Annotated in this window: 57 protein-coding genes and 2 tRNA genes (1 of these 59 cut by a window edge); 27 read left to right on the forward strand and 32 right to left on the reverse strand. The window is 67.0% G+C overall.

Annotation, left to right across the window (positions count from 1 at the left end; all coding sequences use genetic code 11):
- Window positions 1-220: 220 nt before the first annotated feature.
- Together ACYQ5L_RS25535 and ACYQ5L_RS25540 are read right to left on the reverse strand one after the other, a co-directional pair.
- Window positions 221-637 carry a DoxX family protein gene (locus ACYQ5L_RS25535; protein WP_459960824.1) on the reverse strand — a complete coding sequence of 139 codons (417 nt, stop codon included), beginning with the start codon at window positions 635-637 and terminating at the stop codon, window positions 221-223.
- A gap of 86 nt (window positions 638-723) precedes the next feature.
- Window positions 724-1,587, reverse strand: a complete 864-nt coding sequence (locus ACYQ5L_RS25540; RefSeq protein WP_459960825.1) for an AraC family transcriptional regulator — start codon at window positions 1,585-1,587, stop codon at window positions 724-726.
- 56 nt (window positions 1,588-1,643) lie between these two features.
- On the opposite strand from ACYQ5L_RS25540, the gene ACYQ5L_RS25545 reads away from it, so the two are divergent.
- Window positions 1,644-2,114 (forward strand): VOC family protein, encoded by a 471-nt coding sequence (locus ACYQ5L_RS25545; RefSeq protein ID WP_459960826.1) that lies wholly within the window; start codon window positions 1,644-1,646, stop codon window positions 2,112-2,114.
- A 709-nt stretch (window positions 2,115-2,823) separates the two neighbouring features.
- On the opposite strand, the gene uvrB is transcribed toward ACYQ5L_RS25545, so the two are convergent.
- Window positions 2,824-4,989: an excinuclease ABC subunit UvrB gene (uvrB, locus tag ACYQ5L_RS25550; protein WP_459960827.1), complete on the reverse strand. Its 2,166-nt coding sequence runs from the start codon at window positions 4,987-4,989 to the stop codon at window positions 2,824-2,826.
- Window positions 4,990-5,286: 297 nt separating this feature from the next.
- Here uvrB and ACYQ5L_RS25555 point away from each other — a divergent pair, with 297 nt between their 5' ends.
- Window positions 5,287-5,871, forward strand: a complete 585-nt coding sequence (locus ACYQ5L_RS25555) for a ribonuclease FAU-1 family protein (protein WP_459960828.1) — start codon at window positions 5,287-5,289, stop codon at window positions 5,869-5,871.
- A 65-nt stretch (window positions 5,872-5,936) separates the two neighbouring features.
- On the opposite strand, the gene ACYQ5L_RS25560 is transcribed toward ACYQ5L_RS25555, so the two are convergent.
- Window positions 5,937-6,371, reverse strand: coding sequence for a hypothetical protein (locus tag ACYQ5L_RS25560; RefSeq protein WP_459960829.1), 435 nt, complete (start codon window positions 6,369-6,371; stop codon window positions 5,937-5,939).
- A gap of 187 nt (window positions 6,372-6,558) precedes the next feature.
- On the opposite strand from ACYQ5L_RS25560, the gene ACYQ5L_RS25565 reads away from it, so the two are divergent.
- A complete protein-coding gene (locus ACYQ5L_RS25565) occupies window positions 6,559-7,083 on the forward strand; it encodes a ribonuclease FAU-1 family protein (protein WP_459960830.1) in 525 nt (174 codons plus the stop codon).
- Between the two features lie 210 nt (window positions 7,084-7,293).
- Here the strand turns inward: ACYQ5L_RS25565 and coaE are convergent, their stop codons facing one another.
- Complete coding sequence (gene coaE / locus ACYQ5L_RS25570; RefSeq protein ID WP_459960831.1) at window positions 7,294-8,490, reverse strand: dephospho-CoA kinase; 1,197 nt, start codon at window positions 8,488-8,490, stop codon at window positions 7,294-7,296.
- 290 nt (window positions 8,491-8,780) lie between these two features.
- On the opposite strand from coaE, the gene ACYQ5L_RS25575 reads away from it, so the two are divergent.
- Entirely contained in the window at window positions 8,781-8,993 is a 213-nt protein-coding gene (locus tag ACYQ5L_RS25575) for a hypothetical protein (RefSeq protein WP_459963688.1), read from the forward strand.
- A gap of 190 nt (window positions 8,994-9,183) precedes the next feature.
- Complete coding sequence (locus tag ACYQ5L_RS25580) at window positions 9,184-11,595, forward strand: MMPL family transporter (RefSeq protein WP_459960832.1); 2,412 nt, start codon at window positions 9,184-9,186, stop codon at window positions 11,593-11,595.
- Here ACYQ5L_RS25580 and ACYQ5L_RS25585 read toward each other — a convergent pair.
- The gene (locus tag ACYQ5L_RS25585; protein WP_459960833.1) at window positions 11,538-12,173 is read right to left on the reverse strand and encodes a TetR/AcrR family transcriptional regulator; all 636 of its coding nucleotides are present in this window, start codon (window positions 12,171-12,173) and stop codon (window positions 11,538-11,540) included. The two genes, ACYQ5L_RS25580 and ACYQ5L_RS25585, sit on opposite strands and share 58 nt — an antisense overlap.
- Window positions 12,174-12,443: 270 nt before the next feature.
- Entirely contained in the window at window positions 12,444-13,910 is a 1,467-nt protein-coding gene (rpsA, locus tag ACYQ5L_RS25590) for a 30S ribosomal protein S1 (protein ID WP_459960834.1), read from the reverse strand.
- Window positions 13,911-14,189: 279 nt separating this feature from the next.
- On the opposite strand from rpsA, the gene ACYQ5L_RS25595 reads away from it, so the two are divergent.
- Both ACYQ5L_RS25595 and ACYQ5L_RS25600 read left to right on the forward strand, forming a co-directional pair.
- Window positions 14,190-15,062 (forward strand): class I SAM-dependent methyltransferase, encoded by an 873-nt coding sequence (locus ACYQ5L_RS25595; protein WP_459960835.1) that lies wholly within the window; start codon window positions 14,190-14,192, stop codon window positions 15,060-15,062.
- A gap of 35 nt (window positions 15,063-15,097) precedes the next feature.
- The gene (locus tag ACYQ5L_RS25600; RefSeq protein ID WP_459960836.1) at window positions 15,098-15,862 is read left to right on the forward strand and encodes a trans-aconitate 2-methyltransferase; all 765 of its coding nucleotides are present in this window, start codon (window positions 15,098-15,100) and stop codon (window positions 15,860-15,862) included.
- Between the two features lie 18 nt (window positions 15,863-15,880).
- On the opposite strand, the gene ACYQ5L_RS25605 is transcribed toward ACYQ5L_RS25600, so the two are convergent.
- The 5 genes from ACYQ5L_RS25605 to ACYQ5L_RS25625 all read right to left on the reverse strand — a co-directional run bounded on the left by ACYQ5L_RS25605 (window position 15,881) and on the right by ACYQ5L_RS25625 (window position 19,569).
- Window positions 15,881-16,474: a hypothetical protein gene (locus tag ACYQ5L_RS25605; protein WP_459960837.1), complete on the reverse strand. Its 594-nt coding sequence runs from the start codon at window positions 16,472-16,474 to the stop codon at window positions 15,881-15,883.
- Between the two features lie 9 nt (window positions 16,475-16,483).
- Window positions 16,484-16,942, reverse strand: coding sequence for a hypothetical protein (locus tag ACYQ5L_RS25610; RefSeq protein WP_459960838.1), 459 nt, complete (start codon window positions 16,940-16,942; stop codon window positions 16,484-16,486).
- 67 nt (window positions 16,943-17,009) lie between these two features.
- A complete protein-coding gene (locus ACYQ5L_RS25615; RefSeq protein WP_169814910.1) occupies window positions 17,010-17,174 on the reverse strand; it encodes a type II toxin-antitoxin system antitoxin in 165 nt (54 codons plus the stop codon).
- Entirely contained in the window at window positions 17,174-18,058 is an 885-nt protein-coding gene (locus tag ACYQ5L_RS25620; protein ID WP_459960839.1) for an SPFH domain-containing protein, read from the reverse strand. Before ACYQ5L_RS25620 ends, ACYQ5L_RS25615 begins: the two co-directional genes overlap by 1 nt.
- A 140-nt stretch (window positions 18,059-18,198) precedes the next feature.
- Window positions 18,199-19,569, reverse strand: a complete 1,371-nt coding sequence (locus ACYQ5L_RS25625; RefSeq protein WP_459960840.1) for an FAD-binding oxidoreductase — start codon at window positions 19,567-19,569, stop codon at window positions 18,199-18,201.
- 71 nt (window positions 19,570-19,640) lie between these two features.
- Between ACYQ5L_RS25625 and ACYQ5L_RS25630 the strand changes: the two genes are divergently transcribed.
- A complete protein-coding gene (locus ACYQ5L_RS25630) occupies window positions 19,641-20,561 on the forward strand; it encodes a LysR family transcriptional regulator (protein WP_459960841.1) in 921 nt (306 codons plus the stop codon).
- A gap of 6 nt (window positions 20,562-20,567) precedes the next feature.
- Here ACYQ5L_RS25630 and ACYQ5L_RS25635 read toward each other — a convergent pair whose 3' ends face one another.
- On the reverse strand, window positions 20,568-20,759 hold the full coding sequence (locus ACYQ5L_RS25635) for a hypothetical protein (protein ID WP_459960842.1): 192 nt from the start codon (window positions 20,757-20,759) through the stop codon (window positions 20,568-20,570).
- 61 nt (window positions 20,760-20,820) lie between these two features.
- Entirely contained in the window at window positions 20,821-21,297 is a 477-nt protein-coding gene (locus ACYQ5L_RS25640; RefSeq protein WP_459960843.1) for a DUF4383 domain-containing protein, read from the reverse strand.
- 136 nt (window positions 21,298-21,433) lie between these two features.
- Between ACYQ5L_RS25640 and ACYQ5L_RS25645 the strand changes: the two genes are divergently transcribed.
- Window positions 21,434-21,865, forward strand: coding sequence for a helix-turn-helix domain-containing protein (locus ACYQ5L_RS25645; protein WP_459960844.1), 432 nt, complete (start codon window positions 21,434-21,436; stop codon window positions 21,863-21,865).
- Window positions 21,862-22,731: an alpha/beta fold hydrolase gene (locus tag ACYQ5L_RS25650; protein ID WP_459960845.1), complete on the forward strand. Its 870-nt coding sequence runs from the start codon at window positions 21,862-21,864 to the stop codon at window positions 22,729-22,731. The genes ACYQ5L_RS25645 and ACYQ5L_RS25650 overlap by 4 nt, the downstream gene beginning before the upstream one ends.
- Window positions 22,732-22,809: 78 nt before the next feature.
- Here the strand turns inward: ACYQ5L_RS25650 and ACYQ5L_RS25655 are convergent, their stop codons facing one another.
- From ACYQ5L_RS25655 to ACYQ5L_RS25670, 4 genes are all read right to left on the reverse strand, one after another.
- On the reverse strand, window positions 22,810-23,562 hold the full coding sequence (locus ACYQ5L_RS25655; RefSeq protein WP_459963537.1) for an amino acid ABC transporter ATP-binding protein: 753 nt from the start codon (window positions 23,560-23,562) through the stop codon (window positions 22,810-22,812).
- Between the two features lie 38 nt (window positions 23,563-23,600).
- Entirely contained in the window at window positions 23,601-24,545 is a 945-nt protein-coding gene (locus ACYQ5L_RS25660; RefSeq protein ID WP_459960846.1) for an amino acid ABC transporter permease, read from the reverse strand.
- Between the two features lie 9 nt (window positions 24,546-24,554).
- Complete coding sequence (locus ACYQ5L_RS25665; RefSeq protein WP_459960847.1) at window positions 24,555-25,463, reverse strand: ABC transporter substrate-binding protein; 909 nt, start codon at window positions 25,461-25,463, stop codon at window positions 24,555-24,557.
- A gap of 154 nt (window positions 25,464-25,617) precedes the next feature.
- Window positions 25,618-26,703: an isocitrate/isopropylmalate dehydrogenase family protein gene (locus ACYQ5L_RS25670; protein WP_459960848.1), complete on the reverse strand. Its 1,086-nt coding sequence runs from the start codon at window positions 26,701-26,703 to the stop codon at window positions 25,618-25,620.
- A gap of 87 nt (window positions 26,704-26,790) precedes the next feature.
- Between ACYQ5L_RS25670 and ACYQ5L_RS25675 the strand changes: the two genes are divergently transcribed.
- Together ACYQ5L_RS25675 and trxA are read left to right on the forward strand one after the other, a co-directional pair.
- Entirely contained in the window at window positions 26,791-27,306 is a 516-nt protein-coding gene (locus tag ACYQ5L_RS25675) for a 2'-5' RNA ligase family protein (protein WP_459960849.1), read from the forward strand.
- 41 nt (window positions 27,307-27,347) lie between these two features.
- Complete coding sequence (gene trxA / locus ACYQ5L_RS25680) at window positions 27,348-27,716, forward strand: thioredoxin (RefSeq protein WP_459960850.1); 369 nt, start codon at window positions 27,348-27,350, stop codon at window positions 27,714-27,716.
- Between the two features lie 75 nt (window positions 27,717-27,791).
- On the opposite strand, the gene ACYQ5L_RS25685 is transcribed toward trxA, so the two are convergent.
- Together ACYQ5L_RS25685 and ACYQ5L_RS25690 are read right to left on the reverse strand one after the other, a co-directional pair.
- Window positions 27,792-28,214, reverse strand: a complete 423-nt coding sequence (locus tag ACYQ5L_RS25685) for an alpha-isopropylmalate synthase regulatory domain-containing protein (RefSeq protein WP_379203926.1) — start codon at window positions 28,212-28,214, stop codon at window positions 27,792-27,794.
- A gap of 87 nt (window positions 28,215-28,301) precedes the next feature.
- Window positions 28,302-28,433, reverse strand: a complete 132-nt coding sequence (locus ACYQ5L_RS25690; RefSeq protein ID WP_281186558.1) for a hypothetical protein — start codon at window positions 28,431-28,433, stop codon at window positions 28,302-28,304.
- A gap of 202 nt (window positions 28,434-28,635) precedes the next feature.
- Between ACYQ5L_RS25690 and ACYQ5L_RS25695 the strand changes: the two genes are divergently transcribed.
- Window positions 28,636-28,968, forward strand: coding sequence for a four-helix bundle copper-binding protein (locus ACYQ5L_RS25695; protein ID WP_459960851.1), 333 nt, complete (start codon window positions 28,636-28,638; stop codon window positions 28,966-28,968).
- 607 nt (window positions 28,969-29,575) lie between these two features.
- On the opposite strand, the gene polA is transcribed toward ACYQ5L_RS25695, so the two are convergent.
- Entirely contained in the window at window positions 29,576-32,290 is a 2,715-nt protein-coding gene (gene polA, locus ACYQ5L_RS25700) for a DNA polymerase I (protein ID WP_459963538.1), read from the reverse strand.
- Between the two features lie 169 nt (window positions 32,291-32,459).
- Here polA and ACYQ5L_RS25705 point away from each other — a divergent pair.
- Window positions 32,460-32,532, forward strand: a tRNA-Trp gene (locus ACYQ5L_RS25705).
- A gap of 63 nt (window positions 32,533-32,595) precedes the next feature.
- Here ACYQ5L_RS25705 and ACYQ5L_RS25710 read toward each other — a convergent pair.
- From ACYQ5L_RS25710 to ACYQ5L_RS25735, 6 genes are all read right to left on the reverse strand, one after another.
- Window positions 32,596-33,291, reverse strand: a complete 696-nt coding sequence (locus tag ACYQ5L_RS25710; RefSeq protein WP_379203997.1) for an ABC transporter ATP-binding protein — start codon at window positions 33,289-33,291, stop codon at window positions 32,596-32,598.
- Between the two features lie 59 nt (window positions 33,292-33,350).
- Window positions 33,351-34,325 carry an ABC transporter ATP-binding protein gene (locus ACYQ5L_RS25715; RefSeq protein WP_459960852.1) on the reverse strand — a complete coding sequence of 325 codons (975 nt, stop codon included), beginning with the start codon at window positions 34,323-34,325 and terminating at the stop codon, window positions 33,351-33,353.
- Window positions 34,322-35,569, reverse strand: a complete 1,248-nt coding sequence (locus ACYQ5L_RS25720; protein WP_459960853.1) for a branched-chain amino acid ABC transporter permease — start codon at window positions 35,567-35,569, stop codon at window positions 34,322-34,324. Before ACYQ5L_RS25720 ends, ACYQ5L_RS25715 begins: the two co-directional genes overlap by 4 nt.
- The gene (locus ACYQ5L_RS25725) at window positions 35,566-36,603 is read right to left on the reverse strand and encodes a branched-chain amino acid ABC transporter permease (protein ID WP_459960854.1); all 1,038 of its coding nucleotides are present in this window, start codon (window positions 36,601-36,603) and stop codon (window positions 35,566-35,568) included. Before ACYQ5L_RS25725 ends, ACYQ5L_RS25720 begins: the two co-directional genes overlap by 4 nt.
- A gap of 99 nt (window positions 36,604-36,702) precedes the next feature.
- Window positions 36,703-37,908, reverse strand: coding sequence for a branched-chain amino acid ABC transporter substrate-binding protein (locus ACYQ5L_RS25730; protein WP_459963539.1), 1,206 nt, complete (start codon window positions 37,906-37,908; stop codon window positions 36,703-36,705).
- A gap of 267 nt (window positions 37,909-38,175) precedes the next feature.
- Entirely contained in the window at window positions 38,176-38,799 is a 624-nt protein-coding gene (locus tag ACYQ5L_RS25735; protein WP_379203937.1) for an ANTAR domain-containing response regulator, read from the reverse strand.
- A 209-nt stretch (window positions 38,800-39,008) separates the two neighbouring features.
- Here ACYQ5L_RS25735 and ACYQ5L_RS25740 point away from each other — a divergent pair.
- Both ACYQ5L_RS25740 and ACYQ5L_RS25745 read left to right on the forward strand, forming a co-directional pair.
- A tRNA-Leu gene (locus ACYQ5L_RS25740) sits at window positions 39,009-39,092 on the forward strand.
- A 118-nt stretch (window positions 39,093-39,210) separates the two neighbouring features.
- Window positions 39,211-40,419 carry a DUF885 domain-containing protein gene (locus ACYQ5L_RS25745; protein ID WP_459960855.1) on the forward strand — a complete coding sequence of 403 codons (1,209 nt, stop codon included), beginning with the start codon at window positions 39,211-39,213 and terminating at the stop codon, window positions 40,417-40,419.
- A 24-nt stretch (window positions 40,420-40,443) separates the two neighbouring features.
- Here ACYQ5L_RS25745 and ACYQ5L_RS25750 read toward each other — a convergent pair whose 3' ends face one another.
- Window positions 40,444-41,346 carry a MurR/RpiR family transcriptional regulator gene (locus tag ACYQ5L_RS25750; RefSeq protein WP_459960856.1) on the reverse strand — a complete coding sequence of 301 codons (903 nt, stop codon included), beginning with the start codon at window positions 41,344-41,346 and terminating at the stop codon, window positions 40,444-40,446.
- 89 nt (window positions 41,347-41,435) lie between these two features.
- On the opposite strand from ACYQ5L_RS25750, the gene ACYQ5L_RS25755 reads away from it, so the two are divergent.
- From ACYQ5L_RS25755 to ACYQ5L_RS25780, 6 genes are read left to right on the forward strand one after another with little or no spacing between them, the layout of a single operon-like run.
- Window positions 41,436-42,623 (forward strand): C45 family autoproteolytic acyltransferase/hydrolase, encoded by a 1,188-nt coding sequence (locus tag ACYQ5L_RS25755; RefSeq protein ID WP_459960857.1) that lies wholly within the window; start codon window positions 41,436-41,438, stop codon window positions 42,621-42,623.
- A gap of 9 nt (window positions 42,624-42,632) precedes the next feature.
- On the forward strand, window positions 42,633-44,264 hold the full coding sequence (locus ACYQ5L_RS25760) for an ABC transporter substrate-binding protein (RefSeq protein WP_459960858.1): 1,632 nt from the start codon (window positions 42,633-42,635) through the stop codon (window positions 44,262-44,264).
- A 3-nt stretch (window positions 44,265-44,267) separates the two neighbouring features.
- Window positions 44,268-45,218 (forward strand): ABC transporter permease, encoded by a 951-nt coding sequence (locus tag ACYQ5L_RS25765; protein WP_459960859.1) that lies wholly within the window; start codon window positions 44,268-44,270, stop codon window positions 45,216-45,218.
- Window positions 45,215-46,072: an ABC transporter permease gene (locus ACYQ5L_RS25770; RefSeq protein ID WP_459960860.1), complete on the forward strand. Its 858-nt coding sequence runs from the start codon at window positions 45,215-45,217 to the stop codon at window positions 46,070-46,072. The genes ACYQ5L_RS25765 and ACYQ5L_RS25770 overlap by 4 nt, the downstream gene beginning before the upstream one ends.
- A gap of 4 nt (window positions 46,073-46,076) precedes the next feature.
- The gene (locus ACYQ5L_RS25775; protein WP_459960861.1) at window positions 46,077-46,883 is read left to right on the forward strand and encodes an ABC transporter ATP-binding protein; all 807 of its coding nucleotides are present in this window, start codon (window positions 46,077-46,079) and stop codon (window positions 46,881-46,883) included.
- Window positions 46,880-47,737: an ABC transporter ATP-binding protein gene (locus tag ACYQ5L_RS25780; RefSeq protein ID WP_459960862.1), complete on the forward strand. Its 858-nt coding sequence runs from the start codon at window positions 46,880-46,882 to the stop codon at window positions 47,735-47,737. The genes ACYQ5L_RS25775 and ACYQ5L_RS25780 overlap by 4 nt, the downstream gene beginning before the upstream one ends.
- Window positions 47,738-47,760: 23 nt before the next feature.
- On the opposite strand, the gene ACYQ5L_RS25785 is transcribed toward ACYQ5L_RS25780, so the two are convergent.
- A complete protein-coding gene (locus tag ACYQ5L_RS25785; protein WP_459960863.1) occupies window positions 47,761-48,084 on the reverse strand; it encodes an LppU/SCO3897 family protein in 324 nt (107 codons plus the stop codon).
- 40 nt (window positions 48,085-48,124) lie between these two features.
- Between ACYQ5L_RS25785 and ACYQ5L_RS25790 the strand changes: the two genes are divergently transcribed.
- On the forward strand, window positions 48,125-48,754 hold the full coding sequence (locus ACYQ5L_RS25790) for a LysE family translocator (protein ID WP_459960864.1): 630 nt from the start codon (window positions 48,125-48,127) through the stop codon (window positions 48,752-48,754).
- An 8-nt stretch (window positions 48,755-48,762) separates the two neighbouring features.
- Here the strand turns inward: ACYQ5L_RS25790 and ACYQ5L_RS25795 are convergent, their stop codons facing one another.
- A complete protein-coding gene (locus ACYQ5L_RS25795; protein ID WP_459960865.1) occupies window positions 48,763-49,524 on the reverse strand; it encodes a ferritin-like domain-containing protein in 762 nt (253 codons plus the stop codon).
- Window positions 49,525-49,650: 126 nt separating this feature from the next.
- Here ACYQ5L_RS25795 and ACYQ5L_RS25800 point away from each other — a divergent pair, with 126 nt between their 5' ends.
- From ACYQ5L_RS25800 to ACYQ5L_RS25815, 4 genes are all read left to right on the forward strand, one after another.
- Window positions 49,651-49,839 carry a hypothetical protein gene (locus tag ACYQ5L_RS25800; protein WP_459960866.1) on the forward strand — a complete coding sequence of 63 codons (189 nt, stop codon included), beginning with the start codon at window positions 49,651-49,653 and terminating at the stop codon, window positions 49,837-49,839.
- A 148-nt stretch (window positions 49,840-49,987) separates the two neighbouring features.
- The gene (locus ACYQ5L_RS25805) at window positions 49,988-50,650 is read left to right on the forward strand and encodes a monooxygenase family protein (protein ID WP_459960867.1); all 663 of its coding nucleotides are present in this window, start codon (window positions 49,988-49,990) and stop codon (window positions 50,648-50,650) included.
- Between the two features lie 51 nt (window positions 50,651-50,701).
- Entirely contained in the window at window positions 50,702-51,448 is a 747-nt protein-coding gene (locus ACYQ5L_RS25810) for an arsenate reductase/protein-tyrosine-phosphatase family protein (protein WP_459960868.1), read from the forward strand.
- Between the two features lie 105 nt (window positions 51,449-51,553).
- Window positions 51,554-51,955: a hypothetical protein gene (locus ACYQ5L_RS25815; protein WP_459960869.1), complete on the forward strand. Its 402-nt coding sequence runs from the start codon at window positions 51,554-51,556 to the stop codon at window positions 51,953-51,955.
- Between the two features lie 53 nt (window positions 51,956-52,008).
- Here the strand turns inward: ACYQ5L_RS25815 and ACYQ5L_RS25820 are convergent, their stop codons facing one another.
- Together ACYQ5L_RS25820 and pyk are read right to left on the reverse strand one after the other, a co-directional pair.
- A complete protein-coding gene (locus ACYQ5L_RS25820) occupies window positions 52,009-52,920 on the reverse strand; it encodes an acyl-CoA thioesterase (protein WP_459960870.1) in 912 nt (303 codons plus the stop codon).
- Window positions 52,921-54,153, reverse strand: the 3' portion of a protein-coding gene (gene pyk / locus ACYQ5L_RS25825; RefSeq protein WP_459960871.1) for a pyruvate kinase. 189 nt of this gene lie beyond the right edge of the window; 1,233 of the gene's 1,422 nt are visible here — the last part of the coding sequence; its start codon lies beyond the right edge, outside the window; its stop codon occupies window positions 52,921-52,923.

Below are 54,153 nucleotides of genomic sequence, written 5' to 3' on the forward strand. Positions count from 1 at the left end.
CCGCGGCAACTCCGCCTGACAATAGCGGCATAAGCGGCGGAAATTTTCGATATCGCAACACATCACACTTACGTGGCGCGCCCGTTGTGACGCACATTCCACCGAGGGTCGGGAAAACAGCCTTGGCTACCAGCCAATTCGCGGGCGAAACGCGAATCTGTCCGAAAACGTTAACCCTATTGCGCCCCTGGGATTTTCATCACAGGGGCGCACTATCGGGTCAGAGGCTGAAAAGCGGCCCGGTGATGGTCAATCCGAGATCGCCGCCGACGTAGGCGAAGAAGGCGAACAGCATGAGCGCGGCGCCGGCCAGCGACACGTCCTTGTTGAACGAGATCATCTCGGTCTGCTTGGCCTGCGGATCGGTTTCCTTCCAGAAGTTGTGCATCAGGAAGGCGGTCGGCAACAGGAAGACCACCAGCAGCAGCGCGCCGAGGTCGGCCCACACCCCGAGCAGCACGCTCAGCCCGCCGAGCAGCAACAGCACACCGGAGCCCAGCACCGACAGTTTGGCCGCCGGGATGCCCTTGAACTGGGCATACTGCGCCATCGCGTCGGTCTGTGTGAGGTGCCCCAGCGCCGAGGCGAGAAAGATCACGGAGAACAGCACCCGTCCGATCAATACCACTACATCCATGGCCCGCTCCTTGTCTCGTTCACTTGCCATTGGGTGACACGGCAACCAACTTCATCAGTGCGAGCGTTATTCCCGGTGACCGGATGTCAGGAGATTAGCGAGGTCCGGGCGTATTCCAGCGGCGCCATCCCGATCTCCCGGGCGAATTCCCGCGAGAAGTGAGCCTGATCGAAGTAGCCGAGCTCCACGGCCAAGGCCGCCAGATCCGAGGTGCGGCCCTCGGCCAGCAGATGCGCGCCGTCCTGCAGGCGGTAGCGGCGCAGCACCCATTTCGGGCCCGCGCCGACATAGCGGCGGAACAGGCGCTGCAGGGTGCGGATCGGAATGCCGAACAGGTCGGTGACCTGGTCGACGCGGGTCAGCTCCCGGTTGTCGGCCATGGTGTCGATGATGCGCAGCAGCAGCCGGTACGAGCTGTCGTCGGCCACCGCCCGCTGCGCGACCGCCCCGACCAGGAATTCCTCGACCAGCGCCCGCCGCTCCTCGAGATCGGTGGCGGCCAGTATCTTCTCCGCCAGGCCCTCCGCCTCCGGCAGCACCTCGGTTAGCGGGACGGATGCGTCCCGCAGTGACCCGATGTCGAGCCCGGTGAACGCCCCGAAGCCGCCGGCCCGGAACTTCACGCCGAAAGTCTCACCCTCCCCGGCCAATTCGCGGACGTACTTCTTGGTCCACACACCGGTCACGAAGCCGCCGGTGCGATCGTGCGCCCGCTCGAAGGTCATGTTCACCGCGGGATAGGGCAGCACCTCGGCCATATAGGGCGGCATGCCGCGGCGATCCCAGCGCACCGCCCAGTACCACTCCACGAAGCGGCTGACCTGCTCCCCTGCCGCCAGCCGGGAGTGATTGCTGGTCCGGACCTGCTCGCGTGGGCGCAGAATGCCCTTCGCCGTCTCCGGCGGCGGCACTCGTCGCGGACGGTACAGCTCGTCATCGGCGTCGGTCATGCGCGGTGTCGCGTTCTTACAAGACCGGCGACCGGGCGCTGACAAGACTCGTATCCATGAGCGACGCAGTGCATCCCATCCCCGAGAACTACCACTCCATCTCCTGCTTCCTGGCCGTGCCGGACGGCAATGAGGCCATCGACTTCTACTCCACCGTGCTCGGCGCGAAGGTGCTGACCCGCAATGATCTTCCCGACGGCCAGCCTGCGCACGCCGAGCTGCTGATCGGCGATTCGACCATTCAGCTCGGGCTTCCCATGCCGGATATCGGACTGCGTGCTCCCGATGGCGAGTGGGTTCACACCAGCATCGTGCACTACTCCCCCGACACCGACGCCATCATCGATCGCGCCCGCGATAAGGGCGCCAATGTGGTGGAGGAACCGGCCACTTTTGTCACCGGCGACCGCTTCGGCGTATTCATCGACCCGTTCGGGCATCGCTGGGTTTGTATGACGCGGGTCGAGGACGTGCCTCGGGAAGAAGCCGAGCGGCGCGTCAACGAGTGGATGGCCCAGCAGGGCTGAGGGCTTTACACACCGATCGGCCGACGGGAGGCGCGGGATCCGTCGGTCGTGACGGTGGGTCTGATCAGGCCCGCTCGTGGCTGTGTTTAATTGCCTCCGCTTCGCTCCGGCGGGGTTCGGGGCCTGACAGTCTCGATTTTTCCCTCCCTCCGCGCACGCCGGAGCTCCTCCGCTTCGCTCCCCCGCTCCGACGCACGCTCCACTCAGTCCAAAATCGAGACGGCCCCGAACCCACACAGCGAGTCCACCAACTGTCATCCCTACAGTTCATTGACAGTTCGCCTGCGGCGGACCAACACACAGGCAGACAGGCTGATCACCGCACCAGCTGGTGACCAGACCGGCTCGACACCGGACCGGCCAGTGACCAGACCAACTCGAAGCCGGACCGGCCAGTGACCAGACCAACTCGAGTCCACACCAGCCCGCGACCACACCGGCTGGAGACCGATCGGGCCGGTGGGGAACCCCTTTAGCCGCGCCCGGCCGCGGCTTCGCTCCCCGCCCCACACAGACCAAAATCTCGACGACCCCGCCCCTTGCCAGTGGATGCGCCAACTGACATCCCTGCCGTTCATTGACAGTTCGCCTCGGCGAACAAACTCGGATAGACCAGCCTGGTTCTGGCGCTTCAGGGGTCGCCTTCGGCGGGCGGGCTCGGATAGACCGAGCCGGTCTCGGCAATTGACGGTTCGCCTGCGGCGGGCGGTTACTGGATGCCGGCGGCGTCCATGCCTCGGAGTTCTTTCTTCAGGTCGGCGATTTCGTCGCGGAGGCGGCCGGCCAGTTCGAATTGGAGTTCGCGGGCGGCGTTCATCATTTGGTCGGTCATGTCCTGGACCAGGTTGGCCAGTTCGGCTCGGGGCATGGACTTGATGTCGCGGCCTTCGTAGACGCCGGCGCTGACGGCGCGGCCTGGTTCGCCTTGGGCGCGGCGGCCTCGGGAGGCATTGCGGCCGGAGCCGCCAACCTCGACCTCGGTTTCCTCGGCTTCGCGGTAGACCTGGTCGAGGATGTCGGCGATCTTCTTGCGCAGGGGCATCGGGTCGATGCCGTTGGCCTCGTTGTAGGCGACCTGTTTGGCGCGGCGGCGTTCGGTTTCGTCGATGGCCTGGCGCATGGAGTCGGTGATCTTGTCGGCGTACATGTGGACTTCGCCGGAGACATTGCGGGCGGCGCGGCCGATGGTCTGGATCAGCGAGGTGCTGCTGCGCAGGAAGCCCTCCTTGTCGGCGTCGAGAATGGCGACGAGGGAGACCTCGGGCAGGTCGAGACCCTCGCGCAGCAGGTTGATGCCGACCAGGACGTCGTATTCCCCCAGCCGGAGCTGGCGCAGCAGTTCCACGCGGCGCAGGGTGTCGATCTCGGAGTGCAGGTAGCGGACCCGCACGCCGAGGCCGAGCAGGTAATCGGTGAGATCCTCGGCCATCTTCTTGGTCAGGGTGGTGACCAGGACGCGCTCGTCGCGTTCGGTGCGCAGGCGGATCTCGTGGACCAGATCGTCGATCTGCCCCTTGGTCGGCTTGACCACCACGTGCGGATCGACCAGGCCGGTCGGGCGGATGACCTGTTCGACGAATTCGCCTCCGGTCTGACCCAATTCGTAGGGGCCGGGAGTGGCGGACAGATAGACCGTCTGGCCGATGCGGTCGGCGAACTCCTCCCAGGTGAGCGGGCGGTTGTCGATCGCCGAGGGCAGGCGGAAGCCGTATTCGACGAGGTTGCGCTTGCGCGACATATCGCCTTCGTACATGCCGCCGATCTGCGGGACCGTCACATGCGACTCGTCGATGACGAGCAGGAAATCCTCCGGGAAGTAATCCAGCAGAGTGGCGGGCGCGGAACCGGCGGGGCGGCCGTCGATATGGCGCGAATAGTTTTCGATACCGGAGCAGAAGCCGACCTGCCGGATCATTTCCAGGTCGTATTGGGTGCGCATCCGAAGCCGTTGCGCCTCCAGCAATTTGCCCTGCTTCTCCAATTCCGCCAGGCGGGTTTCGAGCTCGGCCTCGATATCGCGGACGGCGCGCTCCATGCGCTCGGGACCGGCGACATAATGCGTGGCCGGGAAAATGCGCAACATATCCACCTGCCGCACCACATCACCGGTCAGCGGGTGCAGGTAATAGAGCGCCTCGATCTCGTCACCGAAGAATTCGATGCGGACCGCCAGCTCCTCATAGGACGGGATGATCTCGACGGTGTCCCCGCGCACCCGGAAGGTGCCGCGCGTGAAGGACATGTCGTTGCGGGTGTACTGCACGTCGACCAGCAGCCGCAGCAGTTTGTCCCGCTCCACCTCCTGCCCGACCTCCAGATTGATCGAGCGATCGAGATAGGACTGCGGCGTGCCGAGACCGTAGATGCACGACACCGACGCCACCACCACGACATCGCGCCGCGACAGCAGGCTGGAGGTGGCCGAATGCCGCAGCCGCTCCACATCGTCGTTGATGGAGCTGTCCTTCTCGATATAGGTATCGGTCTGCGCGATGTACGCCTCGGGCTGGTAGTAGTCGTAGTACGAGACGAAGTACTCGACCGCATTGTTGGGCAGCATCTCCCGCAGCTCATTGGCCAGCTGGGCGGCGAGGGTCTTGTTCGGGGCCATGACCAGCGTCGGACGTTGCAACCGCTCGATCAACCAGGCCGTGGTGGCCGACTTGCCGGTGCCGGTGGCGCCGAGCAGCACCACATCCCGCTCGCCGCCGTTGATCCGCCGCTCCAGCTCCGCGATGGCGGCCGGCTGGTCACCCGCGGGCTTGTGCTCACTGACCACCTGGAACCGGCCATCGGTCCGCTCGATCTCACCGATGGGCCGGAACTCCGAATGGGCCAGCGGGAGGTCGTCCGGAATCTCGGTTGCGAAAGCCATGCTCAACAGCCTAGGGCGCGGCACCGACAATTTCGCGGACGGGCCGCTCAGGGCCATTTTCCGACCGATCGGTCCGGTATACGCCCGGTGGCCGCCGCCGCGCCACGCCGAATGACGTTGCTCGGCGGCCGCCGGGGGCCCCGTCGCGGGGCCCGCCTGAAATATCCGATCGCTCAATGATCTTCGCAAGGATGCGGATCCGTGACAATGAAATTGCAGACCGCGCACGCAGGTTTTCCGCCCCGTAGCAGGTGTAACCTAATCAAGCAGTCGGACGAGTCCGGAAGAGGCGAGGCGATGACCGGTCTGTTTACGGCACAGCGGAATTCCATCAATGGTGCGGATATGCAACGTTTCAGATCTGCCACCCCCGCGGTGGCCCCACATCGCCCGAGACTCGAGTACTTCAACGTGCCCGAGCTGTCCTGGACCGACCATCGCGGCTTCCTGCACTCGGTCGAGCACATGCACGCCGAGCGCTGGGGCCTCTACGTCGAGCGCATCGTCGACAATCCACGCTTCCACTACATCGAGTCCTGGCTGCTGCCGGAGCTGTCGCTGCGGGTGACGGTCTATCACCTACGCCCCGGCCACGATCGCAAGCAGACCTACTACCTCGATATCGGTGAGTACGGCCCGGTCGAGGGGAAGAAGTGGCGCGCCGAGGGGCACTACCTGCACGTGGTGGCCCGCCCCGGCCAGGTGCCCGAACTGCTCGGCATCGACGAGTTGCTGGCCGCCCACGCGGCCGGATACTTCGATACCGCGCGCACCCACCGCGCCATCGAGCGCGCGGCGGCGGTGGTGGACGGCATTGCCGGCTGCGGTCACGATGTGGACCGCTGGCTCGTCGCGCAGGGCTACACGCTGAGCTGGCTCTGAAACGCAGACCACCCGGTCCGGCTTGCGCACGGACCGGGTGGACGAGTCGACTGTCCGTCCTCCGACTATCCGGACAGGCTCGGAATCAGGCCGCCCAGACCGCCGCCGCAGCCTCCGCCGCTGCCGGAACTGCCTGAGCCGCCCTTGGATTCGGCCACCTGCACGGTGATCGAGTCACTGATCAGGATCTGCCACGCCTCCAGCTTGTGCGTGCCCGCCGTGGTCGGCTTCCACTTGATGGTGACCTTGTTGTCGAGCAGCGACGGGGCGACCGGGCTGCCCGGGATGTCGTGACCGTTGTCGGTGAACTTCACCGTGCTCAGCCGGTCGACCTCGACCGAGGCGGTCAGCGTGTAAGTGCAGCCGACCTTGTGATCCTTGCCGGATACCTCGAGATTGCCGACCCAGGCGGCGGCCTGCGGGGCGGTGAGGGTCACGACCGCGCCCAGGGCGGCGAAGGTCAGCAGCCCGGTGCCGGCGCGCAGCTTGTATGCGTTCATACAGGTACTTCCCTTGTGTTGCGAGACCCACGCGAGTGTGGGTAGCCCGAAACATAGCGGAATGCATGTGTTTCACATTGAGTTTTCGTGAAGATTGCCCGGAGCTCTCCCCCAGGTCCAGCAACCGATCCGCGACGCGAGCACCCCTCCACTGGACGACCATCGCCCGACACGCGATGCTGAGTGCATGACTCAGGCGCCTGCGGTTCACCTGCACCGACCCAAGGTCGAGTACTTCAATGTCGACGAGCTCACCAATGTCGACCCGAAGGGCTACGTCCGGCAGGTCGAGCACTACCGGGACGAGCCGTGGGGTCTGTACATGGCGCGGCCCTCCGATCATCCGGAGTTCCACTACATCGAATCCTGGTTGCTGCCAAGCCTTTCCCTGCGGGCGACGGTGTTCCACTTCACCCCGGCCGACCTGCGCGATCAGGACTACTACATCGATATCGGCGAGTTCACGCAGGTCGAGCCGAAGCGCTGGAAGTCGGTGGACCACTATCTGGATCTGGTCGTGCGCACCGGGCGCGAGGTCGAGTTACTCGATGTCGACGAGCTGCTCGCCGCCCACGCCGCCGGCTACCTCGACCTCGCGACCGCGCAGCAGGCCATCGAGACCGCGACCGCGACCATCGACGGGATCGCGGCCCACGGGCACAGCTTCGAGAATTGGCTAGCGGCGCAGGGCATTACGCTCACCTGGAGATGAACAACTCTCGTAACTCTCAGGGGCTTCGCCCCCGAACCCCCAGGAGCGCGGACAAGGGATATCAACCGCACCCCAGGAGCGAGAGCCGGGACATCAACCCCACCCCAGGAGCGAGAGCCGGGACATCAACCCCACCCCAGGAGCGAGAGCCAGGGCATCAACCCCACCCCAGGAGCGAGAGCCAGGGGCCGCGGCGGCTCCGGCGGCCCCTCAGCCCCTTGCGAGGCGCGCGAAGATCGCGTCGAACCACGGCTCTTTGATCGAGTAGTAGGCGTCGGCCGCGGCGGTGCCGGTGAGGCCCGCCGCCTTCTCCTCGGCGGCGCGCTTGATGTCCAGGTATTCGGCGCGGGCCGCGGGGTCGGTGCGGAGCAGGTCGCGGAATTCCAGGGCGAAGCGCTGGCCGGGGGCGCCCTCGGCGCGGAGGTGCACATTGGCCAGGCGGCCCGGGTCGGCATTGCCGTGCAGGCGTTTCGTCCACAGGGTCGCGTCGGTGGCGGCGGGATCGGTGGCGGTGGGTTTCGGGTTGTCGCCGGTGATGTCCGGCTTGTGCGGAAATCCCGCCTCCGCCAGGCGGTCTCGCAGGGCGTCGGCGACGGCGAGATCGCGGACGGTGATCTGCAGGTCGATCACGTCCTTGGCGGGCAGGCCGGGGACCGCGGTAGAGCCGATGTGATCGATGCGCACGGCGTCGGCGCCGCAGACGACCCACAGGCGGGCGATGAGCCGCTGCGCCTGGGCGGCCCAGTCCGGGTTCGGTTCGACCAAGCGCATTCCGCCCTCGCGATGCGCGGGGACGCGGGTGCGCAGATTGCGTTCGAAGGGGATCAGGCGCTCGTCCCAGAGCGCGTGCACGGCGGCGTCGAGATCGCCATTGGCGCCATTGTTGTCGAGCAGCACGTCGGCGACCGCGCGCCGCTGGTCGTCGGTGGCCTGCGCGGCAATGCGGGCACGGGCGTCGGCCTCGTCGATGCCACGGAATTCCACCAGGCGGCGCACCCGGGCCTCCTCGTCGGCGAGGACGATCACGACCAGGTTCATCAGCGGCGCGAGGCCGTTCTCGACGAGCAGCGGAATGTCCTGGACGACAATGGCATCCGCGGGCGCGGCGGCGATCAGTTCGGCGGTGCGCTTGCCGACCAGCGGGTGGGTGATGCCATTGAGCGTCGCGCGAGCCTCGTCGCTGGCGAATGCCTTGGCCGCCAAGGCCGGTCGATCCAGGCTGCCGTCAGCGGCCAGAATTTCGTCACCGAAAGCGGCGACCAGGGCCGCCAGGCCCTCGGTTCCGGGCGCGACCACCTCGCGAGCAATCACATCGCTGTCCACCAGCACCGCGCCGCGCTCGGCGAAAATGCGCGCCACGGTGGATTTGCCCGCTCCCATGCCTCCGGTGAGACCGATTCGCAACATTCGACCAGTCTCGCACCTCCCCGAGGGCCTCGCATCAGCGCCCCTCACCTGCCGAAAAGTGGGATTACCCAGTCGGACCGGCAATTTCACAACCAGCCGCCGACTTTTCTCATTCCGTAATATTCACGAGACCATTCCGCAACTTTTTCGGTAATTCCGGACCGCTTGTCGGCAACATTCCGACACGCCAGGGCGAATGTCACGCAAAATACGGTGTCTCACACTTTTGTTCGGCTAAGGTTCGCCGCAGGCGATCCTAGGCCGGTAGCAACGCAAGAGAAGGAACACCATTGGGCACCAGAAACATCCAGACGGGTCGCCACCGTCTGGGACTGCCGGGCACGATGCACTGCATCGAGATCCCCGCGGTCGCGGCAGCGCTCGCCGAGCACCGTCGTACGTGGCTCTCCCGACTGATCATCCCCGCCCGCCACAGCTTCGCGGCCATGCGAAAACGCTCCGCGGTGGCAGCGGCCCAATGGCTTCCGGCGACCGTCGGCTGACTTCGTTCCGCCACCTCGGCCCAGTTCCATTCGGACTGGGTCTTTGTTGTGCCCGGATCCCCCGGTGTCGACAGCGCATGCCGTCTGCGCCGTCACATTCCTGACAGTCACTTGCAGGTACGCACCTTAGCACCCTACGCTGGCCGCAATACCTGATAGTCACTTTCAGGTGCTGACTCGCGGAGGGACCATGGCACAGCCAGTCGCACTCGACCGGCCCGATCCGGCCCGGCAATCCGACCGGTTCGGCATCGTCGGCGCCTGGGGCGTGCGCATGGCCCGGCATCGCCGCCTCGTGATGGGCGTGTGGCTGCTGCTCGTCGCGATCTGCGCGGCCGCCTATCCGGCGCTGCACGAACGGCTCGGCGCACCCGATTACAGCGTGCCCGGCTCCGAATCTAGCGCGGTGGAACACCTTGCGGCGGAATACTTCTCGCAGCTCGGCGCGGAGCAGGATCTGATCGTCTTCCATTCCGGCCGGTATACCGTCGACGCGCCCGAGTTCCGGATCGTCATCGACAACGCGCTCACCGCCGCCCGCGCCACCACCGGTGTAGCGGGTGCGATCGGACCGTTCGACGGGAACGCACGGCTGCAGATCTCGGCGGACCGGCACACCGCCTTCGGCATCGTCGGGCTCGACGGCACCATGTCCGAGCGAGTGGATGTCGCCGCCCGCGTGCAATCGGCGCTGACCTCCGCCGAGAGCGGCGAGGTCCGGGCCATGCTCACCGGTTACGCCCCGATCGAGGGCGAGCTCATGCGCACGGAGACCGCCGATATGACGCGCGCCGAGAGCCTCGGCCTGCCGGTGGCGGCGCTGGTGCTGGTGCTCGCGCTCGGCGCGGTGGTCGCCGCGACCATCCCCATTACCGTCACCGCGGCGGGTATCGCGCTGGCGGTGGGCGTGGTGTTCGGGCTGACCAGCCTGCTGACCTTCGACTCCCTGGTGCTGTCGGTGGCCACCATGATCGGCACCGGCACCGCGATCGACTACGCCATGTTCATCGTCAGCCGGTTCAACGAGGAGCTTTCCCGGCGCGGCGTGCGAGATCGCCGGGCGCACAAGGACATCCACGCCGCGGTCGGCGCGGCCATGGATACCACCGGCCGCACCATCCTGGCCTCGGGGCTGATCGTGATGATCTCGCTGTGCTCGCTGGCGGTGGTCGGCCTGCCCATGCTCAATGGCGTCGCCATCGGCGTGGTCACGGCGGTGGTCTCGACCCTCGCAGCGGCGTTCACGCTGTTGCCCGCCGTGCTGGCCGAGCTGGGTCCGACGATCAATCGCGGTGCGCTGCCCGCGAAGCTGCGTCCGGCCGAGATCAGGCGTCCGGACGAGAGTACGCCCCGTCATTCCGGCGCGCTTGTGGCCGGAATCCACCCGGCGGAGCGAGATCCCGGCCAAGAACATGCCGGGACGACCCGCAAGACTCATGCCGGGACGACCCGTAAGACTTCTGTTCGGACGCTCAGCGCGCCCACCGGGTCCAGCGCGTGGACCCGGTGGGCGCGCACGGTCATGGGCCGGCCGGCGCTGTTCGGGGCGATCGGCGTCGCGGTGCTGGCGCTGGCGGCCGCGCCGATCCTGGGTATCCGCTACGGCATCGATATGGGGCTGGGTTCGATGAACGACCGGCCCGCGGGGCAGGCAACCCGCTTGGTGCAGGACAATTTCGGGCCCGGTCTGCTGTCGCCGATTCAGGTGGTCGCCACCGGGGCGGACGATTCCGCGCTGTCCGGCAATGGCATCGTGGACATGAACCGCTTCGTCGCGGAGCTCAATCGCGATCCCCGCATCGCTTCGGTGCTGCCGCAGCAGGCCGACGGCCGGGTGCTGGCCCTGGTCGTGCCGAAGGATTCCTTCGACTCCACCGCCGTTGCCGAGCTGACCGCCGACATCCGTTCCGGTGCCCGTGGATTCGAATCGGCCGAAATCTCGGTCGGCGGTGTTCCGGCCGCCTTCGCCGATGTCTCCGCGCTCATTACCGGCCGCTTCCCCTGGGTGATCGCGCTGGTGCTGTCGGTGTCGCTGGCGTTCCTGGTCTTCGCCTTCCGCAGTATCGTGCTGGCGGTCAAGGCGATTGTGCTGAATCTGCTGGCCACCGGTGCGGCGCTGGGGATTACGGTCGCGGTCTTCCAGTACGGCCTCGGGGAGTCGGTGCTGGGCTTCCACAGCGCCGGGTTCCTGCAGGTGTATCTGCCCATGCTGGTGTTCGCCGTGCTGTTCGGATTGTCCATGGATTACGAGGTTTTCCTGGTCCGGCGCATGAAGGAGGCGTGGGATCGGCACCCGGACAATGCTGCGGCCGTGGCCGAGGGATTACAGCGCACCGCCCGTCCGATCACCGCGGCGGCGGCCATCATGGTGGCGGTCTTCGCCGCCTTCGTGACCGCGGATGTCTTGGAGCTCAAACAGATCGGCTTCGCGCTGGCGGTGGCCGTAGCCATCGACGCGGTGATCGTGCGACTGATCCTGGTGCCGGCGTTCATGCAGCTGTTCGGCCGCTGGAACTGGTGGCTGCCGAGCCTGCGCCGCACGCCTCAGGATGCGAAGATCGCCTCCAACGCCGAGACCAGCGAGTCCAGCGCCTCGATGTAGACATCCTGCAGGCGGCGCTCGAATCCTGTTCCCGCCCAGTGGTTCAGCGCCGCCACGCACCCCCAGATGGCGGTGGCCGCGGCCAGCCGGATCTTCATGTCATTGGCATCGCGCCCGCTGCGTTCGGCGAACAGCAGCCGGAACTGCTCCTCCAGATCCCGCATCTGCCGGGACTGCCGATCGCGCACCTCCGGAATCGTCAGCACATGCTGCATGCGCTGCCGGGTGCGCCGCTCCAGATCCTCGGTAATGATCGATTCGGTCAGCTCCGGAATCAGCGGCCGCCCGATGGCGAGCAACTCGGTGAACTCGAGCGTCTCTCCCCCACCGGCCACCCGCAGCACCTCGAGCACCTGCGGATCGGCCTCGTCGTAGAGGACCAGCATCTCCTTGGTCCCGAAATACCGGTAGATCGAACTGGCCGACACCCCCGCAGCCGCGGCCACCCGCTCCACCGTCACATCGCGATACCCGTGCTCGTCGAACAACTCCAGCGCAACCCGCTGGATCCGGCTCATCGCCTCGATCTTCCGCTGCTCCCACACCGACGCGGGAGTCTCCACCGTGGACTGGGACATATCAGCAACCAGATTACCTGCACCCGATCCTCCACCCCCGCCACTCGACGTGATGCGTCCAGCCCCAACGCAAATCCCCGGCGGACCGCCCCTCTCCCAACGCCAGTCCCCGGACGGAGCCCCCCTCCCCCAACGCCAGTCCCCGGACGGAGCCCCCCTCCCCCAACGCCAGTCCCCGGACGGAACTCCCCTCCCCAACGCAAATCCCCCCGGGTCCGTCAGGACCCGGGGGGATTTCGCTTATCGAGCTACTGCGTCAGCAGAAGCGAATCAGGCGTTGCCCGACAGCTTCTCGCGGAGCGCGGCCAGCTGCGCATCGCTCGCCAGCGAGCCACCGGCGGGCTCGGAGGTCGAGGAGGACGACGCCTGGGCGCCCGACTCGGAGGAGTAGTTCGAGGGACCGCCGTTGGCGGCCTCGGCGGCGGCGTCGGCCGCCATCTTCTCCATCTGAGCGGTGTGCATCTTGTGGCGACGCTCGGCCTCGGCGTAGCGGGACTCCCACTCCTCACGCTGCTTCTCGAAGCCCTCGAGCCATTCGTTGGTCTCGGGATCGAAGCCCTCGGGGAAGATGTAGTTGCCCTGATCGTCGTAGCTGTCGGCCATGCCGTACTTGGACGGATCGAACTCGGCGTTGTAGTCCTCGTTCGCCTGCTTCAGCGACAGCGAGATGCGGCGACGCTCCAGGTCGATGTCGATGACCTTGACCATCGCGTCGTCGCCGACGGCCACAACCTGGTCCGGGACCTCCACGTGGCGCTCGGCCAGCTCGGAGATGTGCACCAGGCCCTCGATGCCCTCCTCGACGCGGACGAACGCGCCGAACGGAACCAGCTTGGTGACCTTGCCCGGCACGATCTGGCCGATGGCGTGGGTGCGGGCGAACTGACGCCACGGATCTTCCTGGGTCGCCTTGAGCGACAGGGAGACACGCTCGCGGTCCAGATCGACGTCGAGGACCTCGACGGTGACCTCGTTGCCGACCTCGACAACCTCGGACGGGTGATCGATGTGCTTCCAGGACAGCTCGGAGACGTGCACCAGGCCGTCCACGCCACCCAGGTCCACGAAGGCGCCGAAGTTGACGATGGAGGACACGACGCCCTTGCGGACCTGGCCCTTCTGCAGCTGGTGCAGGAACTCGGAGCGCACCTCGGACTGGGTCTGCTCCAGCCAGGCGCGGCGGGACAGGACCACGTTGTTGCGGTTCTTGTCCAGCTCGATGATCTTGGCCTCGATCTCCTTGCCGACGTACGGCTGGAGGTCGCGGACGCGACGCATCTCCACCAGCGAAGCCGGGAGGAAGCCGCGCAGGCCGATGTCCAGGATCAGGCCGCCCTTGACAACCTCGATGACGGTGCCCTTGACGGCCTCGTCACGCTCCTTGAGCTCCTCGATCGTGCCCCAAGCCCGCTCGTACTGAGCACGCTTCTTCGACAGGATCAGGCGGCCTTCCTTGTCCTCCTTGGTGAGAACGAGGGCCTCGACCTCATCGCCCACGGAAACGACCTCGGCCGGGTCGACATCGTGCTTGATGGACAGTTCGCGGGAAGGGATGACGCCTTCGGTCTTGTAACCGATGTCGAGAAGGACCTCGTCACGATCGACCTTGACGATGGTTCCTTCAACGATATCGCCGTCGTTGAAGTACTTGATGGTCTTGTCGATAGCGGCGAGGAAGTCCTCGGCAGAGCCGATATCGTTGACGGCTACCTGCGGCGAGGTCACGGTGGTGGGCATGTGTTGGGAGGCTCCGGACGGATTGTGGTCGGTAGTGGACATGTGGGCTTTCGGTATTGCTGCGAACTCACAGCGATGGAACTAACGTTGGCCATGCAACAGCACATCGCTGCGACGGAGCACAACGCTGCACAAAGCATGCGGACTCACAGCACGATTGTCTGCTCTACCCGGGTCTTGCGATCCGAATACAGAAGACACTCGCGGAAAACAGCGTACGCGACGGGTGTTGTACCAAGCAAACACGGGTGGTACTCCGCAAGTCTATAGGGTGAGCCCATGGCCGAAGATCACCCCGCCCACACCGACGAAGCCCGCCACGCCGAGGCGAATGCCCTGCTGGGAACGGTGGGAGTGGGCCGCGCCAAGGTCGATTCGGAGACCAGTCAGCGCGCCAGCCGGCGGTGGTGGGATGCCGACGCCGCGGCCTACCACGACACCCACGCCGACTTCCTGGGCGTCGACTCCCCCGACGGCGAGTTCATCTGGTGCCCGGAGGGCCTGCACGAGGGCGACTGGCATCTGCTCGGCGACATCACCGGCAAGCGGATCCTGGAGATCGGCTGCGGCTCGGCCCCCTGTTCCCGCTGGCTCGCCGCGCACGGCGCGCACCCGGTCGGCCTCGACCTCTCCCGGCAGATGCTCGAGCGCGGCCTGGCCGCCATGGCCGCCGGCGGCCCGCGGGTCCCACTCGTTCAAGCCGGAGCCGAAGCCCTCCCCTTCGCCGACGCCTCCTTCGATCTGGCCTGCTCGGCCTTCGGCGCGGTCCCCTTCGTCGCCGACTCCGCGCAGGTCATGCGCGAGGTCGCGCGCGTCCTGCGCCCCGGCGGCCGCTGGGTTTTCTCCGTCAACCACCCCATGCGCTGGATCTTCCCCGACGATCCGGGCCCGGAGGGGCTGCGCGCCACCATCCCCTATTTCGACCGCACCCCGTATGTGGAGCTGGACGGCGAAGGCGAGCCGACCTACGTCGAACACCACCGCACCATCGGCGACCGCGTCCGCGAGATCGTCGCCGCGGGCCTGACCCTGGTCGACCTCATCGAACCGGACTGGCCGGAGTGGCTGGACCGCGAATGGGGCCAGTGGAGTCCGCTCCGCGGCGAGATCTTCCCCGGTACCGCCATTTTCGTCACCGAGAAGCCCGCCTGACCGTTATCCGCCCCGCCGCCGAATCCGGAGCCACCATGTGGGATCCCCAGCAGTACCTGGCCTTCGACGACCACCGCTCCCGCCCGTTCTTCGACCTGCTGAGCCGGATCGGCGCACAGCGGCCGCGTCGCGTGGCCGACCTCGGCTGCGGACCCGGGCACCTCACCGGCGCCCTGGCCGCCCGCTGGCCGGACGCGACCATCGAAGCCTCGGATTCCTCGCCGGACATGGTGGCCGCCGCACAGGCCCGCGGCGTCCCCGCCACCCTCGGCGACGTCCGGGACTGGCAGCCTGCCCCCGACACCGACGTGGTCGTGACCAATGCTGTGCTGCAATGGGTTCCGGGCCACCCGGAACTGCTGTCGAAATGGGTGGCGCACCTGTCCGCGGGCGCCTGGCTGGCTCTCCAGGTCCCCGGCAACTTCGACGGCCCCTCCCACCGCACCATCCGGGAACTCGCGGCCACGGACCGCTGGCGCGACCGCCTGGCCGCGACCGGCATCCTGCACGCCCGCGACGTCCTCGACCCGGTCGGCTACGCCGAGGTGCTGACCACCGCCGGAGCCGAGGTCGACGCCTGGGAGACCACCTACGTCCAGCGCCTCGAAGGCGACGACCCGGTGCTGTCCTGGATCAAGGGCACCGCCCTGACGCCGGTGCGCGAAGCCCTCGAGGACACCGAGTGGGAACGATTCCTCGCCGAACTCGCCCCGCTGCTGCGGGAGGTCTACCCTCGCCGCGCCGACGGCACCACCTGGCTGCCCTTCCGCCGGGTCTTCGCTGTCGCGCACAAGCTCTGACGGCCACCCCGGTCTCTCTCAGCAACTACCACGGAACGGCGGCAATCCGGCGAAGTCCGGGGCCAAGCGCATAGTAGGGACGGTGCGGGCCACCCATCGGCGAGCACGAGTCAGCGGATGGTCGGGGAATTGCGCATCGTAGTGGATGTCGTCGGCGCGGTTGTAGGGCAGTTGACCTTGGACGCCGTGCTGATACGGATGCGGCGGGAACATATCCTCGTGGCCGTGCATGGCCATCACCGTGGCCTCGCGTATCCCGGTGACGCCGCCCTCGGGGCAGAACAGCATGAGCGCCGCGCTGCAATTCTCCTTGGGCGCGACGATCGAGGCGGCGAACAGCAGTCCGGCGGGGCGGTCGGGCAGCGGCATCTTCTCCACCCGCAGCAGCGCGGGCTGGGAATCGACGCCGATGACGAAAGCTTCGACGAGACTACCGCTTCGGGCGTGGATCTCGGCGAGCCTGGCGCGCAGCACATCGAGTTGTTCCAGCGGCGCGGGCAGATCGGGCGGCAGATCGAAGTACTGCAACGCCACCATGTCCCCGGTGTCGGAGTTCACCCACTGTGCTGCCTGGGTTTGCTGGAATCCGGTGGTATCGAACGAGATCGGCACGCCGTCACGCTAGCGGAGCACGCCTTTGCGCCGCATGGCAGCGCAGTACCACCACAGCACGGCGGTCAGGGCGAGCACGCCGATATCGAAGAGGCCGAGGCGGGCGCCGAGGATCGACCAGCGGTCCATGAAACCGAAACTCACGGCCTGGAGGCACAACTGGGAGATGGTCGCGGTCGCCGCAGCGGGAACTGCACTGCGGGATCGGAGGAGGAGCAGTACAGCGGCTGCCAGCCCGGCGGCGATGTTGATCGTCCAGAACACCAGCGGGACCATCGGGTAGTCGGTGAAGTAGGCGATCTGGTCGGGGCCGTAGCCCTGGCGGGCGAAATAGTCGGCGTTGCGGGTGTGGGTTTCGACGTAGTCGTAAGCGCCGATCGCGTTGAGCAGCAGGAAGAACAGGCCGATCGGCCAGCGGTGCCAGGGTGTCGCCGCGCGGGTTGCGGGGTCGAGGCCGGTTGATTCCATCGACTTCCGTTCCGGGAGTGGCGGACAGGGAAGCGGAGGCCGGGAGTATGTCCCCGGCCCCCGCTGTTCAGTCGGATTTCGGTTCTCGCCCGGCCTGTTTGAGGGCCGTGCGGAGGGCGTATTCGATCTGGGCGTTGATGCTGCGCAGGTCGTCTGCCGCCCATTTCGCGATGGCTTCGTGAATGGCCGGGTCGAGCCGCAGCAGTACCTTTTTCGGCTCGCGCTTCGGCATTACGTGTAGAGGGAGCCGGTGTTGACGACGGGCTGGGCGGGGCGATCACCGCACAGGACGACCAGCAGGTTGGAGACCATCGCGGCTTTGCGCTCCTCATCGAGTTCGACCATGCCCTCGCTGGCGAGGCGGTCGAGGGCCATGCCGACCATACCGACCGCGCCTTCCACGATGCGGCTGCGGGCGGCGACCACCTGGGCGGCCTGCTGGCGGACCAGCATGGCCTGGGCGATCTCCGGCGCGTAGGCGAGGTGGGTGATGCGGGCTTCGATGATCTCGATGCCGGCGGTGACGGTGCGCTCGCGCAGTTCGACGGTCAGTTCGCCGGCCACCTCGGCGCCGTCGCGCAGGCTGGTGCGGTCGGCGTCGTGGGCGTCGTAGGGGTGGGTGGTGGCGAGGTGGCGGACCGCGGCCTCGGACTGCGTCTCGACGTATTCCTCGTAGTCGTCGACGGCGAAGGCGGCCTTGAAGCTGTCGACCACGCGGTAGACGACCACCGCCGCGATCTCGACGGGATTGCCGTCGGCGTCGTTGACCTTCAGCTTCTGGGTCTCGAAATTGCGCACCCGCAGCGAGATGGTGCGCTTGTCGGTCAGTGGGGTGACCGAGAAGAAGCCGGGTTCGCTCACCGAGCCGATGTAGCGGCCGAAGAACTGAATCACCTTGGCCTCATTGGGATTCACGATGGTGAGACCGGTGCTCATCAGCAGCAGCAGCGCGCCGAGCACGCTGAAGACGACGGCCGCGATGACGGCTCCCGCACCGGCGCCGTCCGCCGCCTTGATGAATCCCCATGCCGCTCCCGCCGCCACGGCGAGGAAGGCCACCAACAACACCGCGGCGACCACGAAACCATTCGCCCGGCGTGCTTGCCGAAGCTCCATTGCTATCCTCCCACTATCGAAGTGATATCACGACGATAGCTCGAGACGGGTACGCCGGCAAGGACGAGGACAGGCACACCGGCTCTCCGAACGCACAAGGCCGCCGCGCACCCGGCGCGGCGGCCTTGCTTCGAACACCCTCAGCGCGGGCGGATATTGCGGTTGAAGCGGAACAGGTTGTGCGGGTCGTAGCTCGACTTCAGGGCGGCGAGCCGGTCATAGGTGGCGGCGCTGTAGCCCTCGCGGGTCTGCGCCTCGTCGGCCCAGCTCCCGCCGCCGTAGAGGAAGTTGAGACTGTGACCAACGGTCCAGGGCTGCAAGGTTTTCCGCATCAGATCCAGGCGCTCGCGCACGGCGGCATCGGAATGCGGGCCGGGCAGTGAGATGGCGCGGCCGAGGTATTCGGCCTCGCGGTGATCGACCGCGATCTCGGCCGGGCCGCGGCGGCGCAGCGCACCGCCCAGATGCCGGAATCCGGCGACGACCGGCACCGTCGATCCGGGACCCGTCACCTCGAGGAAGGCATCGGTGGCCTCGGCGGGCAGCTCGCTCAACAGGGCGTTGGTGGCGGTGTAGGGGTGCGGGTGCGGCGGATCGCGATGGATCTCATGGGTGTCGGCATAGGGCATGACGCGCAGGTCGTCGGCCATCCGATCGGCGGCGGCGCGCAACGGGGCGACCAGGCGCTCGCCCTCGGCCTGCGGGCCGGTGAAGGCGATGCTGATGGTGGCGGTGTAGCGCCCGCGCAGGTGTTCGGGCACCTGCGGGATATCCGGGAGGGTGATCATGGAGATGGCCGAGGTCAGCTCGTCGGGGACGTCGGCGGTCCACAGCCGCCAGGCTTCCAGCGCCTGCGGCACGTACCGGGTGTCGAACTGCAGTTGACCGCCGTAAACCATTGTCACCGGCACCAATTCGATTTCCAGCGCGGTGACCACGCCGAAGTTGCCGCCGGTGCCGAGCACCGCGCCGAACAGTTCGTCGCCGGGCTCCAGGCGGCGCAGCCGGCCGTCGGCGGTGACCATCTCGATGGCGCGCACATGGTCTGCGGCATAACCGAATTCGCGGGCCAGCAGGCCGACGCCGCCGCCCAGGGTGTAGCCGACCACGCCCACCGACGGCGAGGAGCCGTTGAGCGGTGCGAGGCCGCGCGCGGCCGCGGCGTCGATGAGCCGCCCGGCCTGCACGCCCGCGGCGACCCGGGCCGTGCGGCTCGCGGCATCGATCCGGATATCGGTCATGCGGCTGGTGTCGATGAGCACGCCGCCGTCGGCCGCCACCGACAATCCGTGCCCGGTGGCCTGCACCGCAACCGGAAGGCCGTGGCGCGCGGCGTATTCCACGGCCGCGCGCACATCCTCGGCGTGTGCGGCGGTGACCACGACGGCGGGCCGATGCGTGTAAGCCGTTTGAAATCCCGCGATTCCGGCCTCGTAGCCGGTGTCGCCGGGCTGGTGGACCGGGCCGGTGGTCGCGGGCAGGTCGTTGATCGAGGACTCGCTGTTCGTCATGTCCATGACTCTGCCGGGGTCTAGATGATAACTCCAACAGATAGTTCTTCTCGAATCTAGAATCAGTAGTTATGGAACTTCGCCAGCTGCGCTACTTCGTCACCGTCGCGGAGGAAGCCAACTTCACCCGCGCGGCAGCCAAACTGCATCTGGCGCAACCCGGGCTCAGCGCCCAGATCAAGCAGTTGGAACGCGAACTCGGGCAGCAGTTGCTGGACCGTTCGACGCGCACGGTCACCCTCACTCCGGTGGGCCGGGCCGTGCTGCCGTGGGCGCGGGCGGCGCTCGAGGCGACCGAGCGGATCACGCACACGGTGGACGAGTTCACCGGGCTGCTGCGCGGGCACGTGCGGGTGGGACTCATCGGCGCGGTGGATCAGGAGATCGATATCGCCGCGGTGCTGGCCGGTTTTCACCGCGATCACCCGCAGATCGGCATCTCGCTCACCGAGGACGTCTCCGAATCCATGTACGCGGCCCTGCGCCGGGGCGAGCTCGATATCGGCCTGCTCAGCCTCTCCGGTGTGGATCTGGATCCGGCGGTCACGACCGAGACCATTTTCGAGACCGTCGTCGTGGCCGCGGTCGCGGTGGACGCGCCGGATTTCGGGGATCGGATCACCCTGGCGGAGTTGTGCACACATCCGCTCATCTGCCTGCCGCCCGGGACCGGCATTCGCGGGATGCTGGAAACAGCCTGTGCCGCAGCCGGTCTCACACCGAATGTGGCCTTCGAAGCGGTCGCTCCCCCGCTGCTGATGAAGCTGGCCGCGCACGGCCTGGGCACCGCGGTGGTGCCGCCGATTCCGCCGGAGGACGCCGCGGCGTTCGGCGTGCGCACGGTGGCGATCGATCCGCCCATGAACGGCCGCCTGGCCCTGGCCTGGAATGCGGAGCGGCCGATGAGCCCGGCCACGAAAGTCCTCCTGGGGCAGTTCCGTATCGCGCTGGCGTCGTGGAAGCACCCCGGACCCCGGATCGGGCCCGGGTAAGCGCGGTCAGCGGCGCGCCCGGCGCCAGGAGCGCATGTTCCATGAGCGGTTACCGCTGCCGACTCCCGCGAGATGGAGTGCGACGAGCAGCAATCCGAGAATGACGAACGTGCCTTCGGCGATCTCTCCGATCGAGGCATTCGTCAGATCGAGCAGCAATGCGAGACCGAATGCGACGGCGGCGGCGATGGCCATCATGTGAACCTCCCTGGTCTGGTCGCCGGATACCCGCAGGCCGGGGACACAAACCAGGATCGAATCAGGCCGCTTCCGGGCGTGTCGGTGTCAGTACCGCACGCAGCCCGCCGTCGAACGCGGCCTGAATACCGACCAGTCCCAACAGGACAATGCCGGTGACGATGTGCTGGATGGCATCGGTGATGTGATTGGGGAAGGCGAAGAAGAGCACCTGCTCGGAGAACAGCGCCCAGATGCCGACCACGAATCCGCCTCCGACAGCGGCGATTACGCAATACCAGGCCGCCCACCACTTGCGGGTGGCGGCGAGCAGCGCGGGGCCGAAGAGCGCCAGCCCGGCCACGGCATGCCAGCCGTTGTAGTCCATGCCGAGGACCGGGGTCGCCGGCGCGTGATGCCCCACCGCGAAGCTGGGCTCGGCGATCCAGCCCGCAATGGCCCAGGCAATGTGCACCAGACCAATGACGAGCACGGCCCATTGCAGAAAACTCCAGTGCGCCAAGGTGATTCGACGCTCCCCTACCGGCTGTGCGCTCATGGCGCCACCTCCCGCCGCGTGATGATTTCTACTACGCAGTGTAGTTGAGTTGCGACCGATGCGATAGATCGTTATCCCTATCACTCCGTAAACTTCCCTATTGTCGATATAGATAGATGCGTTTACAGTCATTTACATGACAGATCGACTGTTCTCGGTGGAAGAGGTGGCCGAGCGCCTCGGCCTGCACGTCCGCACGGTCCGCGGATACGTGCGCGACGGAAAGCTCGCCGCCGTCCGCATCGGCAAGCAGTACCGGATCGCGCAGGCGGACCTGGAAGCCTTCACCGGCCTGCCGGTACCCGATGCGGCCCGCGAGTCGACGCGCCGCGCCCGGCATTCCGAGGTGTCGAGCATTGTCGAGATCGACGCCGTGGACGCCGCGACCGTCGATCGCCTGACCACCCTGCTGACCGGCGCGACCGCCAATCGGTATCCCGAGGATCAGCCGATCCGAATCCAGACCATCCACGACGCGGAGCGCGCCCGCTTGAAGGTCATCATCGTCGGCGGCCTGGCCGATACCGGCCGCCTGCTGGAGTACATGGAAGGAGTGCTCTCCTCATGAGCACAAACGAGACCACCACCCGCACGGCCCCGATCTACAAGTCCGCAGCGGGCGCGGAGGCGATCCAGCGGAACTACCGGGAGATGTTGCGCGCCTGGCCCGTTCCTTCCGAGGAGCTGCGGATACCGACCCGCGAGGGCGAGACCTTCGTCATCGTCTCGGGCCCGCAGGACGCGCCCCCGCTGGTGCTGCTGCACGGCTCCGGCGCGAACTCGACCACCTGGCTCGGCGACATCGCCTCCTGGGCACGGCATTTCCGCACCTACTCCGTCGACATCGTCGGCGAGCCGGGCGGCAGCGCCCCCTCCCGCCCCGTCCTGGGCTCGGAGTCCATTGCCCTGTGGCTCGACGATGTCCTTGCCGGACTGGGCATTTCGCAGACCGCACTGGTGGGCATGTCCCTCGGCGGCTGGCACGCGCTGGACTACTCCATCCGCCGCCCGGACCGAGTGACCCGACTGGCCCTGCTGTGCCCCGGCGGCGTCGGCAAACAGCGCGTCGGCTGGCTGTTCAAAGCCGTGCTCGACCGTGTCCTCGGCCGCCACGACCTGGCCCGCTCCGCCAAGCTGGTGACCGGCCTGGACGACGCTCACCTGGCGCCGGTCCTGGACCAGGTCGTCCTGACCTTCACCCACTTCAACCCGCGCACCGAGAAGCTGCCCCTCTTCACCGACGCCCAACTCCACACCCTGACCATGCCCGTCCTGGTCATCGTCGGAGCCCGTGACGTCATGCTGAACTCCGCCGAAACCGCCCGCCGCATAACACGGAACGTCCCGGACGCCACCGTGCACGTGCTGCCGGACGTCGGCCACGCGGTCCTCGGCCAAACCGATACCGTGCTGAAGTTCCTGCAGGGCAACTGAATTCGTCGGCGACCGCGCCGAAAAACACTCGCCCCGCTCCGATACTTCGGAGCGGGGCGAATGAAATGTGTTTCCTCGCTAGAGGATTCGCGACAGGAACGCCTTGGTGCGCTCGTGCTGCGGGTTGGCGAGGACCTCGCGCGGGTTGCCGGCTTCGACGACCACGCCGCCGTCCATGAACACCAGCTGGTCGGCGACCTCACGGGCGAAGCCCATTTCGTGGGTCACGACCACCATGGTCATGCCGTCGGCGGCGAGTTCGCGCATGACGCCGAGGACTTCGCCGACCAGCTCCGGATCGAGCGCCGAGGTGGGCTCGTCGAAGAGCATGAGCTTCGGATCCATGGCCAGGGCGCGGGCGATGGCGACGCGCTGCTGCTGGCCGCCGGAGAGCTGCGCCGGATACGAATCAGCCTTGTCCGCCAAGCCGACTCGCGCCAGCAGTTCCTTCGCCCGCGCGACGGCGTCGGCCTTCTTGATCTTCTTGACCTGGGTCGGCGCCTCGATGATGTTCTCCAGCACCGTACGATGCGGGAACAGGTTGAAGTGCTGGAAGACCATGCCGATATCGCGGCGCTGCCGGGCCGCCTCGCGCGGGTGCAGCTCGTAGAGCTTGCCGTTCTTCTCCCGATAGCCGACGAGTTCGCCGTCCACGTAGAGTCGCCCGGCATTCACCTGCTCGAGGTGGTTGATGCAGCGCAGGAAGGTGGACTTGCCGGAACCGGACGGACCGATCAGGCACAGCACCTCGCCGCGCTTCACCTCCAGCGAGATGCCCTTGAGCACCTGCAGCGCACCGAAGTTCTTGCACACCCGGTCGGCGCGCACCATCAGCGCGCCGTCCGCGGGATCCTTCGTCAAGCTCGTGCTCACAGATCTCCTCCGCCCCGCAGCGCGGCCAGCGCCCGCAGCTGTTTCGCGGTCAGCTGCTTCGACATGCCACGAGAGTAGTAGCGCTCCAGGTAGAACTGGCCCACCATCAGCACGCTGGTGATGGCCAGGTACCAGGTGGCCGCGACCAGCAGCAGCGGGATGGGCTGGAAGTTGATGCCGTAGATGTCACGCGCGCGGCCGTACAGGTCGATGGTCAGCGGAATGGCCGTGACCAGCGAGGTGGTCTTCAGCATGCTGATCAGCTCGTTGCCGGTCGGCGGGATGATCACCCGCATGGCCTGCGGCAGCACCGTGCGGCTCATGGTCTGCGCCCACGACATGCCCAGCGCCGTCGACGCCTCGCGCTGCCCGTCGCCCACGGAATTGATTCCGGCGCGGACGATTTCGGCCATATAGGCGGCCTCGTTGAGACCCAGGCCGATCACGGCGAAGAAGAACGGCGCCGACCAGCCCTGCACATCGAAGGTGGTCAGCGTCGGACCGAACGGCACGCCGACGGTAATGGTCTTGTACAGCGACGGGAACAGGCCCCAGAACACCAGCTGCACATAGACCGGGGTCCCGCGGAAGATCCACAGGTACACCCACGCCACCGACCGCAGCACCGGATTCGGCGACAGCCGCATGACCGCCAGCAGCACGCCGAGCACCACGCCGATGGCCATGGCCAGCACGGTGAGTTCGAGGGTGACCAGCGCGCCCTTGGCGATATTGATGTCGCGCAGGTACTTCGCGTAGGTGTCCCAGTGGTACGCCTCATTGGTGGCGGCGCCGTAGACGAACAGGCCCAGCGCGATCAGAATGATCGCGGCGGCGATCCACCGGCCCGGCCGCCGCAGCGGGATCGCCTTGATCGGCTCGGGCTCGGTGTTCACATCGGTCGCAGCCGAGGCTGCGGAGTTGTTCTCAGACTGCGACATTGCCGGATATCAGCCCTGTGCGCCGTTGATGACCGACTTGGTGATCACGCCCTCCTGGACGCCCCAGTTCTCGGCGATCTTCTTGTACTGGCCGCTGTCGATCAGGCTCTGCAGGGCCTCCTGCAGCACCGGGCCCAGCGGCGAGCCCTTCTTGACCGGCCAGCCGTAGGGCGCCGAGTCGAAGATGGCGCCGGCGGCCTCGATCTTGTCCTTGTTCTGCTTGATGGCGTACGCGGTCACCGGGGAGTCGGCGGACATGGCGTCGACCTGGCCGTTCACCAGCGCGGTGGCGGCGGCGGACTGCTCGTCGTAGGCGACCTTGGTGATCTCCGGCTTGCCGGCGGCGACGCACGCGGCGCTCTTGGCCGGGATCTCGTCGGTGTCCTGCACGGTGGTGCGCTGCACGGCGACCTTCTTGCCGCAGGCGTCATTGGGGTCGACGGCCTTGCCGATCTGCTGCGCCCACTGGCTGCCCGCGTTGAAGTAGGTCACGAAGTCGGCGGTCTGCTCGCGTTCCTTGTTATCGGTGAACGAGGACATGCCGAGGTTGTAGGTGCCGGTCTCGACCGCGGGAATGATCTTCTCGAAGTCGGATTCCTTGTAGTCGGCGGTCACGCCGAGCACCTTGGCGACGGCATCCATCAGGTCCACGTCGAAGCCGACGATCTTGCCGGTGTTCGGATCCTTGAATTCATTGGGCGCGTAGGGGATGTTCACGCCCACAATGAGCTTGCCGGAGGACTTGATGTCGGCGGGTAGCTTGGCGGCGATGGCATCGACCTTGGTCACCTCGACCTTGGCCACCTCGGGGGTGTTGGTCTCGGTGTTGCTCGTACACGCGGTCAGCGCGAGAGCGCCGCCGGCGAGCACGCACACGGCCCGCAGGGTTCGCCCGCGGAAATCGAATCGACTAGACACAGCTGTCCTCCACAGTTCGGTTGCGCGACGTCCGGGTGTCGCCCGCCGTTTGAAATGTAGGCGAGTCGAACCACCCACGGTGGTCGGTAACCGAACATTAATCGGCGACACGCTGGTCGCGTGGCCGAACACGCCCGGTCCCGGAAGTGCGCGCTCACCAGCGGTGCAGCCGGGCCCGCACCTGCTCGGTGAATTCGGTGGTAGATGCTAACCCACCCAAATCGGATGTGGCGACCCCAGCCCGCAAAGTATCCGCAACCGCGTGTTCAATTCGCTCCGCCACCCGGTGCAGCGCGCTGTGCTGATCGCGGGTCGCCAGCCAGCGCACCAGCATGACGGCGGAGAGCATGAGCGCCACGGGATTTGCGCGATTGTGCCCGGCCAGCGTGGGTGCGGCGCCGTGCACGGCCTGAGCCATGGCCTGTGTTTCCGAGGTATTCAGCGAGGCCGCCATGCCCAGCGAGCCGCTCAGCTCGCCGGCCAGATCGGAAAGGATGTCGCCGAACAGGTTCTCGGTGACGATCAGGTCGTAGTCGCCGGGGGCGCGGACCAGATGCGCGGCCGCGGCGTCGACGTGCTCGTCATTGACCTCGATATCCGGATATTCGGCAGCGACCTCGTAGCACACATCGCGGAACAGGCCCATGGTCATGGGCAGCACATTCGCCTTGTGGACGATGGTGACCTTCTTGCGGCGGTGCGTGGCCACCCGGAAGGCCAGCTGGGCAATGCGCTCGCAGGCCTCGCGGGTGAAGACGCCGACGGCCATGGCCACATCGGGGGTCGGGCGGAACTCGCCCGACCCGGCCCACATATTGCGGTCGGCGTAGAGGCCCTCGCTGTTCTCGCGCAGAATCATCAGATCCATCTCGGGCACCACCGAGCGCACGCCCTCCAGGGTGCGCGACGGGCGGAAGTTCGCATACAGATCGAAGCGCTTGCGAATGGCCCCGGCCGGCGGCAGCCCGGTGCGGTAGCCGGCGGCATAGGAGGCGCTGTCGTGCGGGCCCATGATCCAGGCGTCCAGGCCTTCCAGGGCCGCGAGCGTCGGCTCCGGCACGGGATCGCCGTACTCCTCGATGCCGGCGTGCCCGATGAGCAGCGGGACCCAGTCCACGGGCGGCAAACCCACGGCCGCGAAGGCGTCGTCGACCACCGCTCGGGTGGCGCGCACGATTTCCGGGCCGATCCCATCACCTTCGATCAAGCCCAGCCGAAGGGGAGTCTCGCTGTCGTTCATGGCAGCCATCCTCGCGCAACCACGCCGGACGGCAACACGGCGGCACACGGTCACGCGGATTTCGAGACCTGGGCGTAAGTTCCGAGCGTGGTGCAATCGGTGGAACTGGTGCTGGACGAGACCACGGAGGCGGAGGTGCGCCGCCAGTGGGAGCTGCTGCGGGCGGCCGGACTGCACCCGCCGGGCGCCGGGCACCGGCCGCACATCACTGTCGCGGTCGCCACCGAGATCTGGCCACGCCTCGAAAAAGCTTTGGAGCAGGCGGAATTCGAGCCGATCGAGATCCGGCTGGGCGGACTGCTGGTATTCGGATCGCGCTCACCCATCCTGGTGCGCGCCGTGGTGCCGTCGACCCCGCTGCTCGCCTTGCAGCACAGGTTCTTCCGTTTGATCCAGGACTGCCCGGGCATCCCGGCCAACATCCGCCCGGACGCCTGGACCCCGCACATCACCCTGGCCAGACGGCTACGACCCGGCGACCTCCAGGCGGCGCTCCACGCGGTGGCTCGTGACAAGGATTTGCGGGCTACGGTTGTGGGTATACGGCGGTGGGATGGCGATCGGCGCCAGGAGTGGCCGGTTGCTCAGGGAAGAGAACCGTAAGCCCCGGTGTTGCACCCGCCGAACCCGACAGAGAGGAAGCCATGGCCACCCAGACGCTCACCGAGCAGAACTTCGACCAGGTAGTCACCGGAAACGACATTGTTCTCGTCGATTTCTGGGCGGAATGGTGCGGACCGTGCAAGTCCTTCGCACCCACCTTCGAGAAGGCGTCGGATCAGCATCAGGACGTGGTGTTCGGCAAGGTCGACACCGAGGCGGAACAGGGACTGGCGGCCGCCGCCAATATCCGCTCCATTCCGACCATCATGGCCTTCCGTGAAGGCGTCCTGGTCTTCGCCCAGCCCGGTGCGCTGCCCCCGGCCGCCCTCGAAGACCTCGTCACCCAGGTGAAGGCCCTCGATATGGACGATGTCCGCAAGCAGCTCGCCGAGCAGCAGTCCAAGGCCTGAACCGCGGCGGCAAGACCACCGTGTCGGCAGCACACAGCATGCGCCGCAACCCGAATGGGTTGCGGCGCATGTGTTTCAGCCCAGGGCGTTGATTCCGGCGATCATGGCGCGGACCGTGGACTCGGCCCCGTCGTCGGCGATGGCGGCGCCCCAGCCGCGGCGGCCGTTGAACTCGCACTGCACGAAGGTGGCGGTGCCGTGTTCGGTGCGGCGCTGGTGGAACTGGAGGATCTCCACCGGGTAGCCCTCGTCGTAGAGGGCCGAGGTGAGCGCGGCGACCGGACTGCCGGAGGCGGTCACCGTACGCAGGTGACCGGCGAATTCCAGCGTCGCGGTGAACTCCGCGGCCCGGCGGTGCGTCCATTCGCCGAGCTTGATCGGGCCCGCGTGATCGCAGTACCGATCATAGAACTCGGCGGGGCTCAGGCCGGTGCTCTCGGCCCGCAGGCTCGCGGGGGCAGCGGCGATGAACGTGTGGGTATCGATGGTGATGGTCATTGACAGGTCTTCCCGACTTCTTCCCAGAAATGGCAGAGGGGACCAGCAAAAGATGTTCAAACGGCCGCAGCGAGGGGCCGGTCCGAATCAGACCCCGCTACGGCGGAGAACTACGAGTACGCGCGCCACAGCCACCGTCGCGGTGAGCGGAATAAGCGCGGCGCGGTCGCGGTCGGCGACATCGAGCGCTGCGCTGCGGCTGTAGGCGGGATTCGGCACGGCACCGAGCATAAAGTGCCGATCACGCATTGGCAACCATATTCGCAATCGACCCACGAGTAACTTCGCCGCAGGTCACCCGGCATGCACCCGAACCTTTAGCAAGATCGGATGCCACAATGAGCAAACCCAGCCGGACGCTCGATCGAACCCTCCGTGAACACTGCCCCACCCCGGCACCGGATGTTGGAGGAGATTCACGATGACCGATCCGAATATCCAGACCACGATCAACGCCCTGCTCGCCTGCCACCGCACCTGCGTCCGCCAGATCATGACCTCCCTGGACGCAGGCGGCAAACACGCAGCACGCACCCACATCGCCCAGCTGATGGACTGCGCCGACATCTGCCGCCTGGCCGGAGATCTGCTCGACCGCCAATCCTCTTGGACCGCAACCCTTTGCGAACTGGCCGCCGAAGTCACCGCCCGCACCGCCGACACCTGCGAACGCCTGGGCGAGGACGCCTGCGCCAAGTCATGTAGCGCCGCCTCTAACGCCTCAGCCGCCCTCACCGCCCGATTCGCCCGTTAATCCCCCACCCCACCGAGCGCCCGAATCTGAAACATCACCGACCGGGAACTGGTGGCGGGGTTCACCGGCGTGTCGCCGCCACCAGTTCCCGGTCGGCGTCGTTTCAGATCTTGCCCGCCATCCGGATGCCCGCTTGGGGTGTTTTGGGGTTTTGTCTTTGAACGCAACCACAGCCAGACCCCCCGTACCCAACGTGAGTTACGGCTCCCAACCGGGGAGCCGAGGCCCGGTAGGGCAGACGAGGCGACCCCACCGATCGTTTCGCTCTGCGAACGCCGGCAGAGCCGCACCCACGGCCTCGGATCGAGGCGTATTTCAGACCCCACCGTCTCTCGACGCGGACACGCCGTCATCCACTGGGCGCGTACGCGGCCAGAACCGTGGTGCGGTCGAAATACACCTCTGGACAACGAAGCTCGTCATCACTGCCGGCGTGCGCAAAGACGAACCGATCAGTGGGGTCGCCTCGCCTGCCGTACCCGGCCTCGGCTCCCCGGTCGGGAGCCGTAACTCACGTTCCGGCCTGGCTGGATGGCCGTGGTTACGGTCAAAGACCAAACCCGAAAGAGCAAAAGCTCGAGTGATGGGTGGGGGCGGAGCCGGGTGGTTAGTGGGCGGCGGCGTCCCAGCTGCGGCCTACGCCTACGGAGACTTCGAGGGGGACCGAGAGTTCTATGGCGTTGGACATGTTTTCTCGGGCGAGGGATTCCAGTTGTTCCCGTTCGCCGGGGGCTACCTCGAAGACGAGTTCGTCGTGGATTTGGAGGAGCATGCGGGATTTCAGGCCGGCTGCGTGGATGGCGCGTTGGGTGTCGATCATGGCGACCTTGATGATGTCGGCGGCCGTGCCCTGGATGGGGGCGTTGAGGGCCATGCGTTCGGCGGCTTCGCGGCGCTGGCGGTTGCTGGAATCCAGGTCGGGGAGGTAGCGGCGGCGGCCGAAGAGGGTTTCGGTGTAGCCGACCTTGCGGGCCTGTTCGACGGCGTCGTGGAGGTAGTCGCGGATGGCGCCGAAGCGGGTGAAGTAGATGTCCATTTGGACTTTGGCTTCTTCGGCGCTGATCTTGAGCTGCTGGGAGAGGCCGTAGGCGGACAAGCCGTAGGCCAGGCCGTAGGACATGGCCTTGATGCGGCGGCGCAATTCGGGATCGACGTCCGAGATCGGGATGTCGAAGGCCTTGGAGGCTACGAAGTTGTGCAGGTCCTCGCCGGAGTTGAAGGCTTCGATCAGGCCCTCGTCCTTGGACAGGTGGGCCATGATGCGCATTTCGATCTGGCTGTAGTCCGCGGTCATGAGGGATTCGGCGCCGGGGCCGACGACGAAGGTGTCGCGGATGCGGCGGCCGGTGTCGGTGCGGATGGGGATGTTCTGCAGGTTCGGCTCGGTCGAGGAGAGGCGGCCGGTGGCGGCGACGGTCTGGTTGAAGGTGGTGTGGATGCGGCCGTCGTCGGCCACCGACTTCAGCAGGCCGTCGACGGTGACCTTCAGGCGGGTGGCGTCGCGGTGTTCCAGCAGGTGTTGCAGGAACGGGTGCTGGGTCTTCTCGTAGAGACCCTCGAGCGCGTCGGCGTCGGTGGTGTAGCCGGTCTTGGTGCGCTTGGTCTTCGGCATGTCGAGCTCGTCGAACAGGACGACCTGGAGCTGTTTGGGCGAACCCAGGTTGATCTGCTTGCCGATCACGCCGTAGGCGGCATTGGCGGCATCGGCTACGCGGTCGGCGAATTCGCGCTGGAGGTCCTCCAGTTGCGCGGAGTCGACGGCGATGCCGGCGTGTTCGAGGTCGGCCAGCACGCTCAGCAGCGGGAGTTCCATATCGCCGAGCAGGGCGGTGGACTCGATGCGCTCGAGTTCGGCGTCGAAGGCGTTGGCCAGATCGGAAACGGCGCTGGCGCGCAGGATTCCGGCCTTGGCGACCTCTGCGTCGACCTGGTCCTCGTCATCGAGGAGGGAGAGCTGGGTTTCGGCGCCGTTGTCGACGCGCAGCTCGCGGCTGAGGTAGCGCAGCGACAGGTCTTCGAGGTTGAAGGTGCGCTGGCCGGGCAGGATCAGATACGCGGCGAGGGCCGTGTCGCTGGTGAGGCCGCCGAGGGTCCAGCCGCGGCCGCGCAGGGCGTGCATGGCGGACTTGGCCTCGTGCAGGGCCTTCGGGGTATCGGGGTCGGCGAGCCAGGCGCCGAGGGCCTGCTCGTCCTCGGGGGTCAGGGCGACCACGTCGAAGTAGCCGCCTTCACCGTCGGCCGCCGCAATGGCGATGGCCTGCACGTCACCGTGGCTGGGCGAGCCATTGCCGATGACCGAAACACCGTGGCGGGCACCGGCCTTGGCGTGATCGGCCAGCCAGTCCGCGACCGCGCCGGGCGCGATGGCGCCGCCGCTGATCTCGAAGCCGGACTCGGCCTCGGGCTCGACGGGGGCGAGGGTGTCGAACAGGCGGTCCCGCAGCACGCGGAACTCCAACTCGTCGAACAGGCGGTGGATCTTCTCCCGATCCCACGGCTGCATGGCCAGCTGTTCGGGGGTGTAGGGCAGCGGGACGGTCTTCACCATCTCGGTCAGCTGCCGGTTCAGCACCACGCTGGACAGGTTGGCGCGCAAGGCATCCCCGACCTTGCCCTTCACCTTGTCGACCTGGTCGACCAGGGTGGCGAGATCGCCGTATTCGCGCACCCACTTGGCGGCGGTCTTCTCCCCCACACCCGGAATGCCGGGCAGATTGTCACTCGGGTCGCCGCGCAGCGCCGCGAAGTCGGGATACTGCTGCGGCGTCAGCCCGTACTTCTCCTCCACCGCGGCGGGCGTGAACCGGGTCAGCTCCGATACGCCCTTCTTCGGGTACAGCACCGTGACGTCATCGTTCACCAACTGCAGCGAATCCCGGTCCCCCGTCACGATCAGCACCCGGAAACCCTCCGGCACCGCCTGCGTGGTCAACGTGGCAATGACGTCGTCGGCCTCATAGCCCTCGATGGCCATGACCGGAATCCCCAGCGCCCCCAGCACCTCCTGGGTGGTCTCCACCTGCCCCCGGAACTCGTCCGGAGTCGAGATCCGATTCGCCTTGTACTCCGGATACGCCTCCGTCCGGAACGTCTTCCGATTCACATCGAACGCCGCCGCCACATGCGTGGGCTTCTCATCCCGCAGCAAGTTGATCAGCATGGCCGTGAACCCGTACACCGCATTGGTGGTCTGCCCACCCGCGGTCTTGAAGTTCTCCGCCGGCAACGCATAGAACGCGCGATAGGCCAGCGAATGCCCATCCAGCAACAGCAGCGTCGGCTGCTCCCCGGGGGTAGAAGCGGCTGGGTTCGATACGGACACGGCACTCGGACGCTGATCGGTAGAGGCAGAGGTCACCCGTCAGAGTCTAGGGAGCCCCACCGACATCCGTGTGCATCGGGCACACCCCGCCCGTCACCGCAGGTCCCGCCCCTGCCGGAAAACCGATTTCACCCCGGCGTCTCGTCCTGCTAACGTGATCACGCACCGAAGGGGCGTAGCTCAACTGGCAGAGCAGCGGTCTCCAAAACCGCAGGTTGCAGGTTCAAGTCCTGTCGCCCCTGCAAGACGCATCGGGCCCGTCACCCAGATTCCGGGTGACGGGCCCGATGTCTTTGCCCGAGGTGTCAGCCGACGCCGAGGTAGGCGGACTTGACCGCCGGGTCGTGCAGGAGCGCACGGCCTTCGCCGGTCTTGGTGACCTCGCCGGTTTCCAGGATGTAGGCGCGGTCGCTGCGAGTCAGGGCCTGCTGGGCGTTCTGCTCGACCAGCAGGACCGTGGTGCCCTGGGCGTTGATATCCGCGATGATGCGGAAGATCTGCTGGATGACCATGGGGGCCAAGCCCATTGAGGGTTCATCCAGGAGCAGCAGTTTGGGGCGGGCCATCAGGGAGCGGGCGATGGCCACCATCTGCTGTTCGCCGCCGGAGAGGGTGCCGCCCACCTGGGTGCGGCGTTCCTTGACACGGGGGAAGAGATCGAAGACCCAGTCGAGGGTTTTCTGGTACTCGGACTTTTCCTTGAAGGGACGGCCGTAGTGGCCCATGTCGAGGTTTTCCTGAACCGTCATGCCCGGGAAGACGCCGCGGCCTTCGGGGGCTTGGATCAGGCCCAGGCCCACGCGTTCGTGGGCCTTCATGCGGGTGATGTCGCGGCCCTCGAACAGGATGCGGCCGCCGGTCAGCGGGAGCAGACCGGACAGGGCGCGCATGGTGGTCGTCTTGCCGGCGCCGTTGGCGCCGAGCAGGGTGACGAGTTCACCGTCCGCGACCTTGAGTGAAATACCGTGCAGGGCTTGGATTCTGCCGTAGTTCACCACCATGTCCTCGACCTCGAGGAGGGGGGATTTCTCGAGTGCGGTCGGGGTCTTGTCGAGTGACGTCACTGCTGGTCACCTACTTCCTCGTCGGGCACGCCGAGATAGGCGGCGACCACCTTGGGATCCTCGCGAATGGCGGCCGGCAGGCCGTCGGCGATCTTGCGGCCGAATTCCAGCACCACGATGCGGTCGGTCACGCCCATGACCAATCGCATGTCGTGCTCGATCAGCAGGACGGTGAAACCGTCGTCGCGAATCTTGCGGATGAGATCCATGAGCGCCGATTTCTCCGACGGGTTGAAGCCGGCGGCCGGCTCGTCCAGGCAGAGCAGCTTCGGTTCCGTCGCCAGGGCGCGGGCGATCTCCAGGCGGCGCTGATCGCCGTAGGAGAGGTTGCGCGCCTTCTCGACCGCGCGCGGTGCGATGCCGACGAATTCCAGTAGCGCCATGCCTCTTTCGATGGCGTCGCGCTCCTCGCGCCGATGCCGTGCGGTGCGGAAGACCGCGCCGGGCACCGAGGTCTGGTGCCGGGCGTCGGTGCCGACCACCACGTTCTCCAGCGCCGTCATCTCGTTGAACAGGCGAATGTTCTGGAAGGTGCGGGCAATGCCGAGGCGGGTGATCTCGTTGCGCTTGGTCTTGGTCAACGGCTTGCCGTCGAAGTAGACCGTGCCCCCGGACGGCGGATACACGCCGCTGATGGCATTGAAGCACGTGGTCTTGCCCGCGCCATTGGGGCCGATGAGACCGAGGATCTCGCCGCGGCGAATCTCGAAACTCACATCGTCGAGCGCGGTGAGACCGCCGAACTTCACCGTCAGGCCTTCGGTGCGCAGCAGCGGCGCACCCACGGCGGTTTCGATTTCCCGGTGCGGGGCAACGACTTCCGCGACGGCGGCGGCATCGCCCATACCGAGTTCGGGCAGTACCTCGCCCACGTCCACGGTGCCCGCGCTGGCCTCGGTCTCCAGTTCCTGGTAGCCCGCGGCCATATCCTCGTTGTCGAACAGCGCGCCACCCGCGCCCGGCCCGGTCATCGCCGACCTCCACTCGTCTGCGCCGGCGGTTCCGGAGTCCGGTGCACGGCGCGATATATCTTGAGCCCGTAGGCGAGCAACTTCTGCCGGACCGGGAACAGGCCCTGCGGGCGGAAGATCATCACGACCATGAGCGCGATACCGAAGAACAGGTATTTGTAGTCGCCCAGGGATTGGTCGGCGACCTCCACCGACATGAACCGGTTGGGCAGGTACACGATCAGGAACGCGCCCACGATCACGCCCAGCTTGTTGCCCTGGCCGCCGATGACGACCGCGCAGAGGAACAGCATGGAGTTGATGATGTTGAAGCCGGTCGGGTTGATGAACTGCACCTGACCGGCGTACAGCGCGCCGGACAGACCGCCGACCGCGGCGCCGATCGTGAACGCCCACAGCTTGAACTTGAAGGTCGGCACGCCCATGATCTCGGCGGCGTCCTCGTCCTCGCGGATGGCGACCCAGGCGCGGCCCACGCGGCTGCGCTCCAGATTGCCGACGACGATCAGCACGACGATCACCAGGGCCATGCCCAGCCAGTACCACCAGGTGCCGGAGTTGGCCTTGTTCAACAGGTTCGAGGTATCCGGATTACCGAGGTTGCCCGAGGAGAAGTAGCCGTTGGGATGGGTCTCCGACTCGCCGATGCGCGGGTAGGCGATGCCCGCCAGGCCGAGGCTGCCATTGGTGATCTCGCCGAGATTGTCGGCGAGCAGTCGCACGATCTCGCCGAAGCCCAGCGTCACGATGGCCAGGTAGTCACCGCGCAGCCGCAGCGTCGGCGAGCCGAGGATCAGACCGGATATGGCCGTGATGGCGATTGCCAGCGGCACACAGGCCAGCCAGCCCCAGCCCTTGTCCAGCCAGCCGCCGTCGGTTTGATTCCACGGACTGTTGGGGCTGGTGAGCAAACCGACGGTGTAGGCGCCCACGGCGTAGAAGCCGACGTAGCCGAGGTCGAGCAGACCGGCTTGGCCGACAACAACATTCAGGCCGATGGCAATGAGCGCGACCATCGCGAACTGCGCCATCACACCGCCGAAACTGGTTCCGGGGGTGTCGAGCAATGGCGGGGGGAACAGCGGCAACAGCGCCAGCAACAGGATCGCCGGCACGCCGACGCCCCACTGCTGTGCCCGCGACAGCCCTTCCCACCAGGTGCGCAGCGCGTCGCCGAGGCCCCGCCGCTGCGGGGTATCGGTCGAATTTCCGGGTGCGCCAGGGGTTTTCGTCACGTTCGTCATACTCGCGCCTTCCCCAGACTCTCACCGAGGATGCCGGTCGGCCGGATCATCAGCACGGCCACCAGCACCACGAACGCGACCACGTCGCGCCACTGGGTGCCGAACAGGATCTGACCGTAATTCTCCGCCAGCCCGAGCAGCAGGCCGCCCAGCAGCGCACCGCGCAGGTTGCCGATGCCGCCGAGCACGGCGGCGCTGAAAGCCTTGATGCCCAAGATGAATCCGCCGGAATAGATGATGCCGTTGGGGATCTTGAGGGTGTAGAGCAGCGCGGCGGCGCCGGCCAGCAGACCGCCGATGAGGAAGGTCAGCATGATGACCCGCTCCCGCGAGACGCCCATCAGCGTCGCGGTATCGGGATCCTGCGCCACGGCGCGAATGCCGCGGCCGAATTTCGTTCTGTTGATGACGTATTCGGTCGCGATCGCGAGCACGATCGCCGCACCGATGATCACCAGGGTCACATTGGTCACCGAGGCGTCGAAGATCGAGAACTGCTCGGTGGGTTTCACCAGCATGATCGGCTGCTGGGCGTTGGTACCACCCAGGGACGGCCAGAACTTCGGCAGCACATAGTGCACGAATTCCTGAATCACGAAAGAGGCGCCGATGGCGGTGATCAGGAAGATGAGCGGTTTCGCACCGCGTTTGCGCAACGGCCGGTAGGCCACGCGTTCCAGGCCGACCGCGGCCGCGCCCGAGATGAGCATGCCGATCAGCATGGCCACACCCAGGAATACGACCGTCAGGACGATGCCTTGTGAATAAACGTTTCCGCTGGGACTGAACCCGAGCAGCATCAGGCCGACGTACTGGCCGAACATGCCCACCATGAATATTTCCGAATGGGCGAAATTGATCAAACGGAGGACACCGTAAACCAGGGTGTATCCCACCGCGACCAGTGCGTAGATCGAGCCGTAGGCCAATCCGTCAACGGTGAGTCGCCAGAATTGGTCGGCCACACCCGAGACGTTGAAATCGATGGACCCGTTCGCCAACAGGGCCACATCGACCAGTGCGGATGAAGTCATTCGTTACTCTCGCCATCGTGGAAACAGCGTGTGCCGGACGGACCGCCTCGTGAGCAGTCCATCGCAGATCCGGCACACGCTGTTTCGAATAGAAGGTGGTTACTTGACCTGGTACATCCAGATCAGAGCCTTGGCCAGCTCACCGGTGGAGCCCCACTGGTAATGGCGGGCCAGACCCTCGCCCGAGTAGGTCCGCACGTACTCGACGACGTCGGCACGCGAGGTCTTACCCGATGCGATGGCCTTCAGCACGATGGTGGTGAGGTCGTAGCCCTCGACCGAATAGGTGCCGGCCTCGAAACCGCTCGACTCCTTGTAGGCCTGGGCGAAGGAGTCCGGAGCCGGGCCACACGGGCAGGACAGCAGGGCGTCCTTGGACGCGTCGCCGGCCTGCTTGACGAATTCGACGTCCTTGGTGCCGTCGGCGGAGATGAAGGTGGCGGTGACGCCACCCGAACGCAGCTGCTGCACCAGCGGGGCCGCCTCGGCGTAGTAGCCGGCGTAGTAGATGGCGTCCGGCTTGGCGGAGTTCAGCTTGGAGACGACCGCGGAGAAGTCCTTGTCGCCTTCCTTGACCTCGGTGGCGCAGCTGGGATCCGCGATGGCGCCGAGGGTTTCGGCCAGGTTCCGGGCCAGGCCGGTGCCGTACTCGGTGTTGTCCTTGACCACGCAGATCTTCTTGTACTTGCCGCTGGCGGCCAGGTACTTGGCCACCGCCGGACCCTGCACCGCGTCATTGCCGAGGCCGCGGAAGAAGGTCTTCCAGCCGTTGGAGGTCAGATCCGGGTTGGTGGCCGACGGGGTCAGCGCGAGCAGGCCCGCATCGCTGAGCACCTGGCCGGTCGCCTTGGTCTCACCGGAGAAGGTCGGGCCGATCAGGCCGACGATCGACGGATCGTTGATGATCGTCGGGATGACCTGGGTGGCCTTCTGCGGATTGCCCTCGGTGTCGAATTCCTTGAGGGTGATCTTGCAGTCGGCATTGGCCTTGTTGAACTCGTCGATGGCGAGCTTCACGCCGCGGACGATATTGAGGCCGAGGTTGGCGTTCGGGCCCGTCAGCGGGCCGGCCATGGCGATGGAGGACGGGGCGCACTTCGCCTTGCCGTCGCCGGCCGCCTTGGCCGCCGCGGACGTGTCGGCCGCCGGGACTTCCTTGCCCTCCGTGTCCACCTGGACCACGGGCTGGATGGTCAGCGCGGCGCCGCCGCCATTACCGCCATTGCCGTTGTCGGCCGACTTGTCGCTGCAGCCCGCCAGTGAGAGAGCGGCTGCCGCTCCCAGAATCACCGCATTCCGCACCATACGGCCACGCCGCAGGGTCGACGCGGAACCACGCGTCATAGAACCAAGCACGAGATTCACCTCTATGTTCTGTGCTCCCCGGCGTGCGCCGGGGCGGCCGCCTCATCTATCGGCCCGGTCAGAACATAGCCCCGCCACGTTAGCTGCGCATCACATTCGGATCATCCATGTGACATCGCAACAAACTAATGCGCCTCTCGTGTTACATCCGTGTTAACTGGCTCAGCAAAATAGGGGCAACACGAGAGGCAATAGCGAGCGAATGCGTTACTTCGGTGCGAGGTTCTCCAGGACAACCTCGGCGACCGCCTTCATCGTGGTGCGACGGTCCATGGCGGTGCGCTGGATCCATTTGAAAGCCTGCGGCTCGGATAGCCCCTGAGTCTGCATCAGCACACCCTTGGCACGCTCCACCAGCTTGCGGGTTTCCAGGCGATCCGACAGATTCGCGACTTCGCCTTCCAGCGCGGTGATCTCGTGGAACCGGCTGGCGGCCAATTCGATGGCGGGCACCAGGTCCGATTTCGTGAACGGCTTCACCAGGTAGGCCATGGCGCCGGCGTCGCGCGCCCGCTCGACCAGGTCGCGCTGGCTGAAGGCGGTCAGGATGACCACCGGCGCAACGCGTTTCGACGCGATCTCCGCGGCGGCGTCGATTCCGTCGCGGCGCGGCATCTTCACGTCCATGATCACCAGATCCGGACGCAGCTCCTCGGCGAGGTCCACGGCCTGCTGCCCGTCGCCCGCCTCACCCACCACCAGGTACCCCTCTTCGGAGAGCATCTCGACGAGATCCATCCGGATGAGTGCCTCGTCTTCGGCGACCACCACCCGCTTGGGGGCGGACGCCGCAGCATCCCTCTTCGAACCGCCCCCTGCTGTCGTTCCCATAGATGAACCCCTGTCGCTTCCGATATCAACACCCGACGCACACCGGTCCGAAGCCACCCTCGACGGATCGGCACGTACCCGAGTACCCAAAGAGTACCGTTTGCCCCTCCACACAACCCATCTACCCAGCGCAAACCGACCAGTATCACAACACCACCCCACCGATTAGTTCCCCGAGCCCGCAACCCGCTATAGTCATCCCCTGGTGCGCCGGGTTGGCGGAACTGGCAGACGCGACGGTCTCAAAAACCGTTGTCCGAAAGGACGTGTGGGTTCGAGTCCCACACTCGGCACTCTTCGGAACCCCCCGAGACTTCTCGGGGGGTTTTCACATTTCCGGAGTTCATTTGCCGCATTGCCACTTTCGGGCGGATTCCTTGACCGCGGGGCGGGAGTGCGGAACGTGGAGGGATGGGAACGCGAACTCGGGACGAGTGGCTGCGGGACTTCGCGGTGCTCGCGCTACGGATCAATCGACACGCTACGGAGACCAGCGGAGGGACGCTGCTGATCTACAGCGGGCCCGGAGAGTGGGAGCGACGGGTGCGGGAGGAAGCGCTGCCCGCGGCGGAACAGCTGGCGGACGACTGCGCGGGGCTGCGGGAGGAGCTGCCGTTCGAGGGGAGGCGGGCGAAATACCTTTCGGCTCAGCTTCGTTCGATGCGGGCGGTGGCGGAGCGGCTGGCGGGTGAGCGGCTGCCGTTGACCGAATACGGGAGCCGGTGCCTCGGGGTGGAGGTCGGCTGGTCGCCGGAGGACGAGCTGACGGCCGCCCAGGAACGGCTGGAGGCGGCGCTGCCGCCGGGGTCGGGGTCACCGGCGGAGCGGTTGCACGAGTGGCAGCAGGCCCATGCGCTGCCGTCCACCCGGGGCGATCTGTTGCCCGCACTGGTGGACTCGGCGGTCGCCGAGACGATCGAGCGCACGGCGGCGCTCGTGCCGCTGCCGGATGGCATCGCCGTCGACTGTGCGATGTCGCCCGGACCGCACCGCGGGCATTACGCGGGCGGGCGGCGCGGCACCCTGTACATCAACGACAGCGTGCCGTTCAATCTGGCCGATCTCTTCCATGTCGTTGCCCACGAAGGGTTTCCGGGCCATATCGCCGAGTCGATGCTGAAGGACGTCCACTTGGCCGGGGAACAGCATCAGCTCGAACACCGGGTTCGGTTCATGATCTCCCCGTCCTTCGTGATCAGCGAAGGCATCGGGCTGCACGCGCAGGGGCTCATCTTTCCCGCCGATACGGCGCAGGCGTGGATCACCGACAATGTCCTTGTCCCGCAGGGCATGTCACCGGCGGACAGCGACTTCGCCGGGATTCACCGCGCCCGGGACGCGCTGTGGGGCGCGTGGGCCAATGCCGCGCTGCTGGCCGATGCGGGCCGCCCGGACGGGGAGATCGCCGACTATCTGCTCCGCTGGGCCCTGCTCACCGAGGCGGAAGCGAAGTGGGCGCTGGATTTCCTCCGGACCCCGGGCATGGACACCTATGTACTGGCCTACCACTACGGCCGACGACTGGTCGGGAACCGGCTCGACCACCCCGACCGGCAGGCCCGGGCCCGCCGGCTGCTGACCGAGCCCTTGCTGCCGTCCGATCTGGTCGCGGAGGCGTGACACCAGCGGGGCGTGGGGAGCCACTCAGTAGCCGAGGCGGGAGCGGAGGGTGGTGAGGGTGTGGGAGGCCTCGACGGCGCGGTCGGGGTCTACGGCGATGACGGCTTGGACGATTATGTCGCTCACCAGGAGTGAGGTCAGGGCTTCGGTGGTGAGGCCGGTGGGGGTGTGGGGGGCCGTGAGGTGGACGGTGACGCGGTTGGCGAGGGGGTCGGCTTCGTCGTCGCTGAGGAGGATGACTTTGGCGTCGACGTCGCGGGCGCGGGTGAGGATGAGGTCCAGTTCGGGGGTCATGCGGCCGGGGGCGAAGAGGACTATGAGGTCGGAGGGGGCCACCGAGAGGAGGTCGTCGGGGAGGCGGAAGCCGTCTGCGGTGATGCGGCGGGCGGGCTGGCCTATGCGGGTGAGGCGGAGGGCCAGGTGGTCGGCGGAGATGGCGGAGGCGCCGAGGCCGTAGGTGTGGGTGCGGCGGGTGCGGAGGATGAGGTCGACCGCGGCGGAGATGGCTTCGGGGCGGAGGTTGGTGCGGGCCAGTTCGATGCGGTCGAGGGCCTCGGTCCAGACGGTGGAGCTGATGGCGTCGTAGTTGCCGCCGAGGTGGTCTATGCGTTGGCGGAGGCGGACTTCGGGGGCGGTGGCGGCGGTGAAGGGGCCTGCCACTTGCTGTTTCAGGTCGGAGAGGCCGGTGTAGCCGAGTTTCTGGAGGGTGCGGACGACGGTGGCGTTGCTGGTGGAGCTCTCGGCGCCGAGTTCGGCGGCGCTGGCGTAGAGGATGCGCTCGGCGGTGGAGTGGGCGAGCAGGTCGGACACGGAGCGCTCCGCCTTCGACAAGGCGTCCCAGGCGTTGCGGACGCGAGCGCGCAGGTCGGTCAGACCGGAATTTTCCGTAACATCTGTTACCAAACCACCGTGATCTGTATCATCCATTCCACAGATTGTACTTCCACTCACTACGACTCGCCTGCGCGCCACTGCCGCGACCGGGCGGATGTCGGATACGAGGAATCGAAACCGGGATGAATCAGCTATCCATTCGCACCGTCGAGGTCTCCGGCTCACCGCATGAGCGCGGATATCAGTACGGGACGGCCACCGCGGACCTCATCGAGAAGGCAATCGCCTACTACGAGGAGGCATTTCGCGAGCAGACCGGCCTGAGCTGGGGTGAGGTCAGGGAGTTGGCGGCGGGGTGGGTGCCGCTGTGTGAGCGGGTGGCGCCGGAGGTCATGGCCGAACTGCGCGGGGTCGCGGCGGGGGCGGGCCGGGATGAACTGGATCTGATGGCGCTCAATGCGCGCGGGGAGATCATCTACGACCGCAGCCCGGGTGCTCGCACACCGGAGGTCGATGAGGAGGACGAGCGGGACAGCGCCGATGGCTGCACTTCGTTCTCGCTCACCGATGGCGCGGCCGGCGACGGCCACGTCTATGCCGGGCAGAACTGGGATTGGCGAACAGCGGTGCAGGACACCGTGATCGCGCTGCGCATCGTGCAGGATCCGCTGCCCACCCTGATCATGCAGGTCGAGGCGGGGCAGATCGGCCGGCACGGCGCCAACTCGGCGGGGATCGCGCTCAATGCCAATGGGCTGGGCGGGCGCTTCGATGCCGCGATCGGCGTGCCGCAGACCTTCATCCGACGCCTGGCGCTGAACCAGGCCGAGTTGCCGGACGCGCTGAACATGCTGGCTCGCACGCCGGCGCACATTGCCGGCAATGTCCTGCTCACCGACCGTTCCGGATTCTCCATCGACCTCGAGATCACCCCGCACGGCATCGGCTGGCTGTACCCGGAGGACGGACTTCTGGTGCACGGCAACCACTATCAGGGCACCGTCCCCCCGCAGCTGGCCGGCAGCTATCGCCCGATCTCGGTGGATTCGCTCATCCGGGTGCCGCAGGCGCGGCGCACGCTGGGCCGGGTCCGGTACGCCACCAATGGGACGGCCGTCCGCGACCGGATCCGGGCGGCCATGTCGGATCATCTCGGCTATCCCGAATCCCTGTGCACCCATCCGGACGAGCGCCGCCCCGCCGTCCGGCGCTGGTCCACGCTGCTGTCGAGCTGCGTGGATCTGACCGCGGGCGAGTACTACCTGACCAATGGCACGCCCTGCGCGCACGAATACGAGAAGCTGCCGTGGAACGTCTTCGACGGCCCCGGCTCCCGCTTCGCGGATATGACCGCCGCCGCGGCCGGATGAGGTATCCCCATGAAAGACCGCTTTTCCACCCGCCGGCGCGCGGTGCTGGGCGCCGCCGCCGTGGCGCTCGCGGTGTGCGGCTGCTCCGCCCCGCCGCTGGGCGCCGGTGAGATCGCCTTCGGCACGCTGACCGCTCCCCCATCCGGCCCGCTCGATTCGGTGACCTGGATGCTGCCCGGCGAGCCCACCACCTTCGACACCGATATCGACAGCGGCGCACAGGAGAACACCGTGCTGGCCAATGTCTGCGAGCGTCTCATGGAGGTGCAGCCGGATCTCACCACCGCGCCCCGCCTGGCCGCGCGGGCCGACTGGGTCGATGACACCCACCTCGTGTTCACCCTGCGCCGCGAGGCACGCTTCCACGACGGCTCGCCGATCACCGCCGACGATGTGCTGTGGAGCATGCGCCGGCACGCCCGCGACGAGGCCGACGAATCCGATGAGTACACCAATGTGGCGGCCATCGAGAAGACCGGCGACGCACAGATCACCGTGACCATGAAACAGCCGGATGCGACATTCCTGCAGGCCATGGCGGGCAATGGCGGCGTGGTCTGGAATCCCGGAGTGGTCCGGGCACAGGGCGATTCGTTCGGAACGCCGTCGAGCCCGGACGCCTGCTCCGGACCGTACCGCCTCGCGGAATGGAAGCCGGGCACCAGCGTGACCCTCGTCAAGGCCGAGAACTATTGGGACTCGAGCCGGATCGCGAATGTCGAACGCATCGTGTTCACCTGGGCCGATCAGTCCGCGGTGGTGAACTCGCTCATGAGCGGTGACGCGGACGGCGCCTTTCTGGGCGAACCGGCCGCCGCGGTGGCCCTGCGCCGCGCCGACAATGTCACTCTCGCACAGGGACCCGCGACCAATGCCTGGTCCCTGCTCACCACCGGTCGCGGCCCGGCGCGCGATGAGCGCGTCCGCCAAGCGCTTTCCCTGTCCCTCAATCGCGCGGGGATCACCAAGGCCGCCTTCGGCGGACTCGCGCAGCCTTGGAAGACCCCACTCGGCTCCGGGGCCTGGGGTTATCAGCGCGACGTCTTCCAGGCCGCCTACGACGCACTCACCGGCGCACCGGCGGAACCCACCGAGGCCGATCTCGCCGCGGCCCGCGCGCTGATCGCGGACATCCGGGATACCCTGCCGCCCTTGGTGATCGCCGGCGACGGCACCTCCACCCGCAACGTGATCGCCAGCGCTCTCGTCGACGCCGCCGGGAAGATCGGCCTGCGCGCCGAGATCCACATCGTGCCGCCGCAGCAGTACGGCGACTTCTACACCGACAAGACGCTGCGCGAACAGGCCGATTTCTGGATCGACGAGTACTACATCTCCAAGAACGACCCCATCGGCTTCTACAAGAACGGCGCCTCCACCGCCCGGGTCAACTTCACCGGCTTCAGCGATCCCGCCTACGACGCGAAAGTCAAACTCGCGCAACGCACCGTCGATGACAAGGCGCGCGCCGCCCTGGTCAACGAGCTGCAGGCGCGCTGGGTGCGGGCCGCCCTGTGGATTCCGGTGGTGCAGAGCCCGGCCACGCTCGCCATGTCCGACGCCGTCACCGGCGCGCCCTCGTCGGCGGCCTACCTGTACTACCCCTGGGCGGTCGCCCTGGGCAGCACCGAGAAGAGGTAACGAATGTTACGAGCACTGCGCCGCTGCGGCGGCATGGTCCTCACCCTCGCGGTGAGTTCGTTCCTCATCTTCGCCGCCATGTACGCCGCGCCCGGCGATCCGGCCACCTTCCTGATCGGCAATCCGGAGGAGGCCACCCCCGAGCGCATTGCCGCCATCGAGGCGCAATATCACCTGAACGAGCCACTGCTGAACCAGTATTGGCATTGGGCGAGCAATGCGTTCACCGGCGATCTGGGCACCTCGGCGCAATATCGCCAGCCGGTGGCCGACCTCATGGCGAGCCGGCTGCCCAACACCCTGTCGCTGGTCGGTTATGCCGCGCTGCTGTTCACCGGGTTCGGCATTCTGCTCGGCGTGCTCGCGGCGGTGCACCGGCGCCGGGCCACCGATTCGGTCGTCGTCGCCACCACGACCCTCGCGGCCTCGGTGCCCTCGTTCGTGATCGGCATTCTGCTGGTCTCGCAGTTCGCGGTCCGGCTGGGCTGGTTCCCGGTCGCGGGTGCGGGCGAGGGCTTCTTCGACCGCGTCCACCACCTGACGCTGCCCGCCGTGGCCCTGTCGCTCGGGGCGGTGGCCATCGTCTCCCGGGTGACCCGGCAGTCCATGGTCGAGCAGTTCGATGCCGAACATGTCGAATTCGCACGGGGTTTCGGTCTCTCCGAGCGCAAGGTGATCATCCGCCACGTGCTGCGCAATGCCTGGGGGCCGATCGTCACCATGATCTCGCTGATCATGGCGAGCATGCTCGCCGGAACCGTCGCCGTCGAAAGCGTCTTCGGCATCAGCGGCGTCGGCGCGCTGCTCGTCGACGCCATCAATGCGCACGACTTCGCCGTCGTACAGGCCGTGCTGCTGTACATGGTGGTGGCCTACATGATCGTCACGCTGCTCGTCGATCTGCTGCTGCCGCTGTTCGATCCACGCATCAACACCAAGGTGAAGGCGTCATGAGCACCACTCTCGCACCCGCCCTGCCGGTCGCGCCCGCGGCGACGGCGAAACGCGTCGGCCCGATGTACGCGGTGGCCGCGGGGTTCCTGGCGCTCGTGGTCGTCGCGGCGGTGCTCGCCCCCTGGCTCGCACCGCACCGCCCGGACGCCATCGACTTCTCCGCCATCTGGGCCGGACCCAGTCCGGAGCATCTGCTCGGCACCGATCAGCTGGGCCGGGATCTACTGTCCCGCTTGATATTCGGTGCACGCGCCACCCTGATCGGCCCGGTGGCGCTGTTGCTGGTCGCCACCGCGCTCGGTGTCACCATCGGCACCCTCGCGGCCTGGACCGGCGGCTGGCTCGACGCCCTGCTCGCCCGCATCACCGATGTCATGTTCGCCTTCCCCGGACTGCTGTTCGTCGTCCTGGTGGTGGCCGTGTTCGGCAAGGGTCCGGCCACCGCCGTGATCGCGCTCGGCCTGGCCTACACGCCGGTGATCGCCAAATTCACGCGCAGCGTGGCACTTTCGGAAATGGCCAGACCGTATGTGGACGCCTACCGGGTGCAGGGCGTGGGAGCGGCCGCATTGTGCGTGCGCTACCTCGTCCCGAACATGGCGCCGGCCCTGCTCGGCTATCTCGTGGTGCTCTTCGGTGAGGGGCTCATGGGCTTGGCCACGCTCAGCTTCCTGGGTTTCGGTGCGCAGCCGCCGAGTTCCGAATGGGGCCTGATGGTGCAGGAGGGTCAGGACGCCATCATTCAGGGCCGGTTCCTGCCCACCGCCGTCCCGGGGCTCGCGATCGCCGCGGTGGTCGTCGCCGTCAATATCGTCGGCGTCCGGGTCGCCGACACACTCGCCGCGCGGAGGTAGAGCGATGCTTCTCGATATTTCCGGACTCACCCTCGATTACCGGTCCCGGGGAATCAGCACCCGCATCCTCGATGGCGTGAGCCTCCGCGTCGAGCGCGGCGAGACCATCGGGCTGGTCGGCGAATCCGGTTCCGGCAAGTCCAGTACCGCGCGCGCCGCACTGCGCCTGCTCGACGACACCGCCGAGCTCACCGGGTCGGTGCGGATCTGCGGTACCGACGTCGCGGCCGCCGGCCCCCGGCAACTGCGCCGAATCCGTTCCCACGACGTGGGTTTCATCCAGCAGGATCCGCGCGCGGCGCTCAATCCGGTGCGGCGGATCGGCGATTCGCTCACCGAGCGGCTGGTCCACGTCCACGGAGTGTCCTCGCGCGAGGCGCGGGCCCTGGGGCTGGAACTGCTCACCGTCGTCGGCATCAGCCGCCCCGAACAACGCATGCGGCAGTACCCGCACGAATTGTCCGGCGGCATGCTGCAGCGCGTGGTCATCGCCACCTGTCTGACCCCGCGACCGAAACTGCTGTTCGCCGACGAGGCCACCAGCGCCCTCGACGCGACGACCCAAGCCGAGGTGCTGGCCCTGCTGCGCACGCTGCGGGCCGAACGCGATCTCGGCATCCTGTTCATCACCCATGATCTGCATCTGGCCGCCGCCTACTGCGATCGCGTGTACGTCATGCACCGCGGCCGCATCGTCGAAGAGCTCAGTGGCGGAGACCTTTTCGACGGCGCTCAGGCCCCTTACACCCGAAGCCTGCTGAGCGCCGTGCCGACCCTGACCCCGACCCGTGTGAAGGAAGCGATCCGATGACACCGGATTCCGCCGCGCCCACCCTGGTGGCCGAGAATCTGCACCGCACCTTCGCGACGGGCGGCTCGCAGCCACCGGTCACCGCCGTCGACAATGTCTCCTTCCACATCGATCCGGGCGAATCGGTGGGCCTGGTCGGCGAATCCGGTTCGGGCAAGTCGACCATCGCCCGCATTGTCGCCGGCCTCGAGCGCCCCGACCGCGGCGCCCTCACCGTGCACGGCGAGGACCGCCTCACCCGCGCGCGCGGCCGGGCCGCCCGGCTGCGCCGCGCCCGCGCCGTGCAGATGGTGTTCCAGGACCCCTACGGTTCCCTGGATCGCCGCCTCACGGTCGGCCAATGCCTGCACCACGCCATGGCGCTGCACGGCCACGGCTCACGCACCGAGATCCGCCGCCGGGTGCGCGAACTGCTCGATCAGGTCCGGCTGGAGGCCAAGCACGCCGATTTCAAACCCCACCAGTTGAGCGGCGGCCAGCGCCAGCGCGTCGCCATTGCCCGCGCCCTGGCCGTCACGCCCGGCATTCTGGTCCTCGACGAGGCGGTCTCCGCGCTCGACGTCTCCGTGCAGGCCCAGATCCTGGCCCTGCTCAACGATATTCGCGCCGATTCGGCGGTCGGCCTGCTGTTCGTCAGCCATGATCTGGCGGTCGTCCAGGAGGTCACCGACCGCGTGCTCGTGCTCTATCAGGGCGCGATCGTCGAAACCGGTGACACCGCCGCGGTCTTACACTCACCACAGCATCCCTACACCCGGCTGCTCGTCGCCTCGGCGCCGTGCGCGGGCTGGGATCCGACCGAGGTGATCACCAAACGCCGGGAATTCACCGAAACCTTGCGGCCCGCCGGCTGACGGTACCGAGGAGCGAGACGAATTCAGATGTGGACCACGGGATTCCGGGCGAGACAGAGGATGGTGTCGGCGCCCGGGCCGAGTGACGCGTCGGAATACTCCCAGACCGTGCCCGGCACGCCCTGGCAGGCGGAATCGATTCCGTAGCCTTCGGCCCGGGCGGTGACGCGGTAGAGCGCGGTAATGGCGCGGCAGTCGACCACGGCGATGCCGTCGGCGGCGGTGCGGACGCAGTTGCCGACCTCAGGTGGCGGCGGGGCCTCGGTGACGCTGCCGAACAGGCAGAACGTGGCGGCCACAGCGGCGGCCACGGTGATCGTGCCGGTGCTGGCGGGATGGTGAATCATCGGTGTGTCGCAATCAGGTTCGGGTGAATACACTGCGGTGATGCTCGATGCGCTGCTGTCCTTCGCCGTGGTCGCCGGTTTGCTGACGATCGTCCCGGGCCTGGACACCGCCCTGGTGTTGCGGGCGGCCGTGAGCCGGGGGCGCGGGTACGCCTTCGCCACCGCGACCGGAATCGGCTGCGGCACCCTGGTGTGGGGCGTCGCCGCGGCGGCCGGAGTCTCGGCGCTGCTGACGACCTCGCAAGCGGCCTATACCGCGCTGCGGATCGCGGGCGCGATCTACCTGGTGTGGATGGGTATCGGCATGGTCCGCGAGGCCCTGCGGCGGACCGACGCCGCGGTCGTGTCCGCGGAGGAGGCCGAACACCGCCTGCTGGGCGCGTGGGCGCGCGGGGTGGGGACCAACCTGCTCAACCCGAAGGTCGGCGTCTTCTACATGGCCATGCTGCCGCAGTTCCTGCCCGCAGAGGGCAATCACGTGCTCATGGGCATTGCCATGGCACTGGTGCACAACATCGAGGGCATGCTGTGGTTCACCGTGATCATCTGCGCCGCCGGCTGGGCCCGGACCTGGCTGAGCCGCGATGGTGTGCGGCGCGCCCTGGACAGTCTCACCGGCACGGTGCTGGTCGGATTCGGGCTGAAACTGGCGGCCGCGTCGAACCCGTGACACGCCCATCATCGCGCCACGGCGGGTAGCTCGCCCGCGAGCGCTCCACGCGTGGGATCGCCCCCGGCGCTGATCGCCGCGGCCGTCACACCTTTGAAGAGCGCGAGCACATCGCGCACGAAAGCTGTTCTGGTGACCCGCAATCGGCGCAGCGCCGGGCCGTGATCGGCGGCCACCACCACGGCCGCACCCAGCATGACGACCCACCAGCCCGCCAGCATGAGCACCCGCAGCGACCGCGGCGTCGGCGCGAAGGCCGCCCGCAGGCGCAGGCAGTGGAAGGGGACGTGACGGCGCTCGTCCTCGAGAATCAGGGCCGCCACCTGAGTGGTCAGCGAATCGGACGTGCCGTCGCGCAGCGCACGGTAGTAGCGCAGCGCCACCACCTCGGCGACCGAGAGGACCATCAGCTCCAGGCGCAGGCCCAGCGCGCGGCGCAGACGGACGAAGACCGCATCGGTCCAGTGCGATGAAATCGTCTCGTGCCCAGCGGAATTCAGCAGGTTCGCCAGCAGCCGCGCATGATTGATTTCCTCCGCGACGAACAATCGGGCGGCCGCCGCGTATTCGGGATCACCGGCCCGTTCGGCCTTGCGGATGAGATTCGCCCCGTCTCCGCTTTCCCCGACCTGGAATCGCTGCACGCTGCGCGCGACGACCGGATCGAGCCCGGCTCCCCTCCCCCATTCCGGATCGCCGGCCGCCGCCCGCGCCGCGGCCTTCGCCTCGAATTCCATCGTCCATCGCGTGAAATCACTGGTACGCCCCACGGCATTCCTCCCGTTCAGCCCCGTGATCGGGGTCGATCTCAAAGCCTAGGAACCAGGTGTGCGGATTAGTCGGCCCGTTTGTGGAGATTCTGTGTAGTGAGGGGCCTGAAAAAGGGAGGTGACGACATGTTCAAATCGCTACGGGCAGCTGTCGCCCGAGTTCTCGGCGGCGAGGCGATGATTCCGACGTCGCTTACTACCGATACGACGTGCAATACCTTCGATTGTGTGGACGGCGGCGGCACCGTCGAAACCGATCAGGAAGGCGCCATGTGGTGCCGCGGCGGCGTGCACGGCGACAAGGAAGTGCTGTAGTCCCGCGGGATTCGCGCCCAGCGGCCGATCTGCTCGTGCCTCGCGGGCAGGTGCGGCCGGTCCCGGGCCGCGCGGCCGGCGTGCTTCGAACCGGCGCGGTGCGGAAACCGTACTTCCCCTCGAGAGGCTCAACACGTGGAGGTCGCCCATGCGGGTGAACAGGGTGACGGCGGACCTGTCCGAGTACCCGGATCTGGTCGTGATCCTGCTCGGCATGCGGGTGCGCAAGCCCCGCGGCATACTGCGGCTGCTCGGCGTGGGGCCCAAGCTCTACCGGTCCCATCGGGACCGCCCCGACGGCCTGCTCGCGCACGAGGACGTGGTGTGGTCGATGTTCCCGCCGCACTGGGGCGCCCGGCAGTACTGGCGGGATCTGGAGAGCCTGGAGCGCTGGACGCGGTCGGAACCGCACCGCATCTGGTGGCAGCAGTTCCTGCGGGATTCCGGCGGCACCGGGTTCTGGCACGAGGCGTATTTCGCACGCGGCGGGATCGATTCGGTGTACGACGACATGTCGCCCGCGGGGCTGGCGCGGTTCGCGCCCACGGTGCCCGCGCGCGGCCGGTTGTTCTCCACCCGCGGCCGGGTACGCGGCGCGAAACCCGAGATTCCTTCCGTGGTCGGCGAATCCGAGTATTACAACTCTCGCGACAATCAACAGCGTGCCGCTATTGATTTACCGGCAGCAAACATTCATGCTCATATTCCAGGGCCGTTGACAGGCCGTGCGTCCGCCGAATCGGTGAACGCCGGCGAACAGCAGGCATCCGTAAACCTGCCACCGGATGAACTTCCCGGTGGAAAACTGTGATACGCCGTCCAAGATATTCTCGAGCGGCATTCGCACGCCTAGGTTGTGCCCATGCATGTGCTCTACGTGTGCAGCGGGAACGTTTGCCGATCAGTCATCGCCGAGCGCCTGACGCTCGCGGTCGCCGCCGCACACGGGCTGCAGGAGCTGTCGGCGGAAAGCGCCGGCGTTCGGGCCCTGGTCGGATTTCCGGTGGAACCGCTTGCCGCGCAAACAATTACCGGACTGGGCGGCGATCCGAGCGGCTTCAAGGCGCGCCGGCTGAAAGCCGATATGGTGCACCGCGCCGACCTGGTCCTCACCATGACCGAGAAGATCCGCGATCAGGTCCGCAAACTCGTGCCCGAGGCGCTGCCGCGCACCTTCACACTGCTGGAGGCGTATCGGATCGCGAAGGTCAGCGGCGCCCGCTCGGTGGTCGGACTGCACGCCGCACGCGACGATCTCGCCTACGTCGGCCGGGAGAACATCGCCGATCCGGTCGGCCTGTCCGCCCAAGCCTATTGCGAGGTCGGCGATGCCATTGCCGACGCCCTGGTCCCGCTGCTGCTGGCGCTGCACGCGCACGAGCATCCGCAGGCCACCATCCACCCCCGCACCGCCGCCGATGATGCCGGTGCCGCCCGCCCGACGCTGCTGGTCCTGGCCGGCGGCCGCTCCGAAGCCAAGCCGAGCCTCGAATCCGCCAAATCGGGAGTGGAATCCGCCGAACAGGGCTCGAAATCCCCCCGACCTGCACCGGAACCCTTCCAGCCGGAAGCGAAATCAGCCAAGCGCGCAGGCTTCTCGGCGGGGTAAACTCCAGCGTGTCAATGCACCTGTCTGCCCAGTTGGTCCGATAAAGGATTACACTCCCCGCGGAACACCACCGCCGGTGGTTCGACACAGGAACAGGACTCAGACATGCCGAAGCGAATTTCGGATGTTTCACTCCATGTTTACGTGACACCGCAGATCCTCGACCGCGTCACCGAGACGGTATGCCGCGTAGTCGATGAACACGTGGCCGATCGCGATATCTTCGCCTGGCGCTTCACCCTCCCCGTCGAATGCGACGATCCGACCCACACCGTCCTCGAAACACAGTGGCGTCTGGATCATCCCGCGGCCGACCCGGGCGAACGCCGCACCTACGAAATCGCCCTCAGCCTGGTCGGCGAAGCCCGCCAACTCACCAAAGCCGGTATCGCGAAACTCGAACAGCGCCTCGTCCTGGAGCTCTCCGCCGACGAGCCCATCCCCTACATCGTGCACGCCCTGCAGCGCGAGAACTTCGATCTCGAAGAGAACCGCGAACTCATCTGAGAAACACATCGGGCCGCACCCCGAGGGGTACGGCCCGGACGATGGTTCCCGGCTCAGCGGCGCGCCGGGAAGTGCCGGATCACGCCTTCCTGCACCGTCGTCGCCAGCAGATCCCCGCCGCGCGAGTAGAAGTGCCCGCGCGCCAGCCCGCGCGACCCCGAGGCCACCGGCGACTCGGTCGCGTACAGCGCCCAGTCGTCGAACCGGAACGGCCGGTGGAACCAGATGGAGTGGTTCACCGTCGCCGCGATGATGCGGTCCAGCCCCCAGGACAGCCCGTGCGTGGTGATGATCGAATCCAGCACCGTGGTGTCCGACGAATACGCCAGCGCCGCAACATGAATCAGCGGATCATCGGGCAACGCGCCGTCGGTGCGCATCCACACCCGATTGTGGTTGAGCGTCTCGCCGGTCCCCTTGAGGATCCACGCCGGATCGTTGGTGTACCGCATGTCGATCGGATGCGGTGCGTTCACGAACATCTCGAGCTTGTCCTCGAGCCCGACGAACGACTCCTCCACGCGCGGCAGCCCTTCCGGATCCGGCACCTCGGGCAGCGGAGCGCTGTGCTCGAGCCCCTTGCCGTAATCCTGGAAGGCCGCCAGCATGACGAACAGTTCCTGCCCGTCCTGGTAGGCGGTGACGGTCCGATTCGCGAACGCCCGCCCGTCCCGGTGCCGATCCACGTGGTATTCGATCGGCTGCTTGGGGTCGCCGCCGCGCACGAAATGCGCGTTGACGGCGTGTACCGGGCGTTCCGGTCCGACGGTCCGCCCGGCGGCGATGATCGCCTGGGAGACCAGCTGACCGCCGAAGGTTCTGCTCCACACCTTCTCCGGATGATGTCCGAGGAAGATGTCGGGCCCGTTCTCCTCCAGATCCAGGATGCTCAGCAGCACCCGCAGATCATCGGATAGGCCCGGCCCTTCGGGGTCCGCGACGGTCTCGCCCAGCGATGCACTCACCTAGTGGTCCTCCTCGCCGATACGGTGCACGTGGATCAGGTTGGTGGAGCCGACCGTACCCGGCGGGGAACCGGCCACGATCACCACCAGGTCGCCCTTCTTGTACCGCCCGATGGACAGCAGCGAATTGTCGACCTGATGGATCATCTCGTCGGTGGATGCCACCGGAGGAACGATGAACGTCTCGGTGCCCCACGTCAAGGCCAGCTGCGAACGAATCGCCGGATTGGGCGTGAAGGCCAGCAGCGGCAGCGGCGTGTGCAGGCGAGCCAGGCGGCGCACCGTGTCACCCGACTGCGTAAAGGCGACAAGCGCTTTGGCGTTCAACCGCTCGCCGATGTCGCGGGCGGCGTAGGAGATGACGCCGCGCTTGGTCCGCGGCACATGGGTCAGCGGCGGCACGCGGGTCGAGGACTCGCTTTCGACGGCGTGCACGATGCGGGCCATGGTGCGCACGGCCTCGATCGGGTAGTCGCCGACGGAGGTCTCACCGGAGAGCATGACCGCGTCCGCGCCGTCGAGCACCGCATTGGCCACGTCGGAGGCCTCGGCGCGGGTCGGACGCGAGTTGGTGATCATGGATTCCAGCATCTGGGTGGCCACGATGACCGGCTTGGCGTTCTCGCGCGCCATCTGGATGGCCCGCTTCTGCACCAGCGGCACCTGTTCCAGGGGCAGCTCCACACCGAGGTCGCCGCGTGCCACCATGATGGCGTCGAAGGCCAGCACGATGGCCTCGAGGTTGTCGATGGCCTCCGGCTTCTCCAGCTTGCCGACCACCGGCACCCGGCGCCCGACGCGGTCCATGATGTCGTGCACCAGTTCCACGTCCGAGGGCGAGCGCACGAAGGACAGCGCGATGAAGTCCACGCCGAGCTTCAGGGCGAACTCGAGATCCTCGATGTCCTTCTCGGACAAGGCCGGAACCGAGACGTCCATGCCGGGCAGCGAGACGCCCTTGTTGTTGGAGACGGGGCCGCCCTCGGTCACCTTGCAGACCACGTCGTTGCCCTCGACGCGCTCGACGATCAGGCCGACCTTGCCGTCGTCGACGAGCAGGCGGTCACCCGCCTTGGCGTCCTGGGCGAGCTCCTTGTAGGTGGTCGACACGCGGTCGTGCGTGCCCTCCACATCGTCGACGGTGATCCGGATTTCCTCACCGGTCGCCCATACCGTCTTGCCCTCTTTGAATCGTCCGAGGCGGATCTTCGGTCCCTGCAGGTCGGCGAGAAT

Source organism: Nocardia sp. IFM 10818, from assembly GCF_054655275.1.

Excerpts from the sequence above, each read along its gene's own strand:
- ACYQ5L_RS25535 (WP_459960824.1), bottom strand. The coding sequence starts at position 637 with ATGGATGTAGTGGTATTGATCGGACGGGTGCTGTTCTCCGTGATCTTT.
- ACYQ5L_RS25540 (WP_459960825.1), bottom strand. The coding sequence starts at position 1,587 with ATGACCGACGCCGATGACGAGCTGTACCGTCCGCGACGAGTGCCGCCG.
- ACYQ5L_RS25545 (WP_459960826.1), top strand. The coding sequence starts at position 1,644 with ATGAGCGACGCAGTGCATCCCATCCCCGAGAACTACCACTCCATCTCC.
- uvrB (WP_459960827.1), bottom strand. The coding sequence starts at position 4,989 with ATGGCTTTCGCAACCGAGATTCCGGACGACCTCCCGCTGGCCCATTCG.
- ACYQ5L_RS25555 (WP_459960828.1), top strand. The coding sequence starts at position 5,287 with ATGACCGGTCTGTTTACGGCACAGCGGAATTCCATCAATGGTGCGGAT.
- ACYQ5L_RS25560 (WP_459960829.1), bottom strand. The coding sequence starts at position 6,371 with ATGAACGCATACAAGCTGCGCGCCGGCACCGGGCTGCTGACCTTCGCC.
- ACYQ5L_RS25565 (WP_459960830.1), top strand. The coding sequence starts at position 6,559 with ATGACTCAGGCGCCTGCGGTTCACCTGCACCGACCCAAGGTCGAGTAC.
- coaE (WP_459960831.1), bottom strand. The coding sequence starts at position 8,490 with ATGTTGCGAATCGGTCTCACCGGAGGCATGGGAGCGGGCAAATCCACC.
- ACYQ5L_RS25580 (WP_459960832.1), top strand. The coding sequence starts at position 9,184 with ATGGCACAGCCAGTCGCACTCGACCGGCCCGATCCGGCCCGGCAATCC.
- ACYQ5L_RS25585 (WP_459960833.1), bottom strand. The coding sequence starts at position 12,173 with ATGTCCCAGTCCACGGTGGAGACTCCCGCGTCGGTGTGGGAGCAGCGG.
- rpsA (WP_459960834.1), bottom strand. The coding sequence starts at position 13,910 with ATGCCCACCACCGTGACCTCGCCGCAGGTAGCCGTCAACGATATCGGC.
- ACYQ5L_RS25595 (WP_459960835.1), top strand. The coding sequence starts at position 14,190 with ATGGCCGAAGATCACCCCGCCCACACCGACGAAGCCCGCCACGCCGAG.
- ACYQ5L_RS25600 (WP_459960836.1), top strand. The coding sequence starts at position 15,098 with ATGTGGGATCCCCAGCAGTACCTGGCCTTCGACGACCACCGCTCCCGC.
- ACYQ5L_RS25610 (WP_459960838.1), bottom strand. The coding sequence starts at position 16,942 with ATGGAATCAACCGGCCTCGACCCCGCAACCCGCGCGGCGACACCCTGG.
- ACYQ5L_RS25615 (WP_169814910.1), bottom strand. The coding sequence starts at position 17,174 with ATGCCGAAGCGCGAGCCGAAAAAGGTACTGCTGCGGCTCGACCCGGCC.
- ACYQ5L_RS25620 (WP_459960839.1), bottom strand. The coding sequence starts at position 18,058 with ATGGAGCTTCGGCAAGCACGCCGGGCGAATGGTTTCGTGGTCGCCGCG.
- ACYQ5L_RS25625 (WP_459960840.1), bottom strand. The coding sequence starts at position 19,569 with ATGACGAACAGCGAGTCCTCGATCAACGACCTGCCCGCGACCACCGGC.
- ACYQ5L_RS25630 (WP_459960841.1), top strand. The coding sequence starts at position 19,641 with ATGGAACTTCGCCAGCTGCGCTACTTCGTCACCGTCGCGGAGGAAGCC.
- ACYQ5L_RS25635 (WP_459960842.1), bottom strand. The coding sequence starts at position 20,759 with ATGATGGCCATCGCCGCCGCCGTCGCATTCGGTCTCGCATTGCTGCTC.
- ACYQ5L_RS25640 (WP_459960843.1), bottom strand. The coding sequence starts at position 21,297 with ATGAGCGCACAGCCGGTAGGGGAGCGTCGAATCACCTTGGCGCACTGG.
- ACYQ5L_RS25645 (WP_459960844.1), top strand. The coding sequence starts at position 21,434 with ATGACAGATCGACTGTTCTCGGTGGAAGAGGTGGCCGAGCGCCTCGGC.
- ACYQ5L_RS25650 (WP_459960845.1), top strand. The coding sequence starts at position 21,862 with ATGAGCACAAACGAGACCACCACCCGCACGGCCCCGATCTACAAGTCC.
- ACYQ5L_RS25655 (WP_459963537.1), bottom strand. The coding sequence starts at position 23,562 with ATGGTGCGCGCCGACCGGGTGTGCAAGAACTTCGGTGCGCTGCAGGTG.
- ACYQ5L_RS25660 (WP_459960846.1), bottom strand. The coding sequence starts at position 24,545 with ATGTCGCAGTCTGAGAACAACTCCGCAGCCTCGGCTGCGACCGATGTG.
- ACYQ5L_RS25670 (WP_459960848.1), bottom strand. The coding sequence starts at position 26,703 with ATGAACGACAGCGAGACTCCCCTTCGGCTGGGCTTGATCGAAGGTGAT.
- trxA (WP_459960850.1), top strand. The coding sequence starts at position 27,348 with ATGGCCACCCAGACGCTCACCGAGCAGAACTTCGACCAGGTAGTCACC.
- ACYQ5L_RS25685 (WP_379203926.1), bottom strand. The coding sequence starts at position 28,214 with ATGACCATCACCATCGATACCCACACGTTCATCGCCGCTGCCCCCGCG.
- ACYQ5L_RS25695 (WP_459960851.1), top strand. The coding sequence starts at position 28,636 with ATGACCGATCCGAATATCCAGACCACGATCAACGCCCTGCTCGCCTGC.
- ACYQ5L_RS25710 (WP_379203997.1), bottom strand. The coding sequence starts at position 33,291 with ATGGTGGTGAACTACGGCAGAATCCAAGCCCTGCACGGTATTTCACTC.
- ACYQ5L_RS25715 (WP_459960852.1), bottom strand. The coding sequence starts at position 34,325 with ATGACCGGGCCGGGCGCGGGTGGCGCGCTGTTCGACAACGAGGATATG.
- ACYQ5L_RS25720 (WP_459960853.1), bottom strand. The coding sequence starts at position 35,569 with ATGACGAACGTGACGAAAACCCCTGGCGCACCCGGAAATTCGACCGAT.
- ACYQ5L_RS25725 (WP_459960854.1), bottom strand. The coding sequence starts at position 36,603 with ATGACTTCATCCGCACTGGTCGATGTGGCCCTGTTGGCGAACGGGTCC.
- ACYQ5L_RS25730 (WP_459963539.1), bottom strand. The coding sequence starts at position 37,908 with ATGGTGCGGAATGCGGTGATTCTGGGAGCGGCAGCCGCTCTCTCACTG.
- ACYQ5L_RS25735 (WP_379203937.1), bottom strand. The coding sequence starts at position 38,799 with ATGGGAACGACAGCAGGGGGCGGTTCGAAGAGGGATGCTGCGGCGTCC.
- ACYQ5L_RS25745 (WP_459960855.1), top strand. The coding sequence starts at position 39,211 with ATGGGAACGCGAACTCGGGACGAGTGGCTGCGGGACTTCGCGGTGCTC.
- ACYQ5L_RS25750 (WP_459960856.1), bottom strand. The coding sequence starts at position 41,346 with ATGGATGATACAGATCACGGTGGTTTGGTAACAGATGTTACGGAAAAT.
- ACYQ5L_RS25755 (WP_459960857.1), top strand. The coding sequence starts at position 41,436 with ATGAATCAGCTATCCATTCGCACCGTCGAGGTCTCCGGCTCACCGCAT.
- ACYQ5L_RS25760 (WP_459960858.1), top strand. The coding sequence starts at position 42,633 with ATGAAAGACCGCTTTTCCACCCGCCGGCGCGCGGTGCTGGGCGCCGCC.
- ACYQ5L_RS25765 (WP_459960859.1), top strand. The coding sequence starts at position 44,268 with ATGTTACGAGCACTGCGCCGCTGCGGCGGCATGGTCCTCACCCTCGCG.
- ACYQ5L_RS25770 (WP_459960860.1), top strand. The coding sequence starts at position 45,215 with ATGAGCACCACTCTCGCACCCGCCCTGCCGGTCGCGCCCGCGGCGACG.
- ACYQ5L_RS25775 (WP_459960861.1), top strand. The coding sequence starts at position 46,077 with ATGCTTCTCGATATTTCCGGACTCACCCTCGATTACCGGTCCCGGGGA.
- ACYQ5L_RS25780 (WP_459960862.1), top strand. The coding sequence starts at position 46,880 with ATGACACCGGATTCCGCCGCGCCCACCCTGGTGGCCGAGAATCTGCAC.
- ACYQ5L_RS25785 (WP_459960863.1), bottom strand. The coding sequence starts at position 48,084 with ATGATTCACCATCCCGCCAGCACCGGCACGATCACCGTGGCCGCCGCT.
- ACYQ5L_RS25790 (WP_459960864.1), top strand. The coding sequence starts at position 48,125 with ATGCTCGATGCGCTGCTGTCCTTCGCCGTGGTCGCCGGTTTGCTGACG.
- ACYQ5L_RS25800 (WP_459960866.1), top strand. The coding sequence starts at position 49,651 with ATGTTCAAATCGCTACGGGCAGCTGTCGCCCGAGTTCTCGGCGGCGAG.
- ACYQ5L_RS25805 (WP_459960867.1), top strand. The coding sequence starts at position 49,988 with ATGCGGGTGAACAGGGTGACGGCGGACCTGTCCGAGTACCCGGATCTG.
- ACYQ5L_RS25810 (WP_459960868.1), top strand. The coding sequence starts at position 50,702 with ATGCATGTGCTCTACGTGTGCAGCGGGAACGTTTGCCGATCAGTCATC.
- ACYQ5L_RS25815 (WP_459960869.1), top strand. The coding sequence starts at position 51,554 with ATGCCGAAGCGAATTTCGGATGTTTCACTCCATGTTTACGTGACACCG.